The following is a 56,433-nucleotide window of genomic DNA, read 5'->3' on the forward strand; positions in this document are numbered from 1 at the left end:
AAACCGTTCCCACAGGTTGGCGCTTTCGCGTCTTTGTAGTGTGGTTGTCATGGTTTTATGATTTCGTTACGACTGATTGGATACAGTTTTAAGGAGATAGGTGATTTTTTCTATCTCACTTTCGAGATTAATTGATTTGTTTCTTTTTGTAAAGGGTTTTCATTTTTTTTGGCAAAACTTGCTGTCCTATGTCTCAGACTGTTACCTACAGCCCGGCTTATACCTTGGTTCCTACTTATGAGTGCTTCAATCGCTGTACCTACTGCAATTTTCGGACTAATCCGGGTAAAAGCCCCTGGCTCACCTTGGTTGAGGCAGAAGAGATATTAAAACGGCTCCAAAATGAAAATGAGAAGATTTGCGAACTTCTTGTACTCAGTGGGGAGGTGCATCCCAGTTCGTCACGCCGTGGGGCTTGGTTTGGACGGATTTATGACCTGTGTGAGTTAGCACTGTCGTTGGGGTTTTTGCCACATACCAATGTTGGCCCCCTCAGCTATGAGGAGATGGCACAACTAAAAGCGGTCAATGTGTCAATGGGTTTGATGCTGGAACAGTTAACGCCTCAGCTCTTGCAAACGGTGCATCGGCAAGCTCCCAGCAAAGTCCCTTCACGGCGACTGCAACAGTTGGAATGGGCGGGGAAACTGAAAATTCCCTTTACAACAGGGTTGCTATTGGGAATTGGGGAAACCCAGGCAGATTGGTGGGAGACATTAGAGGCGATCGCGAATCTCCATGCTCGTTACAATCACATCCAAGAAGTTATCCTCCAACCCCATAGCCCCGGAAATCAGCAGTCTTGGGACGCACCTGCCTTTGATCCTCATCAGCTACCAGAGGTGATTGCCAAAGCCCGTCAGATTCTCCCAGCCAGTATCGCTATACAAATTCCTCCCAACCTAGTCCCAGATTCTCAATGGTTACTAGCTTGCTTAGAGGCTGGAGCAAGAGATCTAGGGGGGATTGGCCCTAAAGATGAAGTTAATCCCGATTATCCTCATCCTCATGCTTTGGACTTGAGAGAAGTTCTTGAACCCGCTGGCTGGCAACTGGTGCCCCGTTTGCCTGTATATCCTCAGCATGACTTTTGGTTGACACCAAGATTGCAAGCGGCTACTGAGGGATGGCGCACTGAATTTGGAGATGGGGAGATGAGCAGCACCTAGAGCAGGGGATGGAGATTTTAATAACCGCAGAGGCGCAGAGGGCACGGAGGTAAGAGAAGGAGACAATAGATGAGGAGAACATACTTCATATTTCATCCTTTATACTTCCTACTTCATCTGGCAGGCTTTACTCTATATGAAAGGACTATCTTGAGCCAAACCTTGGGTTATGAAGCTATTTCGCCGCCGATTCCTGCCACTTTTGCTGGCGTTCCTGACGATGTGTGTTGCGATCGCCTGTAACGGAGGAGGTACTACTAGCGGTACTGGCGGAAAAGTTGTAGTGGGGTCAAAAGATTTTACAGAGCAGTTCATTTTGGGAGAAATGTATGCGCTGGTTTTGGAAAATAACGGCATTGAAGTAGAGCGCAAGCTGAATCTTGGCGGTACACCTGTTGCCCAAGCTGGCATAGAGAGTGGTCGGATTGATTTATACCCAGAGTACACAGGCACGGCGTTACTAACAATTCTCAAGCAGCCTGCTAGTAGTAACGAAAAGCAGGTTTACCAAACTGTTGCTGATAGCTATAAGGAAAAATTTAACTTAGTCTGGCTAGAGCCTGCCCCGATGAATAACACTCAGGCTCTGGTGATGACAAAAGCAGGCGCAGAGAAATTCGGCATCAAAACTATCTCCGATATGGCAGCGAAAGCCAACCAATTGACAATGGTGGGGCCGCCAGAATTTGAAGGGAGGGAAGATGGTTTGCTGGGGTTAAAAAAAGCCTATGGCAATTTCACCCTCAAGCGTTACATTCCGGTCGATCCGGGTTTGCGCTATCAGTCCCTAAATGATGGTCAAGCGGATGTTGCCGTTGCCTTTGGAACAGATGGCGAAATTAGTGCGTTTAACCTAGTGACATTAGAAGACGATAAAAATATCTTTCCCCCCTATCAAGTGGCTCCAGTTGTCCGGGCGGAGGTGTTGGAAAACAATCCCGGCATTCGTGATGCCCTCAACGCCCTATCTGCCAAGTTGACGAACGAAACGATGCAACGCCTCAACTATGAAGTAAGTAGCAAACAACGGGAACCCGCTGATGTGGCAAGGGAATATCTAACCCAAGAAGGAATGTTAAATAGCACTAATAAATAAATCTCCAATCTGCGTTTAAGTTGGAGTAGTTAGGCAAAGCCGAAGCCTGTCAATCAACGCCATCCTCTCCTCTGCGCCTTACTTGTTGGAGCCGCCTCAAAACCATGGCTCAGATTCAGCAGGGGAAGTCAGACTAGTTGATTGAGCAAAAGCATCCGCCCGTTTTAATCACTCTTGCTTAAGTTCTGTTGAAACTAAATTTATCCTGCATATGGCAACTGAGATCGAGCGTAAATTTTTAATCAAAGACAACCGCTGGCGCGAAAATGCCACAGGTACTTTATATCGCCAAGGTTACATTCCCACAAAAAACGGCACCACTGTCAGAGTGCGCTTGGTAGGAAATCAAGGATATCTAACGATTAAAGGGTTAAGCGTGGGTTTTTCTAGGGCAGAGTACGAGTACCCCATCCCAGCAGAAGATGCTCAAGAAATGCTGGATAAATTATGCGATCGCCCCTTAATTGAAAAAACCCGCTACAAAATTGACGTGGCTGGTTTGATTTGGGAAGTCGATGAGTTTGCCGGAGAAAATCAAGGTTTAATTATGGCGGAAGTCGAACTCACGGACGAAGAGCATAGTGTTGAACTACCTGAATGGATTGGCGAAGAAGTTACTGATGACTCTAGGTACTACAACGTCAATTTAGCCAAAAACCCATTTAGTCAGTGGGTAAAGCAATAAGCTGCATCACTTCCCCCACGGCTGAACTTGTTGCTACCGTCTTCCCCTCCGGCGATCAACTCAGGGCGGTTACCTGCTCACAAGCGGGTTAGAGAGTTTTTTGCTTGTTGTATCTAAGCCATACAGGCTCTAAAACCCTCTCTAAGCTTCTCTGCATCTAAGTTACGACCGATGAATACCAGTTCATTCTTGCGAGTTTCCTCAGGTTTCCAGAGGCGATCGCGCGTGCCATCAAAAATCATATGCACACCCTGAAACACAAAGCGATGGTCTTCCCCGGCAAAGTTGAGAATGCCCTTCATGCGAAAGATATCCGTCCCTTGCGTCTGCAATAGTCGGCTCATCCAATTTTCCAGTTTTGTTCCATCCACTTCCCCAGATTCTACTAACGCAACGGAGTACACCGATTCGTCATGCTCGTGGGCATCTTCACTCAAAAATTGGGGATCAATTTCTAAAGCGCGTTGCAAATCGAAGGCTTTAACACCCAAAAGCGCCTCCATTCCTAACTCGCTATTGCGGGTGCGGTAGACCTTCGCCATGGCGTTCATCCCGCCTATGCGTCGCTCTAACTCATCTAACTGTTCTGGCGTTACCAAGTCAATTTTATTAATCAAAATTACATCAGCAAAGGCAATTTGCTCTTGTGCTTCGCTGCTATCCCAATGCTCCCAGATGTGCTTGGCATCTACTAGCGTCACCACTGCGTCGAGTTGCAACTGCTCGCGCATGTCCTCATCAACAAAAAAGGTTTGAATCACAGGAGCGGGGTCAGCCAGTCCCGTAGTTTCAATCACAAGATGGTCAAATTTATCTCGCCGCCGCATCAAGTTGCCGATAATCCGCATCAAATCACCCCGAACAGTGCAGCAGATGCAGCCGTTGTTCATTTCAAAGATTTCTTCATTGGCATCGATGACGAGTTGGTTGTCGATACCAACTTCCCCAAACTCATTAACAATCACGGCAACCTTTAGCCCATGTTCGTGAGTGAGGATGCGGTTAAGCAGAGTCGTTTTCCCAGAGCCGAGATAGCCAGTGAGAACAGTAACTGGCACTGTACTAGAAGATTGGGTTGTAATCATAATCTAAAGAAGTTTCTTTTATAATGATAATCACTATCAATGACAAGCAAACAGGTTTTTATCTACAGGCGAAATCCCCGGCTTCTTAGGGAAGTCGGGGATCTGAGGCGCTAGCAGCAGCCCTAGCAAGGGCATTGCCATGCCCCTACACATTTAGAATGTATGTAAGTTATTTAATGCACATTCCTTAGCTACCAGCGGTTTCGGGGGGGAGGATGACTTGGTCAACCGCGTGGATGACACCGTTGCTGGCGTCGATGTCTGGTTGAGTTACGGTGGCGTCGTTGATTCTCACTTCATTACTGGCTTGATCGACTTCAACAGTAACTGGGGTTCCTTCTACGGTATTCACTTCGCCGGCAGTAATTTGGTTAGAAGTCACCTCACCAGGTATTACGTGGTAACTAAGAAGCTGAACCAATTGTTCGCGATTTTCTGGTTTCAACAGTTCTTCAACTGTGCCAGCAGGTAGTGCGGCAAAGGCGGCATCGGTGGGAGCAAATACGGTGTATGGCCCTTCGCCTGATAGGGTTTCAGTTAATCCGGCTGCCTCAATTGCCTGATTTAAAGTACTAAAAGAATCGTTAGTCGATGTCAACTCAACGATGTTTTCGTTGCCAGCAGTTGCTGTGGGTGAGGTGGTCTCAACAGGCGCTTCTCCAGCGATCGGAGCTTCAGTTCCAGGCTGTTGATCTATCACTCCTGTTTCTTGAGGTTGATCGCAAGCTGATAGTGCAACAGCACTACCAATACTTAACAGTCCAACCAAAGCAATTTTTGTGAAGCCAGGAAACTTTTTCATGAATAATTTTGAGGTGTTTTGTTGATATTAACAATTATTTATAAATAATAACTAGGCAATCATAGCAATGCAATCTTTCTTCAGACAGACGTTCAATGTCTGAGCCGAGAACGGGCTGAGTCTAGGAAGATAAACTTATTCGTTACTAGTTAAAGATAGCTTTACGTTATGAAAATCTTTGGCAGACTAACTAGCGATCGCCAAATTGTACGAGTAGAACGGCGGGGCTATTTGTAGGGATTAAGGTCTGAGGGAATACGCTAAAAACAGCAGGGAGGGAGAGCCGCTGGGGGGAGAATGCTCGGCAACACTGGCTCTAGTGGGGGTTTTGCCCGAAGCGATCGCCACTCGCTGCAACCTTAAGCCAAACGAACCATCACGATCAGGATAAATTATCATTTTTGGGTGCGAAGTGGCTTGCACTCCAACGATATACTAGGCAATGAGGTTGTAAAAAAATCTTCACAAAAGCCCTGAAAGAGTTTTTGATACTAGCTGTATCGAACCTTTCTCAGTAATTACTTGTATCGGTAAACATGAATCCAGGAATCGACTTACAAGGAAGCTTTATCCAAACTTTAAGGGATCTAGGCATCCCATCGGGTGCCGCCAAAGCCATTTGGATGCCGCTGCCGATGTTTTTGATGATCATTGGTGCCACCCTGGGAGTGCTGGTGCTCGTGTGGCTAGAGCGAAAAATTTCTGCCGCTGCCCAGCAGCGCATTGGGCCGGAATATGCTGGCCCCTTAGGAGTTTTGCAGCCCGTGGCAGACGGTCTGAAATTAGTCTTTAAAGAAGACATCATTCCCGCCAAGGCTGACTCACTGTTGTTTACACTAGGGCCTATCCTAGTCGTTATCCCGGTGTTTTTGTCCTACCTAATCGTGCCCTTCGGGCAGAACTTAGTAATCACGGATATCGGGACGGGAATTTTCTTGTGGATTGCATTATCCAGCATTCAGCCGATTGGTCTATTGATGTCTGGCTATGCCTCCAACAACAAATACTCCCTCCTCGGTGGTTTGCGAGCCGCAGCCCAGTCGATTAGCTACGAAATTCCCTTAGCCTTATCAGTGCTGGCGATCGTGATGCTCTCCAATAGCCTCAGCACCATTGATATCGTTGAGCAGCAATCTGGCTATGGCATTCTCAGTTGGAACATCTGGCGTCAGCCCGTTGGGTTTATAGTCTTCTGGATTGCCGCCTTAGCAGAGTGCGAACGATTGCCCTTTGACCTCCCAGAAGCAGAAGAAGAGTTGGTTGCGGGATACCAAACCGAATATGCCGGAATGAAATTTGGCTTGTTCTACATTGGTTCCTACGTCAACCTGGTACTGTCTGCTTTGCTAGTTTCTGTCTTGTACCTAGGAGGTTGGGGGTTTTTCATTCCTCTTGACCAATTAGCCAACTGGCTGGGTGTGAGTGAAGTCAGTCCCTGGTTGCAGGTGATTACCGCCGCCCTGGGAATTTTCATGACCCTCGTGAAGGCTTACTTATTGGTGTTTATTGCCATATTGCTGCGTTGGACAGTTCCCCGTGTGCGGATTGACCAACTGCTGAACTTGGGATGGAAATTTCTCCTGCCCGTTTCCCTGGCGAATTTGTTACTTACTGCCGCCCTCAAACTTGCCTTTCCTGTCGCTTTTGGGGGTTAACTCAGTTGTTAGTTTTTAGTTGTTAGCTTTTAGGCATAAAGACTTGTACCTAATAGCCTTTGGTTTAAAAATTAGTAACTTAATCTTTCGACTAACCACGAAGTAACTAACAACTTTAATGAGAGAGACACCACAATGTTAAAGTTCCTCAAACAAGTTAGCGATTACGCTAAAGAAACTGTTCAAGCGGCTAAGTATATCGGTCAGGGTCTCTCTGTTACCTTTGACCATATGCAGCGGCGTCCTGTTACAGTTCAGTATCCTTACGAAAAACTCATTCCTTCTGAACGTTATCGGGGTCGGATTCACTTTGAATTCGATAAGTGTATTTCCTGCGAAGTCTGCGTTCGGGTTTGCCCCATTAACCTACCCGTCGTAGATTGGGAATTTGATAAAGTCAGCAAGAAGAAAAAGCTCAAGCACTACAGTATCGACTTTGGCGTGTGTATTTTCTGCGCCAACTGTATTGAGTACTGCCCTACCAACTGCTTGTCGGCAACGGAAGAGTACGAACTCTCTACCTATGACCGTCACGAACTCAACTTTGATAACGTCGCGATGGGTCGTTTGCCGTACAAAGTGACCCAAGACCCAATGGTCACTCCACTACGTGAGCTGGTTTACCTGCCCAAAGGAGTCCTCGAACCCCACGGTCTACCTCCTGGTTCCCCGCGTCCTGGGTTGCGTCCAGAACAAATTCTGGAGCAGATGGAAGCTCAAGGAACCGACGGGCAAGAGGAAAAATCAGCAGCCAAGAAATAACGCGATCGCTACTCAATAGTTAGTCATTAATGACAAAAAACTACGGAAAAGCGACAGCGGAAAACAGACAATTGACAACTGATAAAGGACAAAAACGGTGAATCTAGCAGAAGGAGTTCAGCTCGTTTCGTTTGGCTTGCTGGCTGTGATGATGATTACAGCAGCTTTAGGAGTCGTTCTACTGACCAACATTGTTTATTCAGCATTTTTGTTGGCTGGCGTCTTTATCAGCATTGCTGGCTTGTACATTTTGCTCAATGCTGACTTTGTCGCCGCCGCCCAAGTGCTGGTTTATGTTGGGGCAGTTAACGTCTTGATTTTGTTTGCCATCATGCTGGTAAACAAGCGAGAAGACTTTGCCGTCCTTCCTAGGGGCTGGATTCGTAAAGCCGCTACCGGAGTAGTTTGTGTCGGTCTATTTCTCCTGCTGGGAACGATGGTTGTCGCGACACCTTGGGCGATTTCTGTCGAGCCTGTAATCGGGGGTGAAAGCACGGTAGTGCAAATCGGGGAGCATTTCTTCAGCGACTTTCTGCTACCGTTTGAGCTAGCGTCAGTGCTGTTGTTGATGTCAATGGTAGGGGCGATTATCTTGGCGCGTCGCGATTTTCTGCCCGAAGAACTGAGCCGTCCCCAAGGCGATATCAGCACCGCGTCTATGTTGCCTGAACGACCCCGCGAGCTGGCATCCCTGGGCGAGGGTCAAAAGACCAATCGCTAAAGCGTCTTGCTTTCCCTGATGCCACTAACAACCTCAAGCCGTTGGTGGCAAATCGTTTCCCTTTCGTTGATACAACAGAAGATTTATGCACCTACAACTTGAGTATTTCTTAATTCTAGGCGCGGCATTGTTCTGCATCGGCATTTACGGCGTAATTACTAGTCGCAATGCTGTGCGCGTGCTGATGTCCATTGAATTATTGTTGAATGCAGTCAACCTGAATTTGATGGGCTTTTCTAATTATTTAGACCCTCAAGAAATTAAAGGTCAGGTTTTTGCGGTCTTTGTAATTACTGTAGCTGCCGCAGAAGCAGCGGTGGGTTTGGCAATTGTTTTGTCCATTTACCGCAACCGCGACACCATCGATATGGAGCAATTTAATCTCCTCAAGTGGTAAGGTCGCAGCTAAAGTGGTGACTAAATCAGAAATGCCTGCCGATATAGGCGGGCATTTTTGTAGGTAGGCTAGTAGCGCGATCGCTTTTCACAATAACTTTACGGCTCGCTGAGAGGATGGTTGACGACAAGCCTTTGATCGTCTTGGTACCTCAGAGATTTAGCTGAAATGGCAGCAGCGATCGCGATAAAAATTTCAGGGTTTAAGATTAAAAAGACACAGATTTATTAGGGATGTGAGCGATGGTGCAATCTGACCCGAAGCTACGCCTACCAACTAGCGCTGAATTACCTTGCTCAGACGATACACCTGTGGATAACGAAAATCAAAATTTTATTCCTAACTTACTATTATTTTTGCTGAAATTCATCTGGGGAAATCGCTCCGATTGGTTTTTTGGAGTAGATATGGGGATTTATCACACAACAGGAGTAAGCCCGTTGGTGCCTGTTGTTCCAGACGGATTTTTGAGTTTAGGGGTTGAGCGTCACAGCAGCGGGAAGCAGCGGAAAAGCTATGTGGTTTGGGAGGAAAATGGGGTTGTTCCTATTTTTACTCTAGAGATTGTGTCGCTGACACCTGGGGGAGAATATGACAAAAAAATGGCAATTTATGCCAACCTGGGAGTTTTATATTATGTGATTTATAACCCTGAATATTGGCAACGGGATAGACATCAACCCTTCGAGGTTTATCGCTTAGTTGATGGGGAGTATAAACTGCAAATTGGCGAACCGTACTGGATGAGTGAGATTAATTTAGGGATTGGACGCGCGCCGTACTGGGATGGAGAGGTAGAGATTGAAGCGCTGTATTGGTACGACCAACAAGGAAATCGCTATCTGACGGCAGAGGAAAGAGCAGAACAGCAGCGACAACGCGCTCAAAGCGCAGAGCAGGCGCGAAGAGATTCAATACCCCGATTGTTAGGAATGGGGTTAAGTGTGGAACAGGTGGCAGAAGCACTAAACTTGACGGTGGAGGAAGTCAGGCAGAGCGCTCAACAGTGAGATGACGACTAGCGCGCTCGCTTTTCACCAGAAAAACGAGCGAGAAGCCCCTGGCTTTAGACATGGGGAGGAAAGCGGCAGCGACTTCAGTCGCCTGGAAATTTCTTCCTTCAAAATGCGTAGCTATAACCATCTTTTTTGTGGATTGCTTTGCAATACTTGTAGCTAACGCCTGCCACTCTCGCAGACTTAGTTACGATATCAAAACTGCCTGAAGCACGGCACAGAACCCGCCCTGCGTAGCAGCCTATTTTCTTCCCTGCGGTAACGGTTGCGCTAACAATATCGCCAGTTTGAAAACCTTTATGGATTTGCACTCTAGACTTATGCCGAATGGGAAATCCGTACTGGTTTGTGCCGCACATCTGTCGTGTCCCGTGACCTTTTGCCGCAATCAGCAACGGCTTTGAAGTCAAGACTGTGAGTGTCTCAAACTTACCCACACACGCAGCATCAAGCCAGTGCGATTTAGCCAATCCTAATCGATTGCGATTGAACTTAGTTTGCCCTCCCGTACCAGTAGTGACGGGCAATCCCGTCTCTTTAAGTGCATTAAATAATGCCCATCGGGTTGAGTTGACCGCTGCTGCATCTTTAAGCGGCAGTTTTGCCTGTTTGAGAATGCGGTTTAACAGGTCGGGTTTAGTCGCCAGGAATTCTCGAACATCCTGATTGCCTTTCTTTTGATTACAATCGTGACAGGCAATCGTTAAGTTAGAAACCCTGTCCGAGCCACCTCTTGATTTGGGTTGAATGTGTTCAATCTCGAACGCTACATTTTCAACCGAGCAATAAGCGCACTGCCGATTCCATTTTTCCAAGAGATACTGCCGGACTTCGTAACCCTGTAATTCTCCTTGCTGATACAAGACGCCTGAGATTTCAGGGTTTTGCATTAGTTGGGTATCGAACCGCACTAGCTCTTGAACAATGCGAGCAATGGGAGCAAATCGAATCAACTTGTGAACCCATGTAAGTGTTGTTTCGACCCGATGCTGCAAGGATGGAGCTAGCCAACCATCGGGACGAGTGCGATTGAGGAATCGTGCCTGCCGATAGCGAGTTTTGCGATTGCGTCTTCCTCGCCTAAGTTGACGGCGAGAGAGAAGTGCTTCTTTAATTTGTTGTCCCCGGTGTTGCAGTTCGGCTCCGAAGATAATCTCGTTGCCCTGTTTGATTGCAATCCCCGTGACTTTCGATCCGGGATCTAATTTGAGTTCTAGCGGTTCAGGATTCGTCTCAACACTTCGGCTCTGACTTCGCGGCTCGACTGAGCTTCGCCGAACGTCTGAGCGCGGTTCCTGAGCCTGCCGAAGGGCAGTCGAACGCTCAGTGACCACTGCTTTGTTCAAAACAATCGTAAACGGATAGCGACGAAATACCGCTGCCTTGCCTGCTTTCAGCAATGACCTTGCCATTCCTGGTTTACAGGGTGATAGCGGTTGGCGATCGGTATCAATTACAAAGACAAAGTTAGACATTGTTGCGTCTCCTCTGATTTCTCGTAATGTTCGCTTCGCCAATGTTTTCAAGGCTTGTCATGTTGGCTGCACTTCCTTAACCCATTACAGATGTTTAACAACCAACGATAGGGCTACAAACTAGCGACGCATTTGTAGGTATCGTGACCTTAAAAACGTAGACCTCGAAGGTATACGGCTGGTCATGTTCTGGCTTGTATCCCGCTCGAAGAGTCGGGCAGTCTACAAGCCCCTGCCTTTAGGCATGGGGTTCATGACAGTTACATATTTTCTGGCTGGAGGTACTACCTCTGTCGGGAATGGCAATGCCATACCCCTGTTTATAGCAGACCTATAAATTACTGAGGGCGATCGCACTTAAGAAATTTGGCGGAAATTGCCGAGGCGATCGCTCTACAATAGAAAATTCAAGTATCCGACTAATCACCTCACGATGACTGCCTGGGCTGATGAGCGCTAGAACACTGTTTGACAAAGTTTGGGACTTACATACCGTAGGCACGTTGCCTTCTGGTCAGACTCAGCTATTTATCGGTTTACACTTAATTCACGAAGTCACCAGTCCGCAAGCTTTTGCAATGCTGCGGGAGCGAGGACTGAAGGTACTGTTTCCCGATCGCACCGTTGCCACGGTCGATCATATCGTTCCCACAGAAAATCAAGCACGTCCTTTTGTCGATGTACTGGCAGAAGAGATGATGCAGGCGTTGGAGAAAAACTGCAAAGATTACGGCATTCGCTTTTACAACGTAGGTTCTGGCAATCAAGGCATCGTCCACGTCATTGCCCCCGAACAAGGCTTGACTCAACCCGGAATGACCGTAGCCTGCGGAGATTCTCATACCTCAACCCATGGTGCGTTTGGCGCGATCGCTTTTGGCATTGGCACCTCTCAAGTCCGCGATGTCTTAGCCTCCCAAACTCTTGCTCTGTCTAAGCTCAAAGTCCGCAAAATTGAAGTCAACGGCGAATTACCGCCAGGAGTTTATGCCAAAGATGTCATCCTCCATATCATCCATACCCTCGGCGTAAAAGGTGGCGTCGGCTACGCCTACGAGTTTGCTGGCACCACTTTTGAGCAGATGAACATGGAAGAGCGGATGACTGTCTGTAATATGTCCATTGAAGGTGGCGCTCGTTGCGGCTATATTAATCCCGATCAAGTGACCTTTGAATACCTCAAGGACAAAGATTGTGCCCCCAAAGGTGAAAAATGGCAGGAAGCTGTGGAATGGTGGACAAGCCTCCGCAGCGATCCAGATGCCCTTTTTGATGATGTTGTCACCTTTGATGCTGCGGAGATAGCGCCGACAGTCACCTGGGGAATTACGCCAGGTCAAGGAATTGCCGTTAATCAAGTTGTCCCCCTTGCCGATACCTTGCCAGAAAGCGAAAGAGCGATCGCCTCGGAAGCCTACCGCTACATGGAGCTGACTCCAGGTGTGCCGATTCAAGGTACAAAAATCGATGTCTGTTTTATTGGTAGCTGCACCAACGGACGCTTGAGCGACTTGCGAGAAGCCGCTAAATTCGCTAAAGGTAGGCATGTAGCAGAGGGAATTAAAGCCTTTGTCGTCCCCGGTTCAGAACGGGTAAAAAAGGAAGCGGAAGCGGAAGGATTGCACAAAATCTTCACTGAAGCTGGATTTGAGTGGCGCGAACCGGGATGCTCTATGTGTCTAGCGATGAATCCCGACAAACTGCAAGGAAACCAAATTAGCGCATCTTCCTCTAACCGCAACTTCAAAGGTCGTCAGGGTTCCTCAACAGGACGAACCCTGCTGATGAGTCCAGCAATGGTGGTTGCAGCAGCAGTTAAGGGTGAAGTGTCAGACGTGCGGGAGTTGATTTAGAGACATCCCTCGTTAAATGCGATCGCGATCCTGCTGCACAAACAAAGAGGGTGGACTTTTTTATAAGTTCACCCTCTTTAGATTATTGGCTGCAAGCCCCCCTAGAAGGGCGAGGCTTGTATCCCATTTATCTATCTAGATCAAGTCCTTACTTGGTCTTGTCTGTATCGATTCTTGTGTCTCTGATGACAACTCTTTCTCTAACTTCTGCAGTACCGGAGACTTGGATGTCATTATCCTTATTTTGCTCTTTGGCAGAGTCGGCTGCATTCTTGGCAGAAGACTTCACATCCTGTGCTGCACCTTTAGCAGAGTCAGCGGTACTTTGAGCAGAAGACTTCACATCCTGTGCTGCACTTTTAGCTGCGCCTTTAGCAGAGTCGGCGGTACTTTGGGCAGAAGACTTCACATCCTGTGCTGCACTTTTAGCAGATTCGGCTGCACTCTTACCAGAAGACTTCAACGAGTCAGCGGCACTCTTACCAGAAGACTTCAACGAGTTAGCCGCACTTTTTATAGATGGCTCAACTGCCTTTGCTGTACTTTTTATACTTGTTCTCGCATCTTTGGTAGCACCCTCAACTTCTTGAGCTACAGCTTTAACAGAAGGTGTTACTTCATCAGCAGTATGTTTAATTGAGTTTGCTGCACTTTCTACGGAAGGCTGAACACCTTCAATAGTGTGAGTGACTGAATCTTTGACATCTCTAATCGCAGGTCTGACTTCCTCAGATGCCCCTTTGACTGCATCTACAACAGAAGGCTTGGTTTCTTTAACTGTCTGATCGACAGATTCAGCTATACCTTTAATCGAAGGTCTAGCATCCTCAACTGTCCCTTTGACTGCCTCTGCTGTACCTTTGATAGATGGCTTGACTTCCTCAACCGTTTCCTTTGCGGCTGTTCCTATCTCTTCTACAGTGTGCTTAACACCGTCTGCTACAGAGTGGGCTGCATCGCCTAAGTTATCTACAGCGCGGTTAACCGTATCAGCAGTACCTTTGCCGACCATAGCGCCAGCAACGGAACCGACTACAGCGCCAACAATTCCTGAGCGAGCACCGAGAACACCGCCAATTGCTGCTCCCGCGACTCTTGCACCGATACCTGAGCCTGAGCCTGATGATTTATGTTGATCAGATTCAGAATTCTCGTCAGTCTGAGCCTGAGTTACCTGATTTTCAACCTTGTCAGTTTTCTTCTCTGGCAAGTTAAGATCTGCGTCAGGTTGGTTAAAGGGTTGGTTATTGTTATTCATAATGCCTAATGGGTTCATCTTATATGTACACTTACAACATTAGCGAATTAGCCTGAGAAACTCTCCAGCTTGAGGAGTAGATCCCACTCAACTTAAGAAGTAACTCAGGAAAGATGTTTAGTTTTACCAACTGAGACATATAGCACTAGTAACGGCTCTCTTTGTAGAGAAATTGCAAGTTGCGACATGCAGACCTTGAGACATCAGCAACAGACCAGAGAGTCTGGCATGATATTAGAATGCTCTGTGTAATAGGCTACAAATAAACAATTAGGATTGAATTAATGAATCAAGTCAAAACAGTTAGAGGACGGGGTATTCCTCTCGTTGGTAATGATATTGATACCGATAGAATTATCCCCGCTCGCTTTTTGCGTTGCGTCACGTTTGATGGATTAGGAGAACAAGCGTTTGCCGATGATCGCGCCCAATCTCAAGGAGAACATCCCTTTGACCAACCCCAGTATCAAGGCGCGCTCGTCCTAGTCGTTAATGGCAACTTTGGCTGTGGTTCCTCGCGAGAACACGCTCCCCAAGCGTTATCGAAATGGGGTATTCAAGCCATTGTTGGAGAGAGTTTTGCCGAAATATTCTTTGGTAACTGCGTGGCGATCGGAATTCCTTGCGTGACGATGGAACCAGAGATGGTGAAGCAGTTACAGGCGCTATTGCAAGAGAATCCCCAAGCTTCGGTAAGTGTGGATTTAGAAGCCATGCAAGTCTGTTGCGGTGACTTCCAAGCTCCTACATCTATGGGTAAGGGGTCAAGGCAAATGCTGACCACAGGTACTTGGGATAGTTGTGGACAACTAGTTGCCCAAACTGAGCAAATTCGGGCTACGGCTGCCAAATTACCCTACGTTGATTGGGGCAGTCAAGTTGCGTAACGTCAGGCTAAAGAGTTAAAGCCTGGGAAAATACTGTGGCTCTAAGTTGGAAGCTGACAGTTCAAGCGAGGTAGGGTAGGCATCGTCCACCCTACAAATTATCAATTTAGATTCTTCAGTTTTTCTAACATCCGAGCGGTACGACTAACTGTTCCGGGTTCTGTCAAAATTCCTTGGGTTGGACTAAACAAGAATGCTAGTAAGAAGAAACCGAATACAACCATAACGATCGCTGGCCCTGATGGCACATTTAGGTAATAACTGATATACATTCCAGTAATACTAGAAATCACCCCAATTATTGCACCAACAAACATCATCTGGTGTAATTCTTTGACTAATAGATAAGCAGTAATTGCTGGGCCAACTAACAGGGAAATGACTAGTAATACTCCCACGGTTTGCATACTAGCAACAATGGTTAGAGTAATCGCACAGATTAGACCGAAATACATCGCCGTTACAGGTAAGCCACTGGCTTGTGCGCCTAGGGGATCAAAAGTATAAAACAATAGTTCTTTATAAAAAAGCTTAGTTAGTACTAAGATGAACAGGGTGACGACCAGAGTTTGCCAGACATCTGTAGGTCTTACTCCTAAAATATCGCCAAAAAGAATGTGAGTAAGATCGAGGCGGTTTGTCTTTAATACAGTGATTAAAATCACTCCTAATCCCAAAAAACTGGTTAGGGTTAACGCCATTGCTGCATCAACTTTTACCCGCGATCGCGTCCGAATTCCTGCCACAACTAAAGCACTGAGAATTCCGGCAATAAATGCACCAACTGAGAGATTGATTCCTAAATAAAATGCAATAGATAATCCTGGAATAACAGCATGGGCAATCACATCACCAATCATTCCTATCTGTTGCACAATCAAGTAGCTGCCCACAACGGCACCCAATACCCCCATCAACACCCCAATTGCTAGGGCATTTCGCATAAACTCAAAGGTTAGTGGTTCAACAAGTAGTTCCAATATCACATCCCCTTAGGCAATGACTAAGTTTAGTTTTTTGCCGTAAGCTTTTGTGAGATTCTCCGCCGTCAAAACGTCAGCTTTTGAACCCGCCGCAATCAGTTGTTGATTAAGCAATAAAAATTGGTCGTAATTTTCTAAGGTTTCTCCTAGGTCATGGCTAATGACTAATATGACTTTATTCTGCGATTTCAGTTCAGAAAAAATATCAAAAACAACTTCTTCTGTCTTTTTGTCAACGCCAGCAAATGGCTCATCAAAAAACAACAAATCAGCTTGTTGAGCCAGCGCTCTTGCCAGAAATACCCGCTGCTGCTGCCCACCAGACAATTCGCCAATTTGACGATCGCGATACTTGCTCATCCCTACCCGTTCTAGGGCATCTTTGACGAGTTCTTGTGATTGACGACTGGGTTCTCGGAACCACTTTGTATGTACAGTGCGACCCATCATGACAACACGATGGACTGTGATCGGATAATCCCAGTCAATGTGCGATCGCTGCGGTACATAAGCGACTCGTCGCAACTGTCTTTTTAAGGATTGGGAGCGAAATTTTACAGCCCCCTGAGCGAGGGGAATCAACCCCAGCATCGCTTTAACCAAAGTACTTTTGCCAGCACCATTAGGCCCCAGCAGACTAGTGACTTGTCCTGGCTGGAGAGAGAACGAGACACCCCTAAGCGCCCAGTTATCTCGGTAACTGACCGCTAGGTCTTGAACCTCAAGCATTACTTAAACTTTTTTTGAGAATGACTACCATTAGCATAGTAGGATTGGAGATTATTCGGCAACTGTTCCGGTTCGGCATTAATAAGCTGCCGTTGATTGTTACTACTCTCAAGGACGGGTTAGGGTTTGGCACAAAGTTTTAGTTTTCTCTCAACTTGAAAGATACGGGCAACACTCCCCCCGGTAAGCGCCCCAATCAGGATGTTTGACCTCTATACATAACGGACAAGATTGGCGATCGCGCGCACTTATGATCAGAAAAATTTAATTGCTGAAAAACCCTTGTCGGATAGAATGATTATCATTAACATAAAATACTCTTGGCGTTCTTTATCCAGATATTAAGTTCAATCTAAGGAGCTTATTGATGCTCAAGTGCTTACAGGTCAGGAATTACAGTCTTTGGGGTAGCACTGTTTTAGCGCTTGCCGTAGGACTAACGGGATGCGGTTCAGGCGGTGAGACGGCAGGAAATCAAAGCGCAACGCGCCAAACAGCATCAGGCGAGAAGCCTGCTGTAGTTGCCTCTTATAGTGTTCTTTGTGACTTTACCGAGCAAATTGCTCAGGATACCGTTGACCTGACTTGTTTGGTTGGCGCTGATGAAGACCCCCACGCTTATAATGCGACACCAGGAGACCGCAAGGCGGTTGAGACAGCTCAACTAGTTCTCTACGGTGGCTACGACCACGAACCAGCGATCATTAATTTGGTCGAGGCGGTACAGACAAATGCGCCAAAAGTTGCGGTACATGAGGAGGCGGTCTCCAACCCCATCGTGGCCCAAGGGCATCATGATCATGAAGAAGATGGTCACGATGAGCATGAGGGTGAAGAAACGGCATCAGGTCAAGCAGGTGAAGCCGCCGCTAAGGGCGATGAGGGAACTCATCCCGATCCCCATGTCTGGCATGATGTGAAAAATGCAGTAGCGATGATCGAGACAATTGAAAATCATTTGGCAGAGATTCAACCGGATTCTGCTGACTTATATGCTCGCAACGCCGAACAGCTCAAGGGAGAGTTGCAACAGCTAGATAGCTGGGTGAAAGCGCAAGTTGGCACAATTCCTGAAGGACGGCGCAAACTAGTGACAACCCACGATGCTCTCTCCTACTATGCCCAAGCTTACGGTTTAGAGCTGGTTGGAGCGCTACAGGGTGTGGTTGCCGACGAACAACCCACGGCGTCACGGGTGAGAGAACTGGTACAAGAGATTGAGAAAGCGAATGTTCCGACAATATTTGCCGAAGTAACAACTAACGACAGAGTAATCGGAACAGTGGCTAGAGAAGCGAATGTCAAAGTTTCCGAGCGGGAGTTATACGTTGACGGATTGGGTGCCAAAGGAAGCGAGGCGGGAACCTATGCGGGGATGATTTCCCACAACACTTGTGCGATCGTTGATGGTTTAGGCGGTAAGTGTACGCCGTTTGAAGGTCAAGCGGCTAAGTAGGGCTGGCGGTAGCGATCGCTTTTGCCGCGAGTGCCGTAACATGCTCTGAGCAATAGCCAAAGTCAATCCGTAGCTGGGGTTGATCTGCCTTGGAGATTAACAGCAGGTCTTACCTTTAAACTCGACAAATCTGAGAAGGGATAGTGCACCAAAATAACGTCATGCTTGGAGTAGCTGGGCATATACATCATCCTCAGGATTGTCCCAAACTGCATCGAGCGATGTTTGACTGGCTTGTAACCAGAACTCAGTCTCGTCCTCAGGTAAAAGTGTTACCAACACCCTCACCCCTTCTGGTAGCTGTGCTGATTCCAATAGCTCAATTTTGCCCTGTCGAACCGTGACCCAAAGCGTTTTTAACATATCCATTGTATGAAACCATACCTTGATTTTATGTCGTAATTGTGGTCTGTACGATTGCCTCACCGACGATCGCACCAGGGTTGAGGTGGAGGATCAGTGATGAGTGTCGGGTTTCATCCTGCAACCCAACCTACAAGATCGGGCGATCGCATTAAGTTTAAGGATAGAATGCGATCGCGAAATTTGATTTCAAACTGTAAATCTAGCGATCGCACTTCACTCTCCGAGCATTAGTGGTACCTGCACTCTTTAGAAGTTCCAATTAGAACCTGCAATAATTAGTCTTCATTTGATTACAACCTGTAGCTTTTGTCACATACGTAGTGGTCTAACGGTGAAGTTATGCGGCGGTAGGCAACCTTGAACACCCACCGACGACCTTTGTTCCGTCTGCACCAACGTAGTGTTAGATGGAGGGGTCTACGGGGCTTGTATGGATTGATTGAAAAACACGCTCAATATGCTCAAAAACTTCATCCTTGGCCCGAACACCGATCGCAATGTACTGGAGCTTTTGGAAAAAAGTAGCAGATGAAAGCTCTGGACATAATGCAATTACCGATCTCACGAAGGTGAGAAGATCAATAAAAACAACATTGACGTTTCTCGCAAGCAAAATAGTTTTTGCAACTTGCTCAAGAGATGAGCCAATGCACGTTCCATTTACTCCAATAACAAACGTAATTGAATTTAAGCCGTCCCGACTCGCTTTGACAGCAGCATGATCGACATCCTGCTCACTGAACTGCTTATCTTTAACCTCGATTGCTACAAAAATCTTACCGTTCTTCTTAATGTCTATATCGGCTACCTCCTTGGAGGAAGCACCACTCTGATTCACAGGATGAACAATAACTTCAAAGCCTTCAAACTGATCAAAATAGATAGATAAGATAGTACCGACTGCGATTGCAGCAGTTTGCCCCTCAATTGATCTGATGGTAAATGCATCAATGAATTCAATAGTTTTTAAGTGAGAGCCTACTGATTCTGGAAGTTGAGTAAGAAGCCCACTTCGGACAGTTTGTCTTTGAATAGCATACCGTATGGCAATACAGAGACTATTAAAAGCCTGCTCAGACGTTTCAATCTCAGACAACACCTTATGCAAGATCAGTAAAAGCTCTCTGTCTTTACCAGCTCTCACTGCATTTGAAGGAGATACCATTGGGAAGCGTGCAGGCTTATTGAGAAAAGGCTCATTTGAGCCTCCTAGTGAGCTATTTAGCAATTGACGCTCAAGCGGCACAACAACCCCATGACATAAGCTTCGGGCATCATAAGCTCCTTCAATATCAGCTCCTGCTTGAAGTGAAAGGGCATTGATACTTGAATTAGTTGCTTTGCCTAAAAGAGCAGTTACAAGAATGTATCTGAAAGTCAGATGTTTTCCTTGAATAATAGTTCTGATCTCGGCATCCCATTTGGTTGATGGAATCTCTCTGGAATTATCCTGTGCTATCCTGATAGACTCTCGCAGAATTTGTTCCCCTTCCCTTTGATCGACGGTTGGTTTGGCACGACTCATGCTCAACCCTCTGAACTAGTAAACTGTGCGAAAAACTCAGCAGGGTCAGCATCTGTAGCCCGCACCCAACGTAATGTTTCTAAAATGTCGATCCGGCGTTCCCGACGCTCTATTTTAGAAATGTCAGGCTGAGTTAAGCCAATCTCATGTGCAATCGCCTTCTGGGAGAGCTTTGCTCTTTCTCGCAGAGAAATAAGTGCATCTATGATCCTGTGGTATTCAGGATCGTGAATGCTCGAGATAGACTGCTTTTGACCTTCCATAATCAAGATCTTGATTTGGAAAGGTGAATATGCCAAAATCGCATACATGAAGAACGAAACACTTTTATCGGGACTCTCACTTTTCTCCGGCGCAGGCGGTATGGATGTCGGGTTTATCCGAGCAGGAGTTGAGGTTGTGAGTGCCAATGACATAGACAGAGATGCTTGTCTCACGTATGAGGCCAATCATCCGGGAGGAATTATCAAATGTGGAGATATAAATAATATATTGACTGATATGCAGCAATTTGAGGGGGTTGACCTTGTTTTTGGTGGTCCACCTTGTCAAGGATTTTCTGTGGCAGGAAAGATGAATCCTGATGATCCCCGTAGTCAAATGCTATGGGTTTTTATGGAAGTTGTGAACCTTACTCGACCTCGAGCTTTTGTCTGCGAAAATGTTAAGGCATTGGCGGTTTTAGATAAATGGGCAGAGGTTCGTCAAAAACTTTTCTTTGTGAGTAGTCAATTGGGGTATAAGTGTAAGCTGGTATTGCTTAATTCATCTGATTTCGGCGTACCCCAATCCAGAGAGCGAATGTTTTTGATCGGGTTTCGAGACTTTAAAGATGTAAGCAACTTAGAAGCATTGTTTAATCGATACAAAAAGCCTTCTCCAACAGTTAGAGACATCATTTTACCTTTGGGTATAGCAGGTTCGGAGAAAAATCAAAGAATATGCAATGCAAAAGTTACGATCGCTGCCAAACCTGTAATGAGACGATCTCCGTATGCAGGCATGATGTTCAATGGTCAGGGCAGACCACTGAATCCCGATCGATGCTCATGCGCCCTCCATGCTTCTATGGGTGGAAATAAGACCCCAATTATTGATGAAGAACACTGCTATTTTGGTCAAGATAGCTGGGTTGAATGGTATCACTCTTACCTGATGAAAGGGGGAGAACCGCTACCTTTAGATGCAGCACCTAAAAGACTTAGACGCTTAACAATTGACGAAGCGCTTAGAATTCAAACCTTTCCACATGACTATCAGTTTGTTGGGGGACAAAGCTCGATCTATAGACAAATAGGCAACGCTGTTCCATGTGACTTGGCACAAGTGGTTGCAGCAGTCGTTCGAGATGTTCTCGGGCAGCCCAAGCTGATTACAGTTCCTCCTTTAATGGAAAGTGAAGCCAAACAGTTACGGCTAGCCATCTAACTGTGTATTTAACGTCAGATGTGCTGGATAATACCTCCTATATCGGTCTTATCCAGCATTAACCTATATTGCAACTTACCGCTCTGATACGGCTTTGCCGATTGCTGGAGGCGGAGCCTTTGCGGAGCAGGAAGGAGTGCGATCGCCTCTCGCTGTAAGTTGGGTTGAGTCTGTCACGTCCTTACTTGGGAATCAGTAGGTAACATGAAACCCAAGATGACTCGATTGGGCGATCACCTGCTTTTGGCGGCTTGTTGAATTTTGCGCTTCGGGCTGGCGAACCATTCCAATCCTAAAAGGATGCCGTTAATGGCTAAGGCTAGTAGGGTGACAGCGATCGCGCCTGCCCAGATCTTATCGTTTTGCCCTTGGGCGACACCGTCAAAGAGCAGTGTACCTAATCCTCCCGCCCCAAATTTGGCACCAATTGCCGCGATCGCGACTGCTACAATCGTGGCTAGACGCACCCCAGCTAAACAAATCGGCAAAATTAGCGGGACTTGTACCCGCCACCAACGTTGCCAGGAATTCATTCCCATCCCCCGTGCAGCTTCCATGATTGCGGGTTCAACAGATTGCAACCCCACGGAAAAATTCCGCACCAAAATCACCTGGGTATAGATAATCATCGCTATAACGACAGACTGACGATTTAGTCCAAAAATCGGCACCAACAGAATGATTAATGCCAAGCTTGGCAAGGTGTACAGGGTTCCCAAAAACCCCATCACCGGGATACTCAGCCAGGGATAGGACGCGGTCGCCAAAGAAACCGGGAGGGCGATCGCAACGGCAATTGCCACAGCTAACCCGGTCATTTGCAGGTGTTCCCACAACAGACCAAAAACAGCCCCAGGATTTTCAATGATGTAGTTCATTTACTTGTGACTAATCCTGACTTAAACACTTGCGCCCATTTTGGCAGCATCCCGAATATGTTCCAGTGTCAGGACACCGACAACCTTCTCGGCATCTAGAACAGTCAGCTTTTGGGCACCCGTCCGTAGCAAAATTGATAAAGCTTGACGCAAACTGTCATGACGGGCGATCGTATGTGCACTTGTAGGGATATTGTTGGCGAGAACCGCCGTCATTGCCGTTTCTACGCGCAACAAACTAAGCTGACGCACCATATCATCTGCCCCCACTAGGTTATGCACAAAAGCATTAGCAGGTTTGGTGAGGATATTAAAGGGCGTGTCGAACTGCACGATCTGACCCTTTTGCAAAATCATAATTTTGTCAGCCAGACGCAGCGCTTCCTCTACATCATGGGAAACAAATAAAATTGTCTTCTTCAGTTGCCGTTGCAGTTGCAAAATCTCGTCTTGGAGTGCCTCGCGGGTAATGGCGTCAATGGCACCAAATGGTTCATCCATCAACATCACGGCTGGATCACCTGCCAACGCGCGAGCAATTCCCACCCGCTGCTGCTGACCACCGGAGAGTTGGGAAGGATAGCGATCGCGATACTCTTGAGGCGGTAGCTGTACCAACGATAGCAACTCATCAGTGCGGGATTGATACTTTATTCGCGACCAATTTAGTAACTTGGGGACAACGGCAATATTTTCCGCCACCGTCATGTGGGGAAACAATCCCGACTGCTGAATAACGTAACCAATCTGCCGCCGCAAATCCGTTGCTTTGATCTTTCGGATGTCTTTGCCATTGAGGTAGATTGTCCCGGAGGTTGGCTCGTACAGGCGGTTTACCATCTTCAGGAGGGTGGTTTTACCGCAACCTGATGGCCCTAAAATCACAATCAACTGACCTGATTCAATTTCGCAAGTGCAGCCATTCACTGCCGGATGAGGCGCACCTGGAAACTTTAGAAACACGTTCTCAAAACCTATGGCGCTCACTAATTATTCCTCAGCCGTGTTGGATTTTAAGGTCAAATTTCATTTCAACAGAATAGACCTCTTGCATAAGTCGAATAGACCCCCCTTAGTAAGGGGGGAGACTTGAAATCTTGCCCCCTCCCCTTAGTAAGGGGAGGGTTGAGGAGGGGTCTGGTACATTTTTGCAAGAGGTCTAATTTACCAAAAAGGATCAAGGATGAAAAGTGAAAGTCCATCAGTAAGTAAGACATGTAAATAAGTAAGTGAGGACTTTAGCACTCAAAGTAGGGTTCAATCCCTGACTACTTCAGCCTTCAGTTGACTAAATATTGCCAAATCGAATCACTGACGCGGCTAAGGCAATCATTAAACTCACGCCAAATGTTGCTCCCCATAACCATTTACGTAGATAGCGATTGCTGCGTTCTAAGGCTTGTAGCTTCTGCCTTAAATCCTCTTGAGAGTTCTCTAATTGATTGGAGAAATTCTCCAGTTTTTCTAGGCGATTTGGTAAAGAAATATCCAAATCATTGATTTGAGCGCTGTCTTGAGCGAGTGAAGTTTCTGCCTTTACCCGGATTGTAGCGATCGCTTCTCGATCGGCTCTCACCTGTTGAGCTAGATGAGAAACTGCCGAGTGGCTCTCTTGCGCTCTTGATGCCGTCTCCTGAATCGTTGAATGCACTTCTAACAATTCTTGCATTGTTCGTGCTGCGGCGGCGACTCCTGATTGCAACTGCTGGTGGAGCTGCTGAATTTCCCTTGATACCTGACGCCCTACTTGTAGTTCGTGGCGCAGTGTTTCTAAACCTGCTTGTCCGCCGAGTTCCGTTAAGATTGTTTCGACAGCAGGGCGAAGCTCGTTTAAAAGCTGTTGTTCGTGCGATCGCACTCGTTCTTTGACAGCTGCAACTTGTGCCATTGCTTGCTTGACGATTGCTGAATCTACCATGCTCAGTTTGTCGTTAATTTCCTGCAATCGCTGCTGAGTAAGAGCTAGTCTGTCTTGGGCTAGTAATGCTTCTTGCTCAAATTCCCGCAGTTTTTCTTCTGCTTGTATCCGAAGTTGCTGATTGCCTCTTTCAGCTTCACTCAAGGCATTACGGAGAGTTTGGTACTCTTGGCGCAGCGAGTCCAATCCTTCCTTACCCCCCAGTTTCTGGACAGCAGACAAAACAGCAGAATGAAGTTTTTCTACTTCTAATTTTACTGCCAGAACTTCACTGGTTTGTACCAGGATCTGCTGCTTGGTTTGAGAGACTATCCTTTGCTCGCTCTCAACTTGAGAGACTAATTGCTTGAGTTCAACAGTCTGTTCCTGTATTTGCTCTTCAAACTCTCTACGCTGCTGTTCAACTTGCTGTTGATTTTGTTGCAAACTCGGCAAAATATTCTGCTGAAACTGTTTTAACTCTGCTTGCACCTGCTGCCGAAAACTATTAGCGTTCTCCTCAATCACCTCAGCTACTTCAGAAGCAGCTTTCTGTTTTTCCCATTGTTCCTCAAAAACACTATATTTCTCTTTGACTCGCTTCTCAATTTCTCGTAAGGTTGAAAATACATTATCGTGAAACTCTCGGAATGCTTGCAATTCTGACTGTGTTTGCTTAACTAACTGAGAAACGTCTGTTTTATCAGTTGTCACCTGAGAAGATTTTTTCTCAATTGTCGCGCGATGTTGTAGAATATGTTTTTCAATTTCTTGTGATTTCTCTAGAAGTTTTCCCGCCTGATTCATTCCTTGTTCAATAGTTCGCAAAAGCGCCTGAAGCTGTTCAGCAATTTCTGTGTCTGTGGGTACTTTCACTCATTTATCTCCTGAGGCTGAAGAACATTTTCAAGGTGAGAGATGAAGGCTTGGCAGAGTAAAGGAACTAGGGGCGAGGATTGATTAGTCTGGCTTACTTCTTCCCAAAAAGGAAGATCGACACCCAACTCGGTTTTGCCAAGCCGCAAGCGTACTCTTGCCGCTTCGTAGGGAAGATTTTTTCCTTCTAAATCTCTAGCAATGCTTTCCAGGAGACGAGCTGATTCTTCCCCATCTATAGTTTGCAAATTAGAGGCTTCCTCTACCGCTTGCCAAGAACAATTCATTGCCCTTAGTAGTAAACATTGCAGGGAAATACTATCCGTCTTCTGTAACTCAGCTTGTAGATGGGTAAGGGAGTTTTGCTGCAAAAGAGCGATCGCCTCTTGTTCCCATTGATAAATCTCCTCACCCTCAACGCCTGCTAGTTTCAAGGCGGGGTAAGTATCCCAGTAAAGACAGCCCGTTTGACACCTAGAGAGTAAACGTCGTTTGACATCACCAGTAATTTGACTAAGATCGATATCGCTGGCAACTTCGGTAATCCAGGCGATCGCTTTTTGGGAATCCATGCGATCGCATTGTCTAAAATATTCATTACCAATACGATTTAACTCTTCTGTCGTTGCCACAATCAACAAGCGGGAACGGGAGCGAGTTAGCATCGTGTACCACTGGAAACTTTCCTCCAAAGAAGGACTACCCTCGCCCTCAAATAAGCGAAAAGCAACACAAGCTTCAAACTCTCTTCCCTTAGCTTGTTCAGGATTAAGCACAACCAAATTGTTGTATGGCTCAAGCTTTATCGGAGAGAGTACTTTAACCGCATTTGCTAAGTCTCGCAGTAGGTAACGCTGATTTTCTTGTTGTCCCGATTCCTGAGCAAGTTGCTTGAGAAAATCTGTTGCTTCCTCAATCGAGGAGTATTTTAATAAGCGCACGGCTTCCCCAATTTCTGAGGCATATTCTGGCTTAGCGGGTTCTGGTAGTTTTCTACCTTTGAGACGGGCATTGATCTCTTGCGCCATGTTCCAGAATTGATTGGCAAACTGCAATATTTGCCTAGAGTTGCGGTAGTTTCGTTCGATTTGGATGGGGCTGCCCAATTGTAGCTGTCCCCAATCAAAATCTGTTGGCTGAATGCGCTGATTTAAGTCTCCTAGCAACCACAGATAGGTAGGATGTCCCCGATTTTCCCAAGCATTCCGCACAGCAATCAATGCCTGCAACTCAGCGAGTAGAAAGTCTTGGGCTTCATCAACTATCAAAATTGTGTAATCGCTAAGTGCTGGGGGTGGAGGCGGATTAGCACTTAACTCATTTGCCGCATCAAGGCGACAGAGATTATCTGCCAATGCTTGCTGCCAAAATGTTGAATTAATCTGTCGAAGAATATCAACACGTCCCGTTTTTTCGTATAGAAGAAAAATCCCATTCTTCTTTTGGTTTTGATTAGCTTTATCCAATACAAAAGCCTGATAAAGCAAAACATCACGGGGGCTAATGTCTTCGGGTTTGAGGGGAAACCTGGAACTCATCCTCGCGCGTTGGGCTGCGTGCTGGAGGGCGGCTAATTCTGCGGCGGGTGACGCTAATTGACTATGCAGTTTAGGGGCGACTTGAGACAGCCAGTCTCGAAATGTGCCAAAGTTTTTTGATAGTAGTGTCTGCTTGACTTCTGTGTATTCAGCGATATCTTCCCGCAGAGTCTCTGGCACAATCAGCATGGCGTTCCCTCCATTGTGGGAGTGAATTTCGCAAGCCAGCAACGTTGCACAGACGGTTTTTCCGGTTCCTGGAGCGCTTTGAACGATCCAAGCCGTTTTGGTATTTTTCCCTTGGTAGGGTGCTGATAGGGGAGCAATCAGTTCGCTGAGGGTTTCTCTTTGGTGTTGAGTGAGGATTGGTGAATAGCGATAACCTCCGTAGACAAATTTGTACCAAGCTTCACCGACTTCTTGATTCCACTGATAGGTGGGAGTTTCTGCTAGTGGTATTCCTGAAGGCTGGAGCAGTTCTTGGGCTAGTTCTTCTAAGGGTTTGGGATCAGTGCGATCGCGCTGATCAAATGCATCATCATAAATACCATCCCGCCACCCGGCTTTAATCACTACGAAGTTGTCGCTGCTCTCTTCTTGCCAAATCACGCGCACATTACCCTGTCTGGTGCGTCGCAGGCGATCATATCCCTGCAACTTTTTCGTGTTGGCGTTGTCTCCTTGGCTTAATCGGCGCAGGATCTCCGAGACGTTCTGGAGAGCATCATGGGGAAGTTTTTGGATCTCACGAAAGGCGGCTCGAATAATTTTGAGCTTTGGCATAAGCGACTTTCGAGTACCGGGGATCAAGGATAGGCTTAGGCTGATTGTTCCCAGACGAGATTGATAACTGCTTCTTTGTACCTAATCTCTGGGAATTGGGAGGACGAGAAATTTTCGTCTTTCCTTCTAAGCCTTGGCTCACGGCGTCTAATCTTGAAACAAATTAGCGGCTACGTAAGTGTTCTCTTCACCTTAACCCGTGTTTTTGCAGACGGTGGTTCGGTTGGGGGAGCAAATGGCTTGTGTAGGGCGATCGCTGCTCAAATTAAGCCTTGCTGATGTCTCTTGATACATAGCGCGATCGCTCCTCAACGTCTTTACCTCAGTAGGGCTGTCCAGGTCTAGATCCGCCTTACTTTACTGAAACTTTATACTATGGCGGAAACCTCACCGCTTTTTTAAAGTCCTAGTAAAAATACCTGCGGACTTAAGGGTTTTTACTGAGGTGTTTATTAATATATATAGGAATTACTCTGTAAATCTACGATATAAATTTTAAGTTTTATTAATCGAGAACCGTCCTTTCCCACTGTAATTAAACCAATGCGTATACAACAGACCGTATCAAATCAGTCTCTAGTCGCCACGGCTTTACTTAAAGGTGTGATTGGTATTGCGGCATTTTTGGGTCTTTGTTACTTGCTAACTTTCGTAGTTTCACAGGCTGAGAAAGGCGCAAATAATGACGATGAGTCTATCTATCAATCGAAAAAAGTTAAGCTTTCTGCACCCAATCAAATCACATTTGAAGAGTTAACCATTCCTGAAAATACCAAAAATTCCCCCAGCACATTTTCCCTAAAAAACACAACGCCTCAGAACACCCTAACTTTGCCCAGTGGCGGAATTACGCCGGGTACAACGTATCCTGTTATCGGCTATCCGAGCCTGACTGGTGCGACACCGCCTTTAGCGGGGACTCCCAATTTCTCCAACACATTAATAACTCCTGGAAGCAATTCCACCACACCGGGGACAATGACTCAACCTTACAGTCCTTACAGTGGTTTTCCCCTCCCTCAGCCACAGGGAGTGAACTAATAGCAGTTCCCTAGGAGGAGTGGGTGGGTTTTACTCTTGAGGCTCTGATAAAGTGCCGCCGGGTGTAATTGGCTTTTTGGCGATCGCTTCTAAATCAACCGACGGCAACAACTCAGTCCAGTCTGCTTGTAGGCGTGGGTTTTCGGGATATCGAGAATTATAGATTATCCAAAAAATCCTTATTTAGATAACTATTTTATTCATTATCTGTGGCTACTTTTAAAATTAGTGCTTTACTGCTCTACATTAGGTAATTTGCTCAGTTTAAATGACGAAATCCTCTAAAAATCTTGCTTCCCCCAAAGTGATTTCGGCACTGAAAAGTTCTCCCAAAAAACCGCTAAACTCCAACTGGATATAATCATCGGTACTTCTGGCTTCCGCTTCTAGGAAGATTAATCCCGTTTCATCCAGAACGTTAAATTTCAATGAAGGGGGCAAATATCTTTGATTTCCCGCCGGATGGACTTGGAGAACAATAGTTCGACTTTCATTAGACTCAGCGTGTAGTTCCACTACCAAAGCAATTGGATAACCCACAAGCTGCACTCTCAGGTCAATTAACTTTGCACGAATCACACGATTTTCTGATTTCTCCAAACTTGGGGCAAGTAATAATGTATTGGCACCTCTAAAACTAAATGCCAAATCCGGTTCGGTTGTACTAAATAAACTCTCAAGGGTTTGCCAGCCAGCATCTACCGTATTGTGCAACCACTGGCTTAAATTCACTCTTAGCTGTTCAGGTGTCGCAGAGGATGTGATCATGGGTTGACTTTGGGCATGTAAACGATCGATTAGGGCTTCAGGCGATCGCAATTCATCAATCCGCAGTGTCTCTTGTTGAACAGACTCCACAAATCCCAGAAATGTTGCCTCTTGAAATGCTTCATCAATCTGCACCACCACATAGCCTATGCGTTCTTCCCACACTTCCGGCGGAATCTGACAAATTTGCTCAGACGCTTTAATCGGGCGACATTCCAAACGCCCAATACCAGTAATTTCTAGATCGGCAATATTAGCCCCCAAACGTACCACTGGGTTCCAACTATCGCTGACTACAGGGTTTGTCTGAATCCCCAACATTTGTAGGTAGTCATTGATGACATACGCCGCTTTAGATAAAAATTCAGCCAGGTGACAACACTTCCCCGTGTCGGATCGTGCAGCAAACCCATAAAGAATTAATCTCCTTAACAATCTTTCTTGCTACTTTGAGTGACAATAGGAAGCGCCACTACCTAAAGATATAGATCACTCCCATCCTGGTGAAACTATGACGATGATCGATCGGAATCATAAAGTCCCCGCACCACCCAATTCAGCGCCGCTTGCAGTTCCGACCCCGACACCGACTCAGAACACCTCACCCCGCACGCCTCCGGCTAAGAAGTTTGACCAGTCCGTTATTCTGCAACAATCGCCAACTTGGTCGCGGGCGATCGTTTGGGCAATTGTCGGCGTGACCACCTTTGGCGTCGTTTGGGCATCGGTAGCCAAAATTGAAGAAGCGATTCCTGCTACAGGCAAACTAGAACCACAAGGAACGGTTAAGGAAGTACAAGCACCTATCAGTGGCGTAGTTAAAGACATTTACGTTGAAGACGGGCAACGCGTCAAAAAAGGTGATACTCTCCTCCGCCTCGATTCAACCACGGCACAAGCACAACTTCAATCTTTGGAAAAAATTCGCACGGCGTTAGTTCAGGAAAATCAGTTTTATCGCCAGCAAATGGCTGAAGTCGTATTTCCTGACAGGGTGAGTGCCGAAAATGGTCAACTCAAACTCCCCTTAGAATTAGTCTCTCTCACAAAAAGCCGCGCCGCTTTAGGCTCAGAAAATCAACTGTATCGCGCTCAACTTCGAGGCTCTAACGAAGGTACAAACTTTACCGCCGAGCAACAGCAGCGTCTGCTATCGAGCCGTGCCGAGTTAAATTCCCGCGTCGCCGCCGCAGAATTAGAAGTGCAGCAACTAGAGCGACAAGCGAGTCAAACTCAGGTGCAGCATGCTGGTGCTAAAGACCGCCTGGACGTGAATCAAGGCATTTTGAATGATATTGAGCCGATTGTGAAAGAGGGTGCCCTCGCTCGTGTGCAATATCTTAAGCAACAGCAGGATGTCCGCAGTGGTAGATCCGAGGTCGATCAACTGACGATTGAGCAGAAGCGTTTGCAGTTAGCGATCGCTCAAGCCAAAGAAAATCAGCAAAACACCATTGCCCTAACAAAACAAGACTTGTTCGCCAAAATTACTCAGAACGAAAAAGAAATCGCTCAGATTGATAGTCAACTCACTAAGGCGATCGTTGAAAACGAAAAACGGCTGGCAGAAATCGATAGCCAACTCAGTCAATCGCGATTAACCTTACAGTACCAAGACCTGAAAGCTCCGGCTGATGGTACTGTTTTTGATCTCAAAGCGAATACGCCAGGATTTGTTGCGAACTCCAACGAACCCATTTTAAAAATTGTTCCCAATGACACCCTGACGGCGAAAGTATTCCTTACCAACAAAGACATCGGATTTGTCAAAGAAGGCATGAAAGCCGATGTCAGAATTGACTCTTTTCCCTTTAGTGAATTTGGTGACGTCAAAGGTGAAGTCATCTGGATTGGTTCTGATGCACTTCCCCCCGATCCCATTCGCCCCTTCTACAGCTTTCCTGCCAAAGTTCGCCTAAACCAACAGTCACTGCTCGTTAATGGTAAAGATATCCCACTGCAATCTGGGATGTCAGTCAGCGTCAATCTAAAGGTTCGCGAGCGCACGGTGATGAGCATCTTTACCGATTTATTTACAAACAAAACTGAAAGTCTGAAGTTTGTTCGCTAATTAGTTTTAGGAACAGACAATCTCTGTTTGTGGGGGCGCAGGGCTGTCAAATTTGTCTGCAAAAAGGCGATCGCTTTTCACCCTTCGCTAGTGCTAGTTGCTCCCAAATATTTGGTTAAATACGGCGAAAAGACCTCATAAATCAGGGTCAACGGTCGCCCATGGTGCCAAAACAAGTAATGGCGTCCCCAAAATGGCCCAGACTGCTTAAATTCCGCCTCTAATCCAGCGCAATGACCATAGTAAATGCCTTGTACATCCCGATACAACTCGGTTCGCAATCGGGCAAGACTTGCCCAAATAGGCAATGAGCGATTTTGTAAATATTCATCAACGTGGCTAGCTTCCCACCAAGAGGTTGCATACGCCAGACGTTGTCCAGACGCCGTCCGCAGCCATACCTGACGCCGCAATCGAGGCCCAGGTACAGCTTGAATTAAATCCGGTGCGCCATCGGTATTCGTGCCAATTGGCGACATATCAATGACATCGACTTCAGTTGGTTCACCCGTCAAGAGCTGGAGATGGCGCGTCGGAGAGCCATCCCCCAGCATCAGCATCTGCCAAGCAGGTGCTAACTGAGTGTGAGGTAATCCTTTCTGAATAATTTCTTCTCCCCCTTGCCAGATTGGGCTGAGGGCGTACCAGGCGGTTGGCAGTGTAACGCTAGTTTTAGGCGACAAAATCCAAGTCAATTTCGTTACAAAACTTCACTTCTCTCATAGACCATGATAGTCTCTAGCGCCACTAGAAAGGTAATTTGAGTTTTTAATTGTTAATTTCAGGGAGTTAAAAGGGGGGTTTTTCTTTCTCGCGCCCTTCCGGTACGGATGTTTAAGCAGTTTTGTCTACCAAAAACAACCAGCAACAGATTCTGATATCTGGAGTTCCGATATCACCGAGCCGTGAAGACTTGTTTTTTTCACAACTAAAACTAACCAGCAACAACGATTAACCGCCGTAGTTGCTCGCTTGTAGTATTTAAGCGCTGTTGCTATATGCGGATGGCGAGACTCGAACTCGCAAGGCTTTCGCCACACGCCCCTCAAGCGTGCGTGTCTACCAATTCCACCACATCCGCGTAATTATTGAGTTTAGCAAAAAATCTGCCACTTATCGCAACTATTTTATGTTCCTGTTCTGGCAGCACAAAAATAGGGTTCGATCGCCTAGGCTATTCTCTCCTGAGTATCCGGTTCCCAAAGTGCTGAGCTGTTGGCGTAAAAATTGGATTCTCAGGGACAAACGCGATCGCACATAGCGGAATGTGGCACAATTCCTTTGCACAAGTATTAAAGTATCGCGTTAGAGATATCGCGCATCCTTATCCTAGTGATCCGGATATAGCAGCACTGTTATATATATGCAATTTTCAAAAATCTTGATTGCCAATCGCGGGGAAATTGCCCTGCGGATTCTCCGAACTTGCGAAGAAATGGGGATAGCCACCGTCGCCGTTCACTCCACAATCGATCGGCACGCCCTCCATGTGCAGTTGGCTGATGAAGCCGTTTGTATTGGCGAACCCATTAGTAGCAAAAGTTACTTAAATATTCCCAATATCATTGCTGCTGCCCTGACGCGCAACGCTACGGCTATTCATCCGGGCTATGGGTTTCTGGCAGAAAATGCCCGTTTTGCCGAAATCTGCGCCGATCATCAAATTTCCTTTATCGGCCCCTCTCCGGAGGCGATGCGGGCAATGGGAGATAAGTCCACCGCCAAAGAGACGATGCTAAATGCGGGAGTTCCCACCGTACCAGGTAGCGACGGACTGCTGCTATCTGAACAAGAAGCCCAAGCGATCGCCCGCCACATTGGCTATCCTGTAATGATCAAAGCCACGGCTGGTGGTGGCGGAAGGGGGATGCGCTTTGTCCAAGAAGAAAGTGAACTCACCAAGCTCTTTTTAGCCGCCCAAGGAGAAGCCGAAGCCGCTTTTGGCAATCCCGGCGTCTACATGGAAAAATTTATCAATCGTCCCCGCCACATCGAGTTTCAAATCCTTGCAGATAGCCACGGCAATGTCATTCATCTAGGCGAACGCGACTGCTCCATCCAACGCCGTCATCAAAAGCTCCTGGAAGAAGCCCCTAGCCCTATTCTTAGCCCTACACTCCGAACCAAAATGGGAGAAGCCGCTGTCCAGGCCGCAAAATCTATCAACTACGTTGGGGCAGGAACGGTAGAATTTCTTCTCGATCAGTCCGGTGAGTTCTACTTCATGGAAATGAATACCCGCATCCAGGTAGAACATCCCGTCACTGAGATGATTACAGGCTTAGACTTAATTGCCGAACAAATTCGCATCGCTCAAGGCGGAAAGCTGCCCCTGACTCAAGAGCAAGTTGTCCTAGATGGTCATGCAATTGAGTGCCGAATTAACGCTGAAGACCCCGATCATAATTTCCGCCCGCAACCGGGACGGATCAGCGGCTACCTCCCCCCCGGTGGCCCCGGCGTCCGCATGGACTCCCACGTCTACACCGACTACGAAATTCCTGCTTACTACGATTCCTTGATTGGCAAGTTAATCGTCTGGGCACCCAACCGCAATGCTGCCATCAAGCGGATGCAGCGAGCCTTGCGGGAGTGTGCAATTACAGGAGTGCCCACAACTATTGGCTTTCACCAAAGAATCCTCGAAACGCCAGCCTTCCTGGAAGGAGAGGTTTACACCAATTTTGTGGAGCAGCTATTGCAGAACAAGGGGTGAGGGGTGAAGTATGAAGGGTGAAGGGTGAAGTATGAAGTATGAAGTATGAAGAAGGACTAGAGGTTATAGGTTAGGGATTAGAGGTTAGGCTTTGCTTCTCCTCATCCCCCCTGCTCCCCCGCTCCCCCGCTCCCCTGCTCCCCCGCACCTCTGCTCCCCTACCCCCCATCCCCCCATCCCCTCAATAGCAAGCACTCTTAATCGTGACAGCTTAGTGAGTTTGCGTCAGCATTGTCAGAATTCCCTGCTGACCTAGAAGGATTTCCCGTAGCAGGCTAAAAATCCCTACCCAGACGATGGGAGTGATATCAACGCCTCCAATGGGCGGAATAATTTTCCGTAGTGGTACCAAAAACGGTTCTGTGGGCCAAGCAATTAAGTTGAAGGGCAAATGATTCAGATCAACTTGGGGATACCAGGTCAAAATGATTCTGAAGATGAACAGAAATGTCATCAGTCCCAGAAAAATACCAAGAGTCCAGGTTCCGAGGGTAGCAGCGGTCATTAATCTTTTACAGAAAGTTATAAGCTTTGTAGTGATATTAATCTTAACGCTCTATTAAAGCGTAGTTCTACAGGCGATCGCCTCTGGGAAACTGCACCCTCTAAAACAAGTACCACTCCTCCCTCAGATGTCAAAACAGTTGGTTTATCAAGGGTTTTGCTGCCTTTATACCAGAGTTTAAACACCACTAAAGCATCCATCACAACAAAACTTGCACCCCAAGTGGCTTCTCAAGCAGGAACCAGACCATTAGAATTAGTATGAAGAACTATCAAAAAGGATTAAGGTTCTATGACTCCCTCGTTAGCAAACTTTTTGTACAGTCTCCTTTGGGGCGGATTGATTGTGGTTGTTCCTATCGTTGCTGGGCTAATCTTCGTTAGCCAGAGGGACAAAATCGAACGTTCCTAGACGAAAACCGTCACTTATTAGATCAAATCTTTAGCTTTAGATACAAACAGGGCAGCAATGACCTCCGCTGCCCTGTTTTAGCTCAAGAGCTTAAGATTCGATCAAGGTAATCCCTAGAAAGTAGCAGCGATCGCATATCATAGAATGGTTTTATTGAGAGGCATAACGGGCAATTGTAGCTCCCATTATGTTTAGTCAAAGTAGAAACATAAGCAGGATAACTCGCTACCATAGGACTGACTTAGGAGAGCAGCAATGGTAAATGTTGGGCTGAACTCAGCCAGTATTTTAGGTATATTTCTGGCAGTTGCAGGAGCATCACTATACTTCCTGCGCTCAGTACGTCCAGAATTAGCGCGAGACCACGATATTTTCTTCGCTGCCGTCGGTCTGTTGTGCGGCTTTATTTTGATATTTCAAGGATGGCGACTCGACCCAATTTTACAATTTGGTCAGTTCCTCCTAACGGGTTCAACAATCTTTTTTGCCTTTGAAACAGTTCGTATGCGTGGCATTGCGACCGAACAGGCAAAGCGGAGTACACCCATCGTTGATGATGATCGACCTGTGAGTCGGGTGTATCGCGCTGAGTTGGATGAACTTGAGCCTGTAGATGAGCGACCCAGCAATCGTCGCCTGCGGGGAACTGAAGACCCTCGCAGCAGCCGCACAGCTACCTACGAAGGAGAGCCTCGCACCCGTCGCTCATCGAGTCGTGGGAATGCTGAACGATTGGGGCCGGGAGAACGTCCCCGCAAGCGTCGCCCTCGTCCAGCCCCTAGTCGCCCAACAGAACGTCCTGTGGATGGCTGGGAAGCGACATTAGATGAGCGGGAGGAAAAGCCTTCCCGTAGCAGTCGTAGCAGTAACCGTCCTGGCAATTCTCCGGCTGAATCATCAACGGGTAGGAGACGACGCCGTCCTTCTCAAGATCAAGGCAGGCAATCAGTGACGGAAATGGATACAGAGGCAGCCTCAAGCGAGTATGTGGACTATCAACCGATAGACACTCCCGAAGACGATAGAGACAGTTCGAGGGATTTTGAATATTAAACAGGGTAGCGCTCAGATAGCAATGCTCTAATTGCTCGCAGGTTGTCATTAGTCCCTGGTGTTTCGCTAATGACTGATGACACAGTCTAGGTGAAAGTGAAACTAGCTAAGTTGAAACGGCTAATTGTGCGCGGGCTAAAGGGGATGCTCCACTTTAGCCTTGTGGCTTTTCTGGTGGCTTGTAACCCCACTAACCAAATCCAGGGATCAGTTACCCTCAATAGCCGCTACACTGACCAGCAACCAGCGTTAAGTGGTAATGGTCGTTTTATGGCGTTTGTGTCTAGCCGCGACGGACGCCATGAAGTTGTAGTTTATGACTTACAACGTCGGCAGTTTGTAGATTTGCCACGCTTAAATCAGCAAGGGAGCATTTCTGAAAATCCTAGCCTCAGCCGCACAGGTCGCTATCTTGTCTATATGGCTAGTGATGGGGGACGCCCAGAGATTGAACTGTACGACCGTGCTAGCAATCGCTCTGAACCCCTAACTAGAAACTATCGGGGCTGGGTTAGAAATCCCCGCATCAGTGCCGATGGTCGCTACATTGTCTTTGAAACCTCGCGCCGTGGTCAATGGGATATCGAAGTGCTAGACCGGGGTTCTAACATTGAATTAGATGTCTTTGATGGCAGAAAAACTTCTCGACCGTGAAGCGTTTCCTTATTCTCGTCGCCGTTGTTGTCCTGGTTATTAGTTTGAGTAGTTGTAGCAGCCCAGAGCGCCTGCTCAATTTTCCCTTCGATCCCGCCGGACGTAGCCTTAACAGTCCCGCCTCAGAACTGATGCCCCACCTGGCAAGCCGCTACGTCGTCTTTGTCTCCGATCGTGACGGGAGTCAAGACATTTACTTATTTGATGCCACAGAGCGACGGCTGATTAACTTACCCGGACTTAATCAACTCGATGCGATCGCCTCTCACCCTACCATCTCAGAAGATGGGCGCAGCATTGTTTTTGCGGCTAGCCGTCAGGGCGAATCCCATATCTACCTCTACGACCGCGAAACCCGCCAACTGCGGAACCTCACAGAGAACCTCCGCGCTGAAGTGAAAAACCCCATCATCAGCGCTGATGGCAGCACCATTGCCTTTGAATCCAGCGCCAATGGTCAATGGGACATTCTCATTTATAGCCGCTCCGGGCAACTCCTGGATATTCCCATGGCTCCTCAGTAACTCTCCTCTGTGTACTCTGTGCTTGTTGTGGTTCGTTACACAGCCACAACACCCCACGCCTAGGTCAGTGGAACATTGAAGTGGTTGAGCAAGACATTGATTCTACAGGTTCCGAATCATAGGCATATGAAAGAAATTCGCGATCGCCAAGGGAAGCCCCTGCCCCTGTCCATCCCTATGCTAAAACAGACTAAATCGCCTCAAAACCCTCAAAAGATGAGTACCAGAAGCCTAGGAATTGCCAGATCGGGAGCGATCGCCATTGCGGCTGCCATTGGTGCGACTGGGATAAATGCGATCGCGCCTATTGACCTGCTGAATCTATCGCTTCAGCCCAATGTTGCTTTTGCTCAAGATATCGATGAGCAAATCAACATTCGGGTGTATCAAAAAGCTAGCCCCGCCGTCGTTTCAATTGACGCTGGGGATGGCACTGGTAGCGGCAGTATTATCAGCTCTGATGGGCTGATATTAACGAATGCCCATGTGGTTGCCGAGTCTCGTACCGTGCAGGTGACTCTCGCTGATGGTCGCCAGTTTTCGGGCGAGGTTGTTGGCTTTGGTGAAAACGGACTTGACCTCGCCGTTGTGAAGATCTCAGGACAAAATCTCCCTACCCTATCCTTATCTCAAAGCCCTGTACAAGTCGGTCAACGGGCATTTGCTATTGGCAATCCCTTTGGTCGCTTTCAGGGAACCTTTACCACAGGAATTGTCAGTCGCATCGATCGCGATCGCGGTTTACTACAAACGGATGCCGCCATCAATCCTGGTAATTCCGGCGGGCCTCTCCTCAATAGCCAGGGCGAACTGCTCGGCGTTAATACAGCAATTTTCACCAATAACCCCAGTCAGGGAAATATCGGCATTGGCTTTGCCATTGACTTAGAACGAACCCAATCCTTCCTAACGGCTGTCCGCAGCGGACGTGCTCCTCGCACCGCTCAACGCCAAAGTCCCATCCCTGGCAACCTCTCACCTAAACCACTTGCTCTCAATGGCACGGCGATCGCAGGAAGGCTCAGTCCAGGTAGCAACATTCTCCCCGTCGATAACAGCTTCTTTGACCTCTACACCTTAGAAGGCAAAGGAGGTCAGCGCATCCAGATTGACATGAGCAGTCAGGAAGTTGACTCCTTCTTGATTCTCATTGCTCCCGATGGCACAGAAGTGGCTCAAGATGATGATAGTGGTGGCGGTGCTAATGCCAGAATTGCCACAACCTTACCTGCGGATGGGGCTTATCTGTTGATGGCAAACTCCTATGAGGCAGGACAAGCGGGAAACTATAGCCTCAAAGCGGTAGCCAGTGGAACGACAGCAAACCGTTCTACAACGCCAGGCAACTTTATCTTGCAACACCAGGGCGTTTTGGATCGGGGCGCTTCTATCTTGCCGAGGGATGGTAGCTTGTACCGCACCCACACCTTTCAAGGTCGTGCTGGTCAATCAGTAACGATTTCTCTGGCTAGCCCTGATTTTGATACCTACCTAGCACTGCTCGACCCCGATGGTCAACTGATTGGCGAACATGACGATATTAGCCCTAGCGATTCTAATTCCCTCTTGACGATCAATCTGCCCCGTACAGGCACCTACAGTGTTGTTGTGAATGCTTACGAACGCCGGGGTAGAGGTCGTTACCTTTTAGCGATTCGTTGAGGATCAGCCCCTACCGTTATCCCTTTCCAGCCATCAAACCTGCGAATTGGCAACCGAATAAACCTCTTTCTTGGGAGGTGTTTATTTTTCTTAACTTTTTGCCTGAGCTTCTGCCTTTTTATAGTCAATAGCTTGGGATTGAACGTTTAGCCTTGAGGTGAAAGTTAATCCTCAATCGTTAAACGCGATCGCTCCCAAATCGACGAGCGCACATCTTCGTTTGTAAAACTTTCTTACTCTCTTTCAAAAGAGCGTTATTTGCTTCTACGGAAGCACCAAAGCAAGTAGTTATAAATTTTTGGAGCAATATTATGCCATCAACTGAAGTTAAAGAAACTGTGCAGACTTTTAACAGTCTGGATGTCAAAGATCGGCTAGCAGTACTGGGGATGCTCTATTCTTCAGTGAGCAATTCTGTCAAACCCGATGATATTCAAAACCTATCCTCACCTGAGGTGACTAAGCTTATCAATCAAGTTAAAGAACAGTCGGAGCAAAAGCAATTGCAGATGATCCGGGCGTTTTTCTTAGATGAAAGCGAAAAGACAGACCAAGTGCAGCTTGACCCGAATCCTAGTGCGGCGCTGGGTGACTTGGTGACTGGGGGAGACACTTTCCCAACCAAGGAGTACTCTTCTTTGAAGACTGAAGCCAAGCTGGCTTTTTGGTATCAACTCGCTCAAGCGACTGGTGGGAATATCAGTTCAATTCTCGCTGACAACCAGCCTTCTTCAGAGGTGCAATCTTTAGCTACCTCCCTTAAGTCTTTAGATGCCGAACAGCAAGCGGCTTTTTTAAGTAAGGTGCTGTAACCTGGGGAGACTAAACCTAGTTAATTAACTTAATTTTTCAGGGGGACGGGGTATTCTCGTCCCCTTACTTAATTTTTTTAACACTAACGGGAAGGAATTTGGTTAACCCTGATTAGGGACAATCCTGTCAACTAAGCTATCGATTAGGCGATCGCTTTCCATAGGCAGAATCTTCTTGCCATACATCACCTCCTGTAAAATCACGAAATAAACGAGGCTGCCAATAACCACTCGCGCAGTCGCTTCTGGGTCAGGAAGCTTCAGTTGGAGGCGTTGCTTCAGTATTTGAACAAGCTACTCCTGCTATAGCAACAGTCAGACAAGCTCTTGAGATGGATGAATTTCCTCCAGACGTTCCGAGCCAACGTCTACAGCATTATAGGAAAATGAACCAGCTCTCCCGGATGGGGGTGAAACTGGGGGATCTGAATTTGACGACAGGGAAGGAGTGAAAACACGCCCTCAGTCCTAAAGCACTCCCGTCCAGGTTAATAAGCCTTGACCAGTCAGAATTTCCAGGATTAATAAACCAACAAACCCAATCATGGCAAACCGTCCGTTGATTTGTTCAGCGTAGGACGTCCATCCAAAAGCGGGTGCGGGTTGGTTGTACCCTTCTGAGGAGGGTTGAGGAGCAGTAGGTAGTTCAGAATTCATAGGTTTTACTTGGCTTCCAGAGTAGATAAAGATTAAGACTCGGTTGATGAGTGAGATTCTAGGTTTTGCACCGACTCAATGAGCGATCGCACTTCTTCAGTCCCCTCAGACGGTTCAAATACAAAGGGAAACTTGCCATGAACCAGCATTCTTAATCCTAAGGGACCAAGGCTGATTAAACCTCCTATATCCCGGAAAGAATTGCCCACAACCTGCAACCCAAACTGGCGCTCATCAATCCAGCCTCCGTCTTTAACTAAATCGATTAGTACTTTCCGGTGGCGAATTTGGCGGCTAGCTTGGGCATCTTTGCGGTCGAGAATTTCTTGTTTGATTTTACCGATTTGATCCATCGGCGCAACGTCCATCGGGCAAACCGCATTACACATATAGCAGCGAGTGCAACCCCAAACCCCTTGAGTCCCTTGGTTGTAGGCTTCTAAGCGGCTTTCTTTCTGGTCATCGCGAGAGTCGGCTACCATCCTTTGAGCTTTCGCGAGGGCGTGAGGCCCGACAAATTCGGGGTTAACTTCACGAGCATTACACTCCGAGTAGCAAGCACCGCACAGAATACAGTTACCCATTTGATCTAAGCGCGATCGCTCTTGTGGGGTCTGCAAAAACTCCCGCTCAGGAATGGCTCGTGACTCGGTACTAACGTAGGGATCGACTGCTTCTAGGTGATCCCAGAAGTTTTGCATATCCACCACTAAGTCCTTAATGATGGGCATATTTCCCATTGGCGCTATAGTAATCTCTGGCATTTCTAGACCTGAGCGGTCAGGCAATTTTGCCAACTCAGCACCAATACTTTCTTTACAAGCCAACACCGAGCGACCATTAACGCGCATTCCACAGCTACCGCAGATTGTATTGCGACAATTCTTGCGAAAAGCAAGGCTTCCATCCTGCTCCCACTTAATGCGATTTAGGCATTCGAGAATCGTGTTTCCTTCGCTGACATCCAGGGTATAACTCTGAATCTGAGGGGGAGTATTTTGCGTCTGTCGAATGACTTTGAAGCAAACTTGCATACTCTAATACTCTTATTTATTCAAGCTTTTGTATAAGCGATCGGTATCGATTCACCGCCAACAGCAATCTATGTTATTTGCCACTGTTATCGCTTGCTTGAGAGAGAAAGCGATGATTTTTTTCCTACTGCTTACATTTTAAGACACTAATTGGGCTTTTTATATTAAAATGTTTCTGCTTTAATGGCAAAATGTGAAAACTGCCGCTAGGGCAACGTTACTGATATAAGTGTTATCTATGATTGTCTAATCGGGAAATTTCTAAATGGTGAAATTCAGAATAATTTTAAAAAATTCTTTAGCAACAAAGAGAGTTTAACGATATATTTTTTATAGAGCCAAACCTTGGCATCAAATGAACCATCACATCCTGAAAATTGAAGGATATCTTGCGAGATTATGGCTGAAACTGCAACTGCTCCATTAACGGGGAAAGCCCTGCTTCAAAAAGTAAAAGAGCTATCACACTTGCCGCGACGAGAAACAGCAAAACGTTGTGGCTATTATACCGTCACTAAAAATGACCAGACCCGCGTCAATCTAACAGATTTCTATGATGCGGTGCTAGCAGCTAAAGGTGTTCCCCTCGATCCAGAGGGAACAAAAGATGGTCGCGGTCGCGAACCGACCTATCGCGTGAGTGTTCATAAAAATGGACAAATTGTAATTGGTGCAACCTATACCTCTGCTATGGGATTAAATCCCGGAGATGAATTTGAAATTAAACTAGGCTACAAGCATATCCACCTCAAACAGGTAGATAGCGATCCTAACAAGCCACCTGAAGACGAAGAATCTGAGATTGAATAGATTCTGCTTCAGGGCGGGTTATCATATGTCTGTTCTTGAACTTTTTTGATGAGTGTTACTCCCGGCAGTGTGATAATTTCATCAATGGCGATTTTTGATCAGGCAGCTAGTCAGTGGCTGCTGCCACTGGCAGCATCAACCGCCCTGGAAAAAGTGACATTTTTTTTCATAATTTGGGCAGTGCTGTGGTTGCCCTTAGCCATACCAATAGCAATAGTGGTGAAATGGCGTCCTCCTCAAGTTATGACAACTCAGCAAAAACTGCCCCTAATGGTCGCCCTTTACTTGGTAGCCCCCCTAATTTTATGGGGGGCTTCTTGGCGGTCACAAACAGCTTTTTCTAGTTACGGCTTAGACTGGCAACCCAATGTTCTAATTTCCTTAGTAATCGGTTTTGGTTTAGGAGTATTGGGAATTGCCGTAGTGTTTGCTGGGCAGTGGAGATGGGGCTGGATTCAATGGAATTCAGACAATTTTCAGAACTTAGCAGGAGTTTGGCTACCCATCCTTTTACTGGGGCTGGGGGTTGGCGTTATTGAAGAATTAGTTTTTCGTGGTTTTTTAATTAATCAGCTAGAGCGCGACTATTCAATTCTCTTAGCGGCGGTAATTTCTAGCGTAATTTTTGCCCTTTTGCATCTGGTTTGGGAGCAGGAAAATACATTACCGCAGCTACCCGGACTGTGGCTAATGGGAATGGTTTTAGTGCTAGCTCGAATTTGCGATCGCGGCAGCTTAGGATTGGCATGGGGACTGCACGCGGGTTGGATTTGGGCGCTAACTTGTCTGGACTCAGCCGCATTAATTAGCTACACAGGCAAAGGTGCAGTTTGGGTGACGGGCATCGGAAAAAATCCTTTAGCAGGCATTGCAGGTTTAGTTTGCTTGCTTTTGACGGGCGCTTTTCTCCTGCTTTTCAGCTTTAGGGTTAATTGGCTCGTTTGAAAATACCCTTAAATCTAGAGTCAAGCCCAAGTTGGTTTGTTGTAGGCTGTGATTCGGTAAGCGATCGCAGTATTTTATCTATGTCTTATAATTACGACTTTTTTGTAATTGGTGCCGGACCAGGAGGTCTTGCCGCCTCTAAACGAGCCGCCGCCTATGGCGTCCGCGTCGCTGTTGCCGAACAGGATGCGATCGGTGGCACTTGTATCAATCGCGGCTGCATTCCTAAAAAACTTATGGTCTATGCCGCTGATTTTGCCCTACAAGAGCGAATGGCAAAGAACTACGGCTGGAGTGAGTGCCAAAGACACCTTGACTGGTCGCAATTTCTCCAAGCAGTAGATCGGCATATTGATAAACTGCACCAATCCTATCTTCAGACGTTTCAGCAAGCGGGGATAGAACTGATTCGGGGTCGAGCTACTTTCATTGATGCTCATACGGTGGAGGTGAATGGTCGCCAAATCACCGCCGACAAAATCCTGATTGCGGTAGGCGGACATCCCCTTAAACCCGACATCCCCGGTAAGGAACATGCCATCACCTCCCGCGAGATGTTTCACCTAGAAGCTATACCGAAGCGACTGGCGATCGTCGGTGGCGGCTACATTGGCGTGGAATTTTCCAGCATGATGAACGCCTTCGGTTGTGAAGTCACCGTAGTGGAAACCGATAAGATGATTTTGTCTGGATTTGATCGGGATATCCGGTCTAGCGTGCAAAAAGGTTTGGGCGATCGCGGAATTCGCATCCTCTGCAACACCACCGCTAAAGAAATCCAACACAGTTCCGAAGGGCTACAGGTAAACTTATCCGGCGACTGCCAAGAAACAATTACAGCAGATACAGTCCTGATTGCCACAGGTCGCGCTCCCAATACCAAGAGTCTTAATTTAGAAAAGGCTGGCGTTGAAGTGGGTGAAAAAGGTGAAATTCAGGTGGATGAGTACAGCCGCACCACCCAAAACAACATCTTTGCCGTTGGCGATTGCACCAACCGCGTACCGCTGACACCCGTTGCCAAAGCCGAAGGTAACGCTGTTGCTCATACTGCTTTTGGCAAGCAACCGCAAACGGTGAATTATGACAACGTTTCTTCTGCCGTCTTTGCCCATCCCGAAGCGGCGACAGTAGGCATGAGTGAGGCGAAGGCGCGAGAAAAATTTGGCGACTCGGTACAATGCCACTACAGCGAATTTCAACCACTGCTGTATAGCCTAGGGGCAGAGGATAAATCAACCAAAACAATGATCAAGCTAGTGGTAGAGGGAGACGAAGAGCGGGTATTAGGCGCTCACATGGTAGGTGATCGCGCTGCCGATATTATTCAAAGCCTTGCGGTTGCTATTCGTCAGGGAGTAACCAAGCAAGACCTCGACGCCACGATTGCTATACATCCAACCATAGGCGAGGAATTTCTCACCCTCGATTAAATTCCGTCGCTTATAGTCGGCGCTGTCTTCGCCGCAGCACAAGACCAGTAGAGACTTTTCGGTTGCTCAGTCAGTATGTATTCAGGAATACAAGAACTCGAATTTTGGTACTTCAACTCGTTCCTCTAGACAGACGAGTCAATAAGTTGGCAGAGCTAGCTTAGAAGTAATAAGTTTTGTGAACTAATCGTTCACTAAAAAGAAGGAGTATTTGGAATGCAATTAAAACCAATCGCTGAACAGGTAGTCACTGTCGTCGGGGCTTCCAGTGGCATTGGGCGGGAGACAGCACTACAGTTTGCCAAACGCGGAGCCAAGGTAGTTGTTTCAGCTCGAAATGAGGCAGGATTACAGTCTTTGGTAGACGAAATTCAGCGCTTCGGTGGTGACGCCACGGCAGTTATCGCCGACGTGGCCGATTTCCAGCAGGTAAAGGCGATCGCGGATCGTACTGTTGAGGTTTACGGGCGACTGGACACCTGGGTTCATGCCGCTGCTATAGGTATCCTCGCTCAGTTCGACGAGATTACCCCAGAAGAGTTTAAGCGCGTCATCGACGTCAACTTAATGGGACAGGTGTATGGGGCAATGGCAGCACTTCCCTACCTTAAGCAGGAAGGACGAGGAGCATTGATTCATATATCTTCCATGGAAGGACGGCGATCGCTACCCCTGCAAAGCCCTTACTCTTCTGCCAAGCACGGTGTTGAAGGTTTCCTAGAATCTTTGCGCGTGGAGCTGAAACATGAGGGATTACCCATCAGCGTCACGAGCATCTTACCCGCCGTAATCAACACGCCCTACTACAACCATGTTCGTACCAAGCTAGGAGTCAAGCCGACGGGGATACCGCCTTACTACTCACCCAGTCTGGTTGTAGATGCCATTCTCTACGTGGCTGAAAACCCAACCCGCGACTTTATTGTCGGGGACGTGGGGCGAATATTAGATTTGGCACAACGGCTTTCGCCAGAACTGCTGGATGTTGTGTTGACGCTCGTTGGCTTCCCTGGACAGCGAACCGATCAGCCAAAGTCTGAGAATGCGCCGGACAATCTCTACGAACCTATGGAGGGATATTGCCAAGTCGAGGGCGATTTTAACGAGCTAACAATACCTAGTATCTCGGATTGGGTAGTCAAGAATCCAGCATTGAAGTGGAGTGCGATCGCACTTCCTGTCTTGGGAGCCGCTGCGTTGTTTGCAGCAGAAGCCTTTAAGAACAGGAATCAAGCTTAAAAGCCTCCGCTGCCAATTTAATTAACAATTTTTTGGTGAAAGCGATCGCCATTAATGCCGTTGAGCAGTACGAACAACTAGACTCCTAAGTACACACTAATGACAATTTTCCTGAATGACTTGATAGCATTCCGCCACTGAAGCACGTTGTTCCATGGCGCTGACTAGAGCATCATAAGCCGCTCGGTGTTTTTCAATCATGTTATGAGCTTGGAGTTCTGCCCAGCGCTCTTTGATCGGAACTTCGTTAGGCGTCCGCCCAAAGGATATTAGGGCAGTTTGGAGCTTGGCTCGGTCTTCTGCACCCCCTTCGGTGCTGTCATAAACGATGTTTTCGGCAGCAATTCCAGCCATCCACACCGTACAGAATCGATCTAGGGTTAAGCGCATTTGACCCTGGTTAAGAGAGTCTTTCAGGCTGTCAGAATCAAAGAGGACACCCCCTGAGCCAGGATAACCTTGCTTGAAGGTTTCCCAGGCAGTCAAGGTATAGGCAGTAATGGGGATGCCGAGGAAGTAAGCGACAAGAAAATGTCCAGCTTCATGATGCAAGACGCGATCGCGATGCTGTCCCGAAGTCCCCGCCAACCAATCTAATAAGAGCGTGATACCTTTTCCCTGAAAGCTAATCGTATCTAAGGTGGCAAGACTCAAAACACTCAGCGTAGCCACCGCAGGAATCGCGGGAGGAATATTCAGTAATGGGCCCAGCAAAACTGAAAGCGTCATCCCAAAGACGCTAATTGCAATTACATTCAGAGTAGTTTGCGGCATTTGTTCTTCTTCATCCTCCATCCTGGGCTTCGAGAGAGCGGCGCTAACGCACTCCATCCTTATCTTCCCCACTCCCTACTCAAGGCGTTGAGGAATTCTCTAACTCTGCTTCGGGAGTGAGGTTTTTAGCTTTGTAGAAGGTTTCCAAGCTGTGGCGATCGCCAACGAAGCGCCAGTGCCAAGGTTCATAGCTGATCCCTTGGGGATTTCCTTCTGGGAAGGACAGCTCAAAGCTGTAGCGTGCCGCATTTTTTTCTAGCCAATTAAAAGCAGCCGTCTGTTCAAAACGAGGGCTTAAGTTGGTTGCGGGGGATCTACCATCACCAATATCAATCGCGTATCCTGTGTGATGTTCACTGTAGCCAGGGGGCGCACTGACTTCGGCTCGTTTGCTGGTGTCCTGTCCCCGTTGAGCTTTGATATCAAAAAACAGATGTTGTTGTTGGGCAACAGTACGAAAACCAGAAATCGGCACTAAGATCACACCAGCTCTACGGGCATCGGCAGACATCTGTTTATATTGTTGCGCCGCCGCCTTGCGGAGTTGGAGGCTTCCATCATTAGTAATCGGTTCTAGTTCCGAAGCAGGGGCTTCCTCATAAACAAGATGTCCGAGGATGTTCTCGGCTCCAGGGGTTAGAGTCCCGGCGATTGGGCTACTCGTTGCGCTTGAGTCTGGAGAGGATACCACAGGAGCCTCAGCCTGGGGACGGGAGAGAAACAGCCCAGTAACAACAGCGATCGCTACAAATCCTCCCAATCCTCCAATCAGCAGCATCTGCGGTTTCAGCAGAGACCGAGACTCTGTTACGGGCTTGTCCCGCACAGCTTCGGGAATATCGTCGATTATAGGCTCTGGAAGATTTGCTGGTTGTCCCTCGCTGCCTGCATTATTCAAGAAAGCCCTCCTCCACGCTTGTAGTCATTACTTAAACTTTCCCAAATTTTAACCGGGGTCAGTACTCGCTGACGTTCTATCTGCCTAGACAGCTTCCATTTAAAAACTGTCTTAGCATCAAAAAGTTCTCAGTTTTCTGACTCAACTATGCCCAGTCTAGAGCCCGAACTTTTACAACCGCTAATTAAACTCTACATTCAGCTAGGCGGCGGTGCCCTTTTCGGGTGGTTCTTGGGACGCTTTGTACCCCAAAAAATTCCAGTTTTCATTGGTCAATTTCTCTTTTGGATCGGCGTTCCCCTAGGAATTATTGCCTTTCTGCGCCGTGCTGACTTGTCAGGAGGAGTCTGGATTGCCCCTGTAGCGGCATGGATGGCAATTTTGCTAGGAGCAGGGCTTGCCTGGAGTTGGATTAAAGGACAAACTCTGAGGAAGTCTGCCAATATCAGCAATGAAAACTTTCAGGTGTCTGACAATTCCTGGAGTAAACCCTCCCAGGGCAGTTTTCTGTTGTCAACAATGGTGGGCAATACGGGCTACTTAGGTTTTCCCATCACGCTGACCTTAGTCGGAGAAAAATACTTTGGCTGGGCGCTTTTTTATGACATGCTGGGAACAACTATTGGGGCTTATGGCTTAGGAGTGATTTTAGCGGCTCGCTTTGGCAAGGAGGCGCAAAGCTACCGCCAGTTGATACAAGCGCTCTTGTACAACCCAGCATTATGGAGTTTAGGCTTAGGGCTGGGGTTTCGTCAGATCCCTTTACCAGAGCTGGTAGAGGAAGGGTTACACGCATTTGCCTGGAGTGCGATCGCGCTGGCTGTGGTACTGATTGGTATGCGCTTAAGTCAGCTTCATTCGTGGGGCGGACTCAAACGAGCTTCAGTTAGTCTTGCCATTAAAATGCTATTCGTGCCCCTGATCTTAGGGCTTGTTTTAGCACAACTTGGAGTCACGGGGCCGCCGCAGCTTGTCATTGTCTTGCAAATGGCAATGCCTCCAGCTTTTGCCACCCTAATCATTGCCGAAGCCTACGATCTCGACCGTGACTTAACCGTTACCGCTCTTGCTATCGGCTCAACGGGACTTTTGTTAACCCTGCCAGTCTGGTTATTTCTGTTCTAACTCTTTCATACTTCATCCTTTCCCAGCTTTAACCATATACTGAGCCAGAGGTGCCAATTATTCCTTATAAGTACCCAAAATATCGCCACAAACAATTTGCAGCGTTAACTCAGCCACATCAGATTGCTCTATATTTTGCAGCAGTAGTGGTTAAAACCTTTTTCTCTAGCAACTGGGCTTATCTTAAAACCGCGATTACTCCTGCACTTTCATTATTCATCCGGTCTACCGAGCACAGGGCATAAGTTCCGGGTTCTACGGTAACGCTGGTTGTCGCTGCCCCTAAAATACGTATTAGCTTCCAGCGATCGCCTTGTTGCTGATAGAGCGTCCAAGACCGAATATCGCCAATCGCCGTATTCCAAGTGAGCTTACCGACTTTTGCGGCGACACCTGTAGGCAAAGCAGGGGGGACATCATCCAACCACGGCATCGTCGGTACCAGTGCTGGGTTGGGGTAGATTGTGGTTTTAAAGGCATCAACAACGCTCAGGCGATTTTCGGTAAAGACCTTCATGTTGTAAAAAATATTGCCTGACGGTAATTGCGGGGTATTGTTGCGAGTTATCTCAACTTGCCGTTCATACTCAGAAATTGGCCAGTTCTTACTATCGAGCATACTTAAGCGATTCCCGGCATAGATGTGGCGGTTTTTGGGATTATTCTCTGTCCACCACTTCAGCAAAATGGGATAACTTTGGGCGGGAGGATCGATGCGCCAGTAAAGTTGAGGCGCTAGATAATCTACCCAGCCTTCTTCCAGCCACTTTTTCGGGTCAGCATAGAGCACTTCATACTGATCGAGTCCCTGAATCTGAGCCGGATAGCCCGGACGGTAAATGCCAAATGGACTGATGCCAAACTTCACATGCCGTTTCGTGGCATGAATTCCAGTAAAGAGGCGCTGTATCATTTGATTGACATTGTCCCGACGCCAGTCACCCAGGCTGAGTTTGCCGCCAGTGGCTTGATAGGCGCTGTAGGTCTTCTGATCCGCAAAAGTTTGACCGACGACGGGGTAAGGATAGAAATAGTCATCGAGGTGAACGCCATCAATGTCGTAGCGTCGGACAACATCCAAAATTACGTTATAGGTTAAGTCTTGAACCGCTTTCGCGCCTGGGTCCATCCACAGTTCGTTGCCGTGCTGGTAGACGTATTCTGGATGAGTGACGGCAATGTGAGGGCGGACGTTGGGAGATCTTTCTGTGGAGGTGCGGGCGCGGTAGGGGTTGAACCAGGCATGCAATTCAATGTTGCGTTGATGGCATTGGGCGATCGCAAACTCCAAAGGGTCATAAAATGGCTCAGGTGCTTTCCCTTGCGTACCACTGAGCCACTCGCTCCAAGGTTCCAGTTGCGAAGCATACAGCGCATCGCCCCCAGGTCGCACCTGCATAATTAATGTATTCAATGAGAGCGCTTGAATGCGCTCAATGATTTGCAGCAACTCCTGCTGCTGCTGCTCCACCGATAATCCGCGTTGGGAAGGCCAGTCAATATTCCAGCTTGTTGTCATCCACACCCCCCGCAACTCTCGCCGATGACTAACATTCACCGTCTCAAAGCGCACCACAATGTAACTTGAGTCAATTTTCGGCACCCGCCCCAGATAAAGCAACGCTTGATAGATAAACGCGGCTACCTCAGCCCGACTAGCGACTTGATTGGGCTTGAGTAACTTCACATCGGGATAATTCACCACAATGCCTGCACTGGTCGCTGCTGCCACACTATTGAGCGCCCAATCCGGAATCTGATTGGCATCGCGATAAATCTCCGGTAGGGCGGCTTTGACACTTCCGGTCACGTTTGCTGCCAACTCCAACCCACTCACCAAAGACAGCAACACCTCTAATCGGGTAATATTCGCATCTAAACGGAAGAAATTTCTAGGATATCCCGATAAAAATTCCGTTTCGTAAGCCTTTTGAATTGCCGCTGATGCCCAGTGAATAGCCGGAACATCCACAAATGGGACATACTTACGCTTTCCCGGCTGAGGAAATGCTTTACTGATCAAGGCGGCAAATTCAGCTCGGCTCATGCCCCGATTGGGTTGAAACGTTCCATTGGGGAACCCACTAACAAAGCCACCCTGGGCTAATCCTTCAATAAATAAACGTGCCCAATGGTTTTGACTATCAGAAAAGCGATTGGAAGAAGCAACCATACATAACTTGCTCTAGCCAGCGACAAACGTGCTGATTGTAACACCGGGAAAACTGAAGGCAAGGAAGCAGTGCGGCTGTAATCCATCCGTCAGGGGGATTGCCCACCTTATAGCTGTTGTACTAGATTCCAACAAAAAGCGCTCTCAGTCCCCAATTTTAGAGATGGCGGCAGTTGTTGACCCGCTGAGTTGATCAAGCAGAGCCGCGCTTAATCTTCTTAAGAAGTGTGTCACCTTATCGTCATGTCTTGCCGCTGCCTTGTTTGATTAGTTAGAAACGAAGCGTCAACCGACTGAATCGTGTCACCAATGCCATCAATGTTGTGATTTACAAGGAACCATCTATCGATGTCTTTTACTGCCAGCGTTATTTCTACCCAAGAGTGGGGAGCAAGACCCCCGAAGCAGTGGCAATCAGAAACGATTCCCCAGTACATAATCATTCACCATACGGCGACTCCCAATCCTCCCAATGATTTATCACGCGGTAATCTCGCCTCGGCGCGTGAGCTGGCAAGAAGCATTCAACAAGCACATATGGATGGTTTTGGCTGGGTAGATTCCGGTCACAACTTTTTGAACACAACGGGTGGCATTCTCCTAGAAGGTCGCCACAACTCTTTATCGACAATCAAGAGAGCACGTTCTATCGTTTCCGCTCATTCGGGTAATACCAAAGGTAATGAGTCACCAGGAATTGAAAACGAAGGCACGTTTACAACCTACCAAATGGGAGCAAGACAGTGGAACAGCTTGGTAGAGTTGTGTACTTCTATCTGTTCGTCAGCCAAAATTAGTCCTGACAACATTAAAGGACATCGCGACTTTTCCCCAACGCAGTGTCCGGGTAACTGGCTATACAGCCAACTCCCCCGGTTGCGGCAAGAGGTGCGTAAACGACTGGGAGAGCCTAGTTGGGATTATCTCCGAGAAGGGTCAACAGGGCTGAAAGTTCAGGAGTTACAACAACTTCTAAAAGCCCAGGGCTTCAACGCTGGCCCGATTGATGGGATTTTTGGTGCTGGGACGAGAGAGGCGCTGATCAGCTTTCAAAAGTTTCACAACCTTGAGCCGGTTGGGATTGTTGGCCCTGCAACCTGGGAGTTGCTGACTAAGGAGTCTAAGGCTCCAGAAAAGCCGACTCCGATTAATCTTGTGGACACCTATAGGTATTACCGCAGCTTACCCCACCAAGACCAAGCTATTGACTGGCTGCGTCAGCAAGTTTCCCCGGCTGTTTTAGAGCAGTTTGCCCAAAAGTGGCGTAATGAAATCTCGCAGACATTCTTGCCGCTTCAGGAAGGAGCTGTGGGTCTGGAAGTCAAGCAGGTACAACAACGATTGCTTGCCCTAGGATTTAATCTGGGGCCTGCCGATGGTATCTTCGGTGCTGGTACGAAAGCAGGGGTGATTGCTTTTCAAAAGGCGAAAGGGATTTATGCCGATGGTATTGTCGGGTCAAAAACCTGGACAACTTTAAACCTTAGTTGAATGTCACTGATTTGAGGAAAAAAGGGTCGTTCTTGAGAAAACCCAGCTTGGGGGGATTGGGGGGAAGCCCCCCAAGCTTGGGATGAGTGCCTCCCCCAGACCCCCTGCACAAGGTTTGATCAATTGTGATGAATTTTCTTAAGTGAGTGCCATTCAAAGTTAGTTAAGCAGTGGTCTACTCCCAAATTTAGGATGATTTGATTGTAAAAGGGGTAATAGTTACCCACTCTACTGATAACTTTTTGTGGAGGGGATGGAAGCAAGATAAGAGGCTCTTCTTCCCGTTTGTAGGGACACTAGGGGTGATGAAGTGATATCTTTGGCTGGAATAGTTAATAGTTAGTCAAGTTTTGATTCTATGTCTACAAATTCGAGCGATGTAGAACTTTCTATAGTAGTTCCTCTTTATAATGAAGAGCTTAATATTGATTATCTATTTGAGCGATTAATTTCTGCCCTCAAGCCTCTCAATTTAAAGTATGAGATGATTTGTGTGAATGATGGCAGCCGAGACAAGACCCTTGAGTGTTTGATTGAGCATCATCGCCACAATCCGGATATCAAAGTGATCAATTTGTCTCGGAATTTTGGTAAGGAAGTAGCTTTAACTGCGGGAATTGATTTTGCGACAGGTAGGGCTGTTGTGCCGATTGATGCGGATTTGCAAGACCCACCGGAAGTCATTGAGGAACTAGTTGCTAAGTGGCGTGAAGGTTATGATGTGGTGTATGCTACGCGGCGATCGCGTCAGGGTGAAAGCTGGCTAAAACGCTTTACAGCCAATGCTTTTTACCGCGTGATTGATAAAATCAGTCGCGTCCCGATTCCTCGCGATACGGGCGATTTTCGGCTTTTAGACCGCCGTGTTGTTGATGCCCTTAAGCAACTGCCAGAGCGCACTCGCTTTATGAAGGGTTTATTTGCTTGGGTAGGTTATAAGCAAGCTTCAATCCTTTTTGATCGTCCTTCACGACATAAAGGTTCGACAACATTTAACTACTGGCGACTGTGGAATTTTGCCCTGGATGGAATTGTTTCTTTTAGCTTTCTTCCTTTAAAAGTTTGGAGCTATATTGGAATTTTTATTTCTTTAACTTCCTTTATTTATGCCAGTTTTTTAGTGATTCGTACCCTCGTTGCTGGCATCGATTTACCTGGATATGCCTCCATTATGGCGGCGCTTTTATTCCTAGGAGGCGTGCAGCTAATTAGCTTAGGAATTATTGGTGAATATTTAGGTCGGGTTTATGAAGAGGTAAAAGGAAGACCTCTCTATTTAGTGCGAGATTCCTACGGTTTTAATAGTAGTGAGGGAGTGACAAAAAGCGTTTCCAATCCTGTTGAATATAAACCCGACCGCTCTATTTAGAGGTGATTTTAATTAGTAATGGTTCCTTTTACTGCCATTAGCAAAGCATAAAAAAAGCCCGCGCTAGGCGGACTTGAATTTCACTATTGAATTGAAAGATATCTTCACTTCAGGTGTCGAGTCTTAAGAAGCCAGGGCAACTTCAACCATCTGCTGCAATTCACCCTGTTGATACATTTCGATCATTACGTCAGAACCACCGACGAATTCCCCATTGATGTAGACCTGAGGAATTGTCGGCCAGTTGGAATATTCTTTGATCCCTTGACGTATTTCGTACTCTTCTAAAATATCTACAGTTTCGTAGGGAACACCTAATGTGTTGAGAATTTGGACAACGTTATTGGAAAACCCACATTGGGGCATCAACTTAGTGCCCTTCATGAAAACCAAAATTTTGTTTTCATTAACGAGTTTATCAATTTGTTCTTTCAGTTCTGGTGTCATAGTTTTACGTAAATTCCTTAGCGATCGCCTCTACTTCCAGTGTACTCAACTCAGGAAATAGTCTTCAAGTAGTTTGACCTGTAGCTTCCCAAGCTTGCGGGGTATAGGTTTTTAACGCTAGGGCATGAATCGCTTCTGATGCCATTTCGTTTTGCAGCGCGCCATAAACGAGCTGATGTTGCTTGATCAAGCTTTTCCCTTCAAACTCAGAAGAGACGACAAGGGCTTGCAGATGATCGCCGCCTCCTGTCAAATCTTGAACCTGTATGATGGCATCCGGCAACTTCTCTTTGATTAGTGCCTCAACTTGCTCTAGGCTAACCATTACAACCCCCATTTCACTGTAATGTTACAACTCTACCTTAGCGTTCAGGTGCAGGTGAGGAGGACTGACTGCCACGGGGTGTAGGATAGGGCGCATCAACAAACCCCAGTTCTAATAACTGTTGGTAAGCTTTTTTGCCGAGTTCGCGGGTGGGGTTTTGAGAGCGGACAATTTGAATCAACAGCGGTACTGCCAACTCAGGGAGATTTTGGGCTCGATGTACCAAAGCTAGTTGATAGGTGGCTTCATCGCGCATTTCAGCCGTTTCTACTGCTTTGCGCCGTTGGGCATCAAAAACCCGATTATCGATCCCGGAAAAGCTTGACGCCAACTGTTGGTAAAAATTGGACAGTTGGTTAAAAACCTGGCGGGCGTCCTGAAGCTTCTTGGCAGCATCGGTGTAGTTTTGGGAGTTGACGGCACTAGTTGCCTCTGCCATTAAACGCTGTCCACCTGCCATGCTCAGAAGACTGGCATCTTGAGTTAGGGGACGGAGATTGTTGGGGTCCGATAAGTCTGGCTGGAAGCCAGTATCTTCTGGTAGCGAACCCGGTTGTTGAGCCTGTGCGGGTGGCAGCAGTGCCAAAGCCGTTATGAACGGTAAGGAAACAAGGCAAGTAAAGCCAAGGCGACGAACAGTTCCAGAAGAGAGCATGAAATAATTTAGGGGTTAGCAAAAACAAGAGGGTCTCAAGCTTCGGGTATCTTATCATTGCCAGATGGGTCGTAAGTTAAAATACTCCGCCAACGGCTACCTGAAGTCTTAAGCGTGGATTGACTATCAGTTTCTGGGTAAAGTTCCCCATCAACTGCAAAGATGGAATTGCTCGCTTTCAACAAGTGCCAATTAAATTTACTCAATAGCTGTATAACTCAACGGTTCTTTGAGTAATCTCAGCGACCTGATGGGTATCAAAATTACCCTGGCTAGCCCCCTCGCAACCTCAGGAGAAGAACTGATGACCCGTAGCCCTGACCCTGCTGAATCTCCTCAAAATGCTGGCGTCCCAGAGTCAAGTGTGGGCAGGATGTTACAGCGCGGCGGAGAGGAACTGCTGTTAGAGAAACTTAGCGATCGCTTCACCATCCGCCCGACTTCAGACGACACCAACCTATCCCAACAAATCCCCGCAGAGTATAGCCAGCAAATCAAAACCGCTCAGTTAGCAGAATTTGTCGTTGACCCCAAGAATCAAGATGCCGCTATGCAGGCAGCACGGGCATCGGAAAATGTTGCCTTTGCTAGCCATGTTTACCAACTGCAATCGAGTCCAGAAACGCTTATTTATTTAACCGATGAAATTACAATTCAATTTGCCTCCGAGGTAGGGGAAAGCCAGAGGGAGGCGATCGCCAGTGAATTTGGCTTACAAGCCCTTAAACCTGTTGTCGGCATCCCTCACACCTTTGTGTTTCAAGTTACCGCCCAAGCCACGGAAAACCCGCTCAAAATTGCCAATCGCCTGATTGGGCGTCCAGAGGTGTTAGTGGCTGAACCCAACGTCATTGTCCCGCGAGAACCCCTCTACCGCCCCCTTGACCCTCTATACCTCCAGCAGTGGTATCTTCATCACAACGGCGGGGCGCTTTTAGCCGCAGGTTCCCATATCTTTGCTGAAAAAGCCTGGGATATTACGCGAGGCGATCGCTCAATTGTCATCGCCATTGCCGATGACTCCATTGACCTCAACCATCCAGACTTTCAAGGTTTAGGCAAAATTGTTGCCCCCAAAGACTTTAAAGACCAAGACTTTCTCCCCCTACCCGGAAGCCCCCAAGAAAGTCACGGCACCGCCTGCGCGGGAGTCGCTGTAGCGGAAGAAAACGGCAGTGGTATTGTTGGAGTTGCCCCTGGCTGTGCTTTAATGCCCCTCCGCACCACAGGTTTTTTGGACGATGGCAGCATTGAAGAACTCTTTGACTGGGTGATTAAACATAATGCTAGCGTTGTCTCTTGTAGCTGGGGCGCGGCTTCTGTATACTTTCCTCTTTCCTTGCGACAACGTGCCGTCCTCACTCGTACCGCTACCGAAGGACGCCAAGGCAAAGGGTGTGTAGTTGTCTTTGCTGCCGGGAATGCTAATCGCCCCCTGAGTGGCACTATTCTTGAGCGGGAGTGGCCTAATAACCTGTTGCGGGGGCCAACAAACTGGTTAGGGGGCTTCACCATCCATCC

General features: G+C 47.3%; 58 protein-coding genes, 1 tRNA gene and 1 pseudogene (1 of these 60 only partly in view). 31 read left to right on the forward strand and 29 right to left on the reverse strand.

Annotation, left to right across the window (positions count from 1 at the left end; genetic code table 11):
* The first annotated feature begins 188 nt into the window (after nt 1-188).
* From cofG to AC5JR3_RS16960, 3 genes are all read left to right on the forward strand, one after another.
* Nucleotides 189-1,169: a 7,8-didemethyl-8-hydroxy-5-deazariboflavin synthase subunit CofG gene (gene cofG, locus AC5JR3_RS16950; RefSeq protein ID WP_495847728.1), complete on the forward strand. Its 981-nt coding sequence runs from the start codon at nt 189-191 to the stop codon at nt 1,167-1,169.
* Nucleotides 1,170-1,338: 169 nt separating this feature from the next.
* Complete coding sequence (locus AC5JR3_RS16955; RefSeq protein WP_495847729.1) at nt 1,339-2,265, forward strand: glycine betaine ABC transporter substrate-binding protein; 927 nt, start codon at nt 1,339-1,341, stop codon at nt 2,263-2,265.
* A gap of 211 nt (nt 2,266-2,476) precedes the next feature.
* Nucleotides 2,477-2,950: a CYTH domain-containing protein gene (locus AC5JR3_RS16960; protein WP_495847730.1), complete on the forward strand. Its 474-nt coding sequence runs from the start codon at nt 2,477-2,479 to the stop codon at nt 2,948-2,950.
* Between the two features lie 113 nt (nt 2,951-3,063).
* On the opposite strand, the gene AC5JR3_RS16965 is transcribed toward AC5JR3_RS16960, so the two are convergent.
* The 3 genes from AC5JR3_RS16965 to AC5JR3_RS16975 all read right to left on the reverse strand — a co-directional run bounded on the left by AC5JR3_RS16965 (nt 3,064) and on the right by AC5JR3_RS16975 (nt 5,236).
* Nucleotides 3,064-4,035 carry a CobW family GTP-binding protein gene (locus AC5JR3_RS16965; RefSeq protein ID WP_495847731.1) on the reverse strand — a complete coding sequence of 324 codons (972 nt, stop codon included), beginning with the start codon at nt 4,033-4,035 and terminating at the stop codon, nt 3,064-3,066.
* Between the two features lie 187 nt (nt 4,036-4,222).
* Nucleotides 4,223-4,837 carry a fasciclin domain-containing protein gene (locus tag AC5JR3_RS16970; RefSeq protein WP_495847732.1) on the reverse strand — a complete coding sequence of 205 codons (615 nt, stop codon included), beginning with the start codon at nt 4,835-4,837 and terminating at the stop codon, nt 4,223-4,225.
* 240 nt (nt 4,838-5,077) lie between these two features.
* A complete protein-coding gene (locus AC5JR3_RS16975) occupies nt 5,078-5,236 on the reverse strand; it encodes a hypothetical protein (protein ID WP_495847733.1) in 159 nt (52 codons plus the stop codon).
* A gap of 137 nt (nt 5,237-5,373) precedes the next feature.
* Between AC5JR3_RS16975 and nuoH the strand changes: the two genes are divergently transcribed.
* From nuoH to AC5JR3_RS17000, 5 genes are all read left to right on the forward strand, one after another.
* Nucleotides 5,374-6,492 (forward strand): NADH-quinone oxidoreductase subunit NuoH, encoded by a 1,119-nt coding sequence (gene nuoH / locus AC5JR3_RS16980; RefSeq protein ID WP_495847734.1) that lies wholly within the window; start codon nt 5,374-5,376, stop codon nt 6,490-6,492.
* Nucleotides 6,493-6,627: 135 nt separating this feature from the next.
* A complete protein-coding gene (gene ndhI / locus AC5JR3_RS16985; RefSeq protein ID WP_495847735.1) occupies nt 6,628-7,254 on the forward strand; it encodes an NAD(P)H-quinone oxidoreductase subunit I in 627 nt (208 codons plus the stop codon).
* 97 nt (nt 7,255-7,351) lie between these two features.
* On the forward strand, nt 7,352-7,975 hold the full coding sequence (locus AC5JR3_RS16990; protein WP_495847736.1) for an NADH-quinone oxidoreductase subunit J: 624 nt from the start codon (nt 7,352-7,354) through the stop codon (nt 7,973-7,975).
* Between the two features lie 85 nt (nt 7,976-8,060).
* Complete coding sequence (nuoK, locus tag AC5JR3_RS16995) at nt 8,061-8,372, forward strand: NADH-quinone oxidoreductase subunit NuoK (protein ID WP_495847737.1); 312 nt, start codon at nt 8,061-8,063, stop codon at nt 8,370-8,372.
* Between the two features lie 242 nt (nt 8,373-8,614).
* Nucleotides 8,615-9,382 carry a Uma2 family endonuclease gene (locus tag AC5JR3_RS17000; RefSeq protein ID WP_495847738.1) on the forward strand — a complete coding sequence of 256 codons (768 nt, stop codon included), beginning with the start codon at nt 8,615-8,617 and terminating at the stop codon, nt 9,380-9,382.
* 110 nt (nt 9,383-9,492) lie between these two features.
* On the opposite strand, the gene iscB is transcribed toward AC5JR3_RS17000, so the two are convergent.
* A complete protein-coding gene (gene iscB / locus AC5JR3_RS17005; protein ID WP_495847739.1) occupies nt 9,493-10,863 on the reverse strand; it encodes an RNA-guided endonuclease IscB in 1,371 nt (456 codons plus the stop codon).
* Between the two features lie 449 nt (nt 10,864-11,312).
* Between iscB and leuC the strand changes: the two genes are divergently transcribed.
* Nucleotides 11,313-12,716 carry a 3-isopropylmalate dehydratase large subunit gene (gene leuC, locus AC5JR3_RS17010; protein WP_495847740.1) on the forward strand — a complete coding sequence of 468 codons (1,404 nt, stop codon included), beginning with the start codon at nt 11,313-11,315 and terminating at the stop codon, nt 12,714-12,716.
* A 148-nt stretch (nt 12,717-12,864) separates the two neighbouring features.
* Here leuC and AC5JR3_RS17015 read toward each other — a convergent pair whose 3' ends face one another.
* A complete protein-coding gene (locus AC5JR3_RS17015; RefSeq protein ID WP_495847741.1) occupies nt 12,865-13,974 on the reverse strand; it encodes a hypothetical protein in 1,110 nt (369 codons plus the stop codon).
* Nucleotides 13,975-14,258: 284 nt separating this feature from the next.
* On the opposite strand from AC5JR3_RS17015, the gene leuD reads away from it, so the two are divergent.
* Nucleotides 14,259-14,861: a 3-isopropylmalate dehydratase small subunit gene (gene leuD, locus AC5JR3_RS17020; RefSeq protein WP_495847742.1), complete on the forward strand. Its 603-nt coding sequence runs from the start codon at nt 14,259-14,261 to the stop codon at nt 14,859-14,861.
* A 101-nt stretch (nt 14,862-14,962) separates the two neighbouring features.
* Here the strand turns inward: leuD and AC5JR3_RS17025 are convergent, their stop codons facing one another.
* The gene (locus tag AC5JR3_RS17025; protein WP_495847918.1) at nt 14,963-15,844 is read right to left on the reverse strand and encodes a metal ABC transporter permease; all 882 of its coding nucleotides are present in this window, start codon (nt 15,842-15,844) and stop codon (nt 14,963-14,965) included.
* 9 nt (nt 15,845-15,853) lie between these two features.
* Nucleotides 15,854-16,573, reverse strand: a complete 720-nt coding sequence (locus tag AC5JR3_RS17030; RefSeq protein ID WP_495847743.1) for a metal ABC transporter ATP-binding protein — start codon at nt 16,571-16,573, stop codon at nt 15,854-15,856.
* A 20-nt stretch (nt 16,574-16,593) separates the two neighbouring features.
* Here AC5JR3_RS17030 and AC5JR3_RS17035 point away from each other — a divergent pair, with 20 nt between their 5' ends.
* Together AC5JR3_RS17035 and AC5JR3_RS17040 are read left to right on the forward strand one after the other, a co-directional pair.
* Nucleotides 16,594-16,716 (forward strand): hypothetical protein, encoded by a 123-nt coding sequence (locus AC5JR3_RS17035; RefSeq protein WP_495847744.1) that lies wholly within the window; start codon nt 16,594-16,596, stop codon nt 16,714-16,716.
* Between the two features lie 224 nt (nt 16,717-16,940).
* Nucleotides 16,941-18,029, forward strand: coding sequence for a metal ABC transporter solute-binding protein, Zn/Mn family (locus tag AC5JR3_RS17040; RefSeq protein WP_495847745.1), 1,089 nt, complete (start codon nt 16,941-16,943; stop codon nt 18,027-18,029).
* Nucleotides 18,030-18,127: 98 nt separating this feature from the next.
* Here AC5JR3_RS17040 and AC5JR3_RS17045 read toward each other — a convergent pair.
* From AC5JR3_RS17045 to AC5JR3_RS17060, 4 genes and pseudogenes are all read right to left on the reverse strand, one after another.
* Nucleotides 18,128-18,211, reverse strand: a pseudogene (locus tag AC5JR3_RS17045) (type II toxin-antitoxin system PemK/MazF family toxin); the annotation flags it as partial.
* Entirely contained in the window at nt 18,189-18,392 is a 204-nt protein-coding gene (locus AC5JR3_RS17050) for a hypothetical protein (RefSeq protein ID WP_495847919.1), read from the reverse strand. The gene AC5JR3_RS17050 and the pseudogene AC5JR3_RS17045, both read right to left, overlap by 23 nt.
* 406 nt (nt 18,393-18,798) lie before the next feature.
* Nucleotides 18,799-19,920, reverse strand: a complete 1,122-nt coding sequence (locus AC5JR3_RS17055; RefSeq protein ID WP_495847746.1) for a restriction endonuclease, SacI family — start codon at nt 19,918-19,920, stop codon at nt 18,799-18,801.
* 2 nt (nt 19,921-19,922) lie between these two features.
* A complete protein-coding gene (locus AC5JR3_RS17060) occupies nt 19,923-20,231 on the reverse strand; it encodes a helix-turn-helix domain-containing protein (RefSeq protein ID WP_495847747.1) in 309 nt (102 codons plus the stop codon).
* On the opposite strand from AC5JR3_RS17060, the gene AC5JR3_RS17065 reads away from it, so the two are divergent.
* Nucleotides 20,230-21,348: a DNA cytosine methyltransferase gene (locus AC5JR3_RS17065; protein ID WP_495847748.1), complete on the forward strand. Its 1,119-nt coding sequence runs from the start codon at nt 20,230-20,232 to the stop codon at nt 21,346-21,348. The genes AC5JR3_RS17060 and AC5JR3_RS17065 overlap by 2 nt on opposite strands.
* A 233-nt stretch (nt 21,349-21,581) precedes the next feature.
* Here AC5JR3_RS17065 and AC5JR3_RS17070 read toward each other — a convergent pair whose 3' ends face one another.
* The 4 genes from AC5JR3_RS17070 to AC5JR3_RS17085 all read right to left on the reverse strand — a co-directional run bounded on the left by AC5JR3_RS17070 (nt 21,582) and on the right by AC5JR3_RS17085 (nt 27,320).
* Complete coding sequence (locus AC5JR3_RS17070; RefSeq protein WP_495847749.1) at nt 21,582-22,226, reverse strand: ABC transporter permease; 645 nt, start codon at nt 22,224-22,226, stop codon at nt 21,582-21,584.
* Nucleotides 22,227-22,247: 21 nt separating this feature from the next.
* Nucleotides 22,248-23,213: an ABC transporter ATP-binding protein gene (locus AC5JR3_RS17075; RefSeq protein ID WP_495847750.1), complete on the reverse strand. Its 966-nt coding sequence runs from the start codon at nt 23,211-23,213 to the stop codon at nt 22,248-22,250.
* A gap of 301 nt (nt 23,214-23,514) precedes the next feature.
* On the reverse strand, nt 23,515-24,999 hold the full coding sequence (locus tag AC5JR3_RS17080; RefSeq protein WP_495847751.1) for a coiled-coil domain-containing protein: 1,485 nt from the start codon (nt 24,997-24,999) through the stop codon (nt 23,515-23,517).
* Nucleotides 24,996-27,320, reverse strand: a complete 2,325-nt coding sequence (locus AC5JR3_RS17085; protein ID WP_495847752.1) for a hypothetical protein — start codon at nt 27,318-27,320, stop codon at nt 24,996-24,998. Before AC5JR3_RS17085 ends, AC5JR3_RS17080 begins: the two co-directional genes overlap by 4 nt.
* Nucleotides 27,321-27,473: 153 nt before the next feature.
* Here AC5JR3_RS17085 and AC5JR3_RS17090 point away from each other — a divergent pair, with 153 nt between their 5' ends.
* Complete coding sequence (locus AC5JR3_RS17090) at nt 27,474-27,599, forward strand: hypothetical protein (protein WP_495847753.1); 126 nt, start codon at nt 27,474-27,476, stop codon at nt 27,597-27,599.
* A gap of 264 nt (nt 27,600-27,863) precedes the next feature.
* A complete protein-coding gene (locus AC5JR3_RS17095; protein WP_495847754.1) occupies nt 27,864-28,361 on the forward strand; it encodes a hypothetical protein in 498 nt (165 codons plus the stop codon).
* A gap of 264 nt (nt 28,362-28,625) precedes the next feature.
* Here AC5JR3_RS17095 and AC5JR3_RS17100 read toward each other — a convergent pair whose 3' ends face one another.
* Nucleotides 28,626-29,564: a DUF1822 family protein gene (locus AC5JR3_RS17100; RefSeq protein WP_495847755.1), complete on the reverse strand. Its 939-nt coding sequence runs from the start codon at nt 29,562-29,564 to the stop codon at nt 28,626-28,628.
* 76 nt (nt 29,565-29,640) lie between these two features.
* Between AC5JR3_RS17100 and AC5JR3_RS17105 the strand changes: the two genes are divergently transcribed.
* Nucleotides 29,641-31,200 (forward strand): beta-barrel domain-containing protein, encoded by a 1,560-nt coding sequence (locus tag AC5JR3_RS17105; protein ID WP_495847756.1) that lies wholly within the window; start codon nt 29,641-29,643, stop codon nt 31,198-31,200.
* A gap of 77 nt (nt 31,201-31,277) precedes the next feature.
* Here AC5JR3_RS17105 and AC5JR3_RS17110 read toward each other — a convergent pair whose 3' ends face one another.
* Complete coding sequence (locus AC5JR3_RS17110) at nt 31,278-31,895, reverse strand: chorismate lyase (RefSeq protein WP_495847757.1); 618 nt, start codon at nt 31,893-31,895, stop codon at nt 31,278-31,280.
* 304 nt (nt 31,896-32,199) lie between these two features.
* Nucleotides 32,200-32,281, reverse strand: a tRNA-Leu gene (locus AC5JR3_RS17115).
* Nucleotides 32,282-32,563: 282 nt separating this feature from the next.
* On the opposite strand from AC5JR3_RS17115, the gene accC reads away from it, so the two are divergent.
* The gene (gene accC, locus AC5JR3_RS17120; RefSeq protein ID WP_495847758.1) at nt 32,564-33,916 is read left to right on the forward strand and encodes an acetyl-CoA carboxylase biotin carboxylase subunit; all 1,353 of its coding nucleotides are present in this window, start codon (nt 32,564-32,566) and stop codon (nt 33,914-33,916) included.
* Between the two features lie 211 nt (nt 33,917-34,127).
* Here the strand turns inward: accC and AC5JR3_RS17125 are convergent, their stop codons facing one another.
* Together AC5JR3_RS17125 and AC5JR3_RS17130 are read right to left on the reverse strand one after the other, a co-directional pair.
* Complete coding sequence (locus AC5JR3_RS17125; RefSeq protein ID WP_495847759.1) at nt 34,128-34,421, reverse strand: YggT family protein; 294 nt, start codon at nt 34,419-34,421, stop codon at nt 34,128-34,130.
* Between the two features lie 17 nt (nt 34,422-34,438).
* On the reverse strand, nt 34,439-34,621 hold the full coding sequence (locus tag AC5JR3_RS17130; protein ID WP_495847760.1) for a hypothetical protein: 183 nt from the start codon (nt 34,619-34,621) through the stop codon (nt 34,439-34,441).
* A 91-nt stretch (nt 34,622-34,712) separates the two neighbouring features.
* Between AC5JR3_RS17130 and psbX the strand changes: the two genes are divergently transcribed.
* The 6 genes from psbX to AC5JR3_RS17160 all read left to right on the forward strand — a co-directional run bounded on the left by psbX (nt 34,713) and on the right by AC5JR3_RS17160 (nt 39,537).
* On the forward strand, nt 34,713-34,832 hold the full coding sequence (gene psbX / locus AC5JR3_RS17135) for a photosystem II reaction center protein PsbX (RefSeq protein ID WP_495847761.1): 120 nt from the start codon (nt 34,713-34,715) through the stop codon (nt 34,830-34,832).
* A 255-nt stretch (nt 34,833-35,087) separates the two neighbouring features.
* Nucleotides 35,088-35,885, forward strand: coding sequence for a Ycf66 family protein (locus AC5JR3_RS17140; RefSeq protein WP_495847762.1), 798 nt, complete (start codon nt 35,088-35,090; stop codon nt 35,883-35,885).
* Nucleotides 35,886-36,029: 144 nt separating this feature from the next.
* A complete protein-coding gene (locus AC5JR3_RS17145) occupies nt 36,030-36,539 on the forward strand; it encodes a TolB family protein (protein ID WP_495847920.1) in 510 nt (169 codons plus the stop codon).
* 11 nt (nt 36,540-36,550) lie between these two features.
* Nucleotides 36,551-37,063: a TolB family protein gene (locus AC5JR3_RS17150; RefSeq protein ID WP_495847921.1), complete on the forward strand. Its 513-nt coding sequence runs from the start codon at nt 36,551-36,553 to the stop codon at nt 37,061-37,063.
* Between the two features lie 216 nt (nt 37,064-37,279).
* Nucleotides 37,280-38,725 carry a trypsin-like peptidase domain-containing protein gene (locus AC5JR3_RS17155; protein ID WP_495847763.1) on the forward strand — a complete coding sequence of 482 codons (1,446 nt, stop codon included), beginning with the start codon at nt 37,280-37,282 and terminating at the stop codon, nt 38,723-38,725.
* A gap of 311 nt (nt 38,726-39,036) precedes the next feature.
* Nucleotides 39,037-39,537, forward strand: a complete 501-nt coding sequence (locus AC5JR3_RS17160; protein ID WP_495847764.1) for an orange carotenoid protein N-terminal domain-containing protein — start codon at nt 39,037-39,039, stop codon at nt 39,535-39,537.
* A gap of 102 nt (nt 39,538-39,639) precedes the next feature.
* Here AC5JR3_RS17160 and AC5JR3_RS17165 read toward each other — a convergent pair whose 3' ends face one another.
* The 3 genes from AC5JR3_RS17165 to AC5JR3_RS17175 all read right to left on the reverse strand — a co-directional run bounded on the left by AC5JR3_RS17165 (nt 39,640) and on the right by AC5JR3_RS17175 (nt 41,228).
* A complete protein-coding gene (locus tag AC5JR3_RS17165) occupies nt 39,640-39,768 on the reverse strand; it encodes a hypothetical protein (RefSeq protein ID WP_495847765.1) in 129 nt (42 codons plus the stop codon).
* Between the two features lie 237 nt (nt 39,769-40,005).
* Entirely contained in the window at nt 40,006-40,194 is a 189-nt protein-coding gene (locus tag AC5JR3_RS17170) for a chlorophyll a/b-binding protein (protein WP_495847766.1), read from the reverse strand.
* 32 nt (nt 40,195-40,226) lie between these two features.
* On the reverse strand, nt 40,227-41,228 hold the full coding sequence (locus AC5JR3_RS17175) for a succinate dehydrogenase/fumarate reductase iron-sulfur subunit (RefSeq protein ID WP_495847767.1): 1,002 nt from the start codon (nt 41,226-41,228) through the stop codon (nt 40,227-40,229).
* Nucleotides 41,229-41,627: 399 nt separating this feature from the next.
* Between AC5JR3_RS17175 and AC5JR3_RS17180 the strand changes: the two genes are divergently transcribed.
* From AC5JR3_RS17180 to AC5JR3_RS17195, 4 genes are all read left to right on the forward strand, one after another.
* Nucleotides 41,628-42,038: an AbrB family transcriptional regulator gene (locus tag AC5JR3_RS17180; RefSeq protein WP_495847768.1), complete on the forward strand. Its 411-nt coding sequence runs from the start codon at nt 41,628-41,630 to the stop codon at nt 42,036-42,038.
* A gap of 84 nt (nt 42,039-42,122) precedes the next feature.
* Nucleotides 42,123-42,983 carry a CPBP family intramembrane glutamic endopeptidase gene (locus tag AC5JR3_RS17185; RefSeq protein WP_495847769.1) on the forward strand — a complete coding sequence of 287 codons (861 nt, stop codon included), beginning with the start codon at nt 42,123-42,125 and terminating at the stop codon, nt 42,981-42,983.
* Nucleotides 42,984-43,063: 80 nt separating this feature from the next.
* Nucleotides 43,064-44,416, forward strand: coding sequence for a glutathione-disulfide reductase (gene gorA, locus AC5JR3_RS17190; RefSeq protein ID WP_495847770.1), 1,353 nt, complete (start codon nt 43,064-43,066; stop codon nt 44,414-44,416).
* 216 nt (nt 44,417-44,632) lie between these two features.
* Nucleotides 44,633-45,655, forward strand: coding sequence for an SDR family oxidoreductase (locus AC5JR3_RS17195; protein WP_495847771.1), 1,023 nt, complete (start codon nt 44,633-44,635; stop codon nt 45,653-45,655).
* 96 nt (nt 45,656-45,751) lie between these two features.
* On the opposite strand, the gene AC5JR3_RS17200 is transcribed toward AC5JR3_RS17195, so the two are convergent.
* Entirely contained in the window at nt 45,752-46,429 is a 678-nt protein-coding gene (locus AC5JR3_RS17200; RefSeq protein ID WP_495847772.1) for an ATP-dependent Zn protease, read from the reverse strand.
* A gap of 79 nt (nt 46,430-46,508) precedes the next feature.
* The gene (locus AC5JR3_RS17205) at nt 46,509-47,327 is read right to left on the reverse strand and encodes a M15 family metallopeptidase (RefSeq protein ID WP_495847773.1); all 819 of its coding nucleotides are present in this window, start codon (nt 47,325-47,327) and stop codon (nt 46,509-46,511) included.
* Between the two features lie 147 nt (nt 47,328-47,474).
* Between AC5JR3_RS17205 and AC5JR3_RS17210 the strand changes: the two genes are divergently transcribed.
* The gene (locus tag AC5JR3_RS17210; protein ID WP_495847774.1) at nt 47,475-48,452 is read left to right on the forward strand and encodes an AEC family transporter; all 978 of its coding nucleotides are present in this window, start codon (nt 47,475-47,477) and stop codon (nt 48,450-48,452) included.
* 178 nt (nt 48,453-48,630) lie between these two features.
* On the opposite strand, the gene AC5JR3_RS17215 is transcribed toward AC5JR3_RS17210, so the two are convergent.
* A complete protein-coding gene (locus AC5JR3_RS17215) occupies nt 48,631-50,625 on the reverse strand; it encodes a glycoside hydrolase family 10-like protein (RefSeq protein ID WP_495847775.1) in 1,995 nt (664 codons plus the stop codon).
* 348 nt (nt 50,626-50,973) lie between these two features.
* On the opposite strand from AC5JR3_RS17215, the gene AC5JR3_RS17220 reads away from it, so the two are divergent.
* Nucleotides 50,974-52,116 carry a peptidoglycan recognition protein family protein gene (locus AC5JR3_RS17220; protein WP_495847776.1) on the forward strand — a complete coding sequence of 381 codons (1,143 nt, stop codon included), beginning with the start codon at nt 50,974-50,976 and terminating at the stop codon, nt 52,114-52,116.
* A 358-nt stretch (nt 52,117-52,474) separates the two neighbouring features.
* A complete protein-coding gene (locus AC5JR3_RS17225) occupies nt 52,475-53,485 on the forward strand; it encodes a glycosyltransferase family 2 protein (RefSeq protein ID WP_495847777.1) in 1,011 nt (336 codons plus the stop codon).
* Nucleotides 53,486-53,608: 123 nt separating this feature from the next.
* Here AC5JR3_RS17225 and grxD read toward each other — a convergent pair whose 3' ends face one another.
* From grxD to AC5JR3_RS17240, 3 genes are all read right to left on the reverse strand, one after another.
* Nucleotides 53,609-53,932, reverse strand: a complete 324-nt coding sequence (gene grxD / locus AC5JR3_RS17230; RefSeq protein ID WP_495847778.1) for a Grx4 family monothiol glutaredoxin — start codon at nt 53,930-53,932, stop codon at nt 53,609-53,611.
* A gap of 64 nt (nt 53,933-53,996) precedes the next feature.
* A complete protein-coding gene (locus tag AC5JR3_RS17235) occupies nt 53,997-54,257 on the reverse strand; it encodes a BolA family protein (RefSeq protein WP_495847779.1) in 261 nt (86 codons plus the stop codon).
* A 37-nt stretch (nt 54,258-54,294) separates the two neighbouring features.
* Nucleotides 54,295-54,912, reverse strand: coding sequence for a hypothetical protein (locus AC5JR3_RS17240; protein ID WP_495847780.1), 618 nt, complete (start codon nt 54,910-54,912; stop codon nt 54,295-54,297).
* A gap of 304 nt (nt 54,913-55,216) precedes the next feature.
* On the opposite strand from AC5JR3_RS17240, the gene AC5JR3_RS17245 reads away from it, so the two are divergent.
* Nucleotides 55,217-56,433: the 5' portion of a S8 family serine peptidase gene (locus AC5JR3_RS17245; RefSeq protein WP_495847922.1), read on the forward strand. 880 nt of this gene lie beyond the right edge of the window; 1,217 of the gene's 2,097 nt are visible here — the first part of the coding sequence; the start codon lies at nt 55,217-55,219; the stop codon falls past the right edge of the window.

It is taken from the genome of Kastovskya adunca, from assembly GCF_059505785.1.

Bases quoted from the DNA above. Each gene is read 5' to 3' on its own strand.
- cofG (WP_495847728.1), top strand. From the start codon at position 189: ATGTCTCAGACTGTTACCTACAGCCCGGCTTATACCTTGGTTCCTACT.
- AC5JR3_RS16955 (WP_495847729.1), top strand. From the start codon at position 1,339: ATGAAGCTATTTCGCCGCCGATTCCTGCCACTTTTGCTGGCGTTCCTG.
- AC5JR3_RS16960 (WP_495847730.1), top strand. From the start codon at position 2,477: ATGGCAACTGAGATCGAGCGTAAATTTTTAATCAAAGACAACCGCTGG.
- AC5JR3_RS16965 (WP_495847731.1), bottom strand. From the start codon at position 4,035: ATGATTACAACCCAATCTTCTAGTACAGTGCCAGTTACTGTTCTCACT.
- AC5JR3_RS16970 (WP_495847732.1), bottom strand. From the start codon at position 4,837: ATGAAAAAGTTTCCTGGCTTCACAAAAATTGCTTTGGTTGGACTGTTA.
- AC5JR3_RS16975 (WP_495847733.1), bottom strand. From the start codon at position 5,236: ATGATAATTTATCCTGATCGTGATGGTTCGTTTGGCTTAAGGTTGCAG.
- nuoH (WP_495847734.1), top strand. From the start codon at position 5,374: ATGAATCCAGGAATCGACTTACAAGGAAGCTTTATCCAAACTTTAAGG.
- ndhI (WP_495847735.1), top strand. From the start codon at position 6,628: ATGTTAAAGTTCCTCAAACAAGTTAGCGATTACGCTAAAGAAACTGTT.
- nuoK (WP_495847737.1), top strand. From the start codon at position 8,061: ATGCACCTACAACTTGAGTATTTCTTAATTCTAGGCGCGGCATTGTTC.
- AC5JR3_RS17000 (WP_495847738.1), top strand. From the start codon at position 8,615: ATGGTGCAATCTGACCCGAAGCTACGCCTACCAACTAGCGCTGAATTA.
- iscB (WP_495847739.1), bottom strand. From the start codon at position 10,863: ATGTCTAACTTTGTCTTTGTAATTGATACCGATCGCCAACCGCTATCA.
- leuC (WP_495847740.1), top strand. From the start codon at position 11,313: ATGAGCGCTAGAACACTGTTTGACAAAGTTTGGGACTTACATACCGTA.
- AC5JR3_RS17015 (WP_495847741.1), bottom strand. From the start codon at position 13,974: ATGAATAACAATAACCAACCCTTTAACCAACCTGACGCAGATCTTAAC.
- leuD (WP_495847742.1), top strand. From the start codon at position 14,259: ATGAATCAAGTCAAAACAGTTAGAGGACGGGGTATTCCTCTCGTTGGT.
- AC5JR3_RS17030 (WP_495847743.1), bottom strand. From the start codon at position 16,573: ATGCTTGAGGTTCAAGACCTAGCGGTCAGTTACCGAGATAACTGGGCG.
- AC5JR3_RS17035 (WP_495847744.1), top strand. From the start codon at position 16,594: ATGACTACCATTAGCATAGTAGGATTGGAGATTATTCGGCAACTGTTC.
- AC5JR3_RS17040 (WP_495847745.1), top strand. From the start codon at position 16,941: ATGCTCAAGTGCTTACAGGTCAGGAATTACAGTCTTTGGGGTAGCACT.
- AC5JR3_RS17050 (WP_495847919.1), bottom strand. From the start codon at position 18,392: ATGTTAAAAACGCTTTGGGTCACGGTTCGACAGGGCAAAATTGAGCTA.
- AC5JR3_RS17055 (WP_495847746.1), bottom strand. From the start codon at position 19,920: ATGAGTCGTGCCAAACCAACCGTCGATCAAAGGGAAGGGGAACAAATT.
- AC5JR3_RS17065 (WP_495847748.1), top strand. From the start codon at position 20,230: ATGAAGAACGAAACACTTTTATCGGGACTCTCACTTTTCTCCGGCGCA.
- AC5JR3_RS17060 (WP_495847747.1), bottom strand. From the start codon at position 20,231: ATGTATGCGATTTTGGCATATTCACCTTTCCAAATCAAGATCTTGATT.
- AC5JR3_RS17070 (WP_495847749.1), bottom strand. From the start codon at position 22,226: ATGAACTACATCATTGAAAATCCTGGGGCTGTTTTTGGTCTGTTGTGG.
- AC5JR3_RS17085 (WP_495847752.1), bottom strand. From the start codon at position 27,320: ATGCCAAAGCTCAAAATTATTCGAGCCGCCTTTCGTGAGATCCAAAAA.
- AC5JR3_RS17095 (WP_495847754.1), top strand. From the start codon at position 27,864: ATGCGTATACAACAGACCGTATCAAATCAGTCTCTAGTCGCCACGGCT.
- AC5JR3_RS17105 (WP_495847756.1), top strand. From the start codon at position 29,641: ATGACGATGATCGATCGGAATCATAAAGTCCCCGCACCACCCAATTCA.
- accC (WP_495847758.1), top strand. From the start codon at position 32,564: ATGCAATTTTCAAAAATCTTGATTGCCAATCGCGGGGAAATTGCCCTG.
- AC5JR3_RS17125 (WP_495847759.1), bottom strand. From the start codon at position 34,421: ATGACCGCTGCTACCCTCGGAACCTGGACTCTTGGTATTTTTCTGGGA.
- AC5JR3_RS17130 (WP_495847760.1), bottom strand. From the start codon at position 34,621: ATGGATGCTTTAGTGGTGTTTAAACTCTGGTATAAAGGCAGCAAAACC.
- psbX (WP_495847761.1), top strand. From the start codon at position 34,713: ATGACTCCCTCGTTAGCAAACTTTTTGTACAGTCTCCTTTGGGGCGGA.
- AC5JR3_RS17140 (WP_495847762.1), top strand. From the start codon at position 35,088: ATGGTAAATGTTGGGCTGAACTCAGCCAGTATTTTAGGTATATTTCTG.
- AC5JR3_RS17145 (WP_495847920.1), top strand. From the start codon at position 36,030: ATGCTCCACTTTAGCCTTGTGGCTTTTCTGGTGGCTTGTAACCCCACT.
- AC5JR3_RS17155 (WP_495847763.1), top strand. From the start codon at position 37,280: ATGAGTACCAGAAGCCTAGGAATTGCCAGATCGGGAGCGATCGCCATT.
- AC5JR3_RS17160 (WP_495847764.1), top strand. From the start codon at position 39,037: ATGCCATCAACTGAAGTTAAAGAAACTGTGCAGACTTTTAACAGTCTG.
- AC5JR3_RS17170 (WP_495847766.1), bottom strand. From the start codon at position 40,194: ATGAATTCTGAACTACCTACTGCTCCTCAACCCTCCTCAGAAGGGTAC.
- AC5JR3_RS17175 (WP_495847767.1), bottom strand. From the start codon at position 41,228: ATGCAAGTTTGCTTCAAAGTCATTCGACAGACGCAAAATACTCCCCCT.
- AC5JR3_RS17180 (WP_495847768.1), top strand. From the start codon at position 41,628: ATGGCTGAAACTGCAACTGCTCCATTAACGGGGAAAGCCCTGCTTCAA.
- AC5JR3_RS17185 (WP_495847769.1), top strand. From the start codon at position 42,123: ATGGCGATTTTTGATCAGGCAGCTAGTCAGTGGCTGCTGCCACTGGCA.
- gorA (WP_495847770.1), top strand. From the start codon at position 43,064: ATGTCTTATAATTACGACTTTTTTGTAATTGGTGCCGGACCAGGAGGT.
- AC5JR3_RS17195 (WP_495847771.1), top strand. From the start codon at position 44,633: ATGCAATTAAAACCAATCGCTGAACAGGTAGTCACTGTCGTCGGGGCT.
- AC5JR3_RS17200 (WP_495847772.1), bottom strand. From the start codon at position 46,429: ATGCCGCAAACTACTCTGAATGTAATTGCAATTAGCGTCTTTGGGATG.
- AC5JR3_RS17210 (WP_495847774.1), top strand. From the start codon at position 47,475: ATGCCCAGTCTAGAGCCCGAACTTTTACAACCGCTAATTAAACTCTAC.
- AC5JR3_RS17215 (WP_495847775.1), bottom strand. From the start codon at position 50,625: ATGGTTGCTTCTTCCAATCGCTTTTCTGATAGTCAAAACCATTGGGCA.
- AC5JR3_RS17220 (WP_495847776.1), top strand. From the start codon at position 50,974: ATGTCTTTTACTGCCAGCGTTATTTCTACCCAAGAGTGGGGAGCAAGA.
- AC5JR3_RS17225 (WP_495847777.1), top strand. From the start codon at position 52,475: ATGTCTACAAATTCGAGCGATGTAGAACTTTCTATAGTAGTTCCTCTT.
- grxD (WP_495847778.1), bottom strand. From the start codon at position 53,932: ATGACACCAGAACTGAAAGAACAAATTGATAAACTCGTTAATGAAAAC.
- AC5JR3_RS17235 (WP_495847779.1), bottom strand. From the start codon at position 54,257: ATGGTTAGCCTAGAGCAAGTTGAGGCACTAATCAAAGAGAAGTTGCCG.
- AC5JR3_RS17240 (WP_495847780.1), bottom strand. From the start codon at position 54,912: ATGCTCTCTTCTGGAACTGTTCGTCGCCTTGGCTTTACTTGCCTTGTT.